At 64.0% G+C, this 55,391-nt stretch carries 59 protein-coding genes and 1 riboswitch (2 of these 60 only partly in view); of the genes, 12 read left to right on the top strand and 47 right to left on the bottom strand.

The genetic code is table 11. The features are described from left to right. The 3 genes from treY to treZ all read right to left on the bottom strand — a co-directional run. Positions 1–815: the beginning of a malto-oligosyltrehalose synthase gene (gene treY / locus K6301_RS12670; protein WP_247217395.1), read on the bottom strand. Its footprint begins 1,789 nt before the window's first position; only the first 815 of its 2,604 coding nucleotides appear in the window; the start codon lies at positions 813–815; its stop codon lies off the left edge, out of view. Positions 816–892: 77 nt separating this feature from the next. Then, on the bottom strand, positions 893–1,264 hold the full coding sequence (locus tag K6301_RS12665; protein ID WP_247217393.1) for a CBS domain-containing protein: 372 nt from the start codon (positions 1,262–1,264) through the stop codon (positions 893–895). Positions 1,265–1,326: 62 nt separating this feature from the next. After that, entirely contained in the window at positions 1,327–3,099 is a 1,773-nt protein-coding gene (gene treZ, locus K6301_RS12660) for a malto-oligosyltrehalose trehalohydrolase (RefSeq protein ID WP_425475341.1), read from the bottom strand. A 212-nt stretch (positions 3,100–3,311) separates the two neighbouring features. Here treZ and glgX point away from each other — a divergent pair, with 212 nt between their 5' ends. Then, positions 3,312–5,393, top strand: coding sequence for a glycogen debranching protein GlgX (gene glgX, locus K6301_RS12655; protein WP_247217390.1), 2,082 nt, complete (start codon positions 3,312–3,314; stop codon positions 5,391–5,393). Positions 5,394–5,473: 80 nt separating this feature from the next. Here glgX and K6301_RS12650 read toward each other — a convergent pair whose 3' ends face one another. The 4 genes from K6301_RS12650 to K6301_RS12635 form a co-directional block, all read right to left on the bottom strand. After that, positions 5,474–5,746 carry a DUF2934 domain-containing protein gene (locus K6301_RS12650; protein ID WP_247217388.1) on the bottom strand — a complete coding sequence of 91 codons (273 nt, stop codon included), beginning with the start codon at positions 5,744–5,746 and terminating at the stop codon, positions 5,474–5,476. An 82-nt stretch (positions 5,747–5,828) separates the two neighbouring features. Next, positions 5,829–6,089 carry a DUF982 domain-containing protein gene (locus K6301_RS12645; RefSeq protein WP_343298944.1) on the bottom strand — a complete coding sequence of 87 codons (261 nt, stop codon included), beginning with the start codon at positions 6,087–6,089 and terminating at the stop codon, positions 5,829–5,831. A gap of 2 nt (positions 6,090–6,091) precedes the next feature. Further along, positions 6,092–6,484, bottom strand: coding sequence for a CBS domain-containing protein (locus tag K6301_RS12640; RefSeq protein WP_247217383.1), 393 nt, complete (start codon positions 6,482–6,484; stop codon positions 6,092–6,094). 12 nt (positions 6,485–6,496) lie between these two features. Next, positions 6,497–6,703, bottom strand: a complete 207-nt coding sequence (locus K6301_RS12635) for a hypothetical protein (protein ID WP_134646171.1) — start codon at positions 6,701–6,703, stop codon at positions 6,497–6,499. Between the two features lie 131 nt (positions 6,704–6,834). On the opposite strand from K6301_RS12635, the gene K6301_RS12630 reads away from it, so the two are divergent. Then, complete coding sequence (locus tag K6301_RS12630; RefSeq protein ID WP_247217381.1) at positions 6,835–7,617, top strand: SDR family oxidoreductase; 783 nt, start codon at positions 6,835–6,837, stop codon at positions 7,615–7,617. A 12-nt stretch (positions 7,618–7,629) separates the two neighbouring features. On the opposite strand, the gene K6301_RS12625 is transcribed toward K6301_RS12630, so the two are convergent. Further along, positions 7,630–8,478, bottom strand: a complete 849-nt coding sequence (locus tag K6301_RS12625; RefSeq protein ID WP_247217379.1) for a LysR family transcriptional regulator — start codon at positions 8,476–8,478, stop codon at positions 7,630–7,632. A gap of 131 nt (positions 8,479–8,609) precedes the next feature. On the opposite strand from K6301_RS12625, the gene K6301_RS12620 reads away from it, so the two are divergent. Continuing rightward, positions 8,610–9,797 carry a cyanate transporter gene (locus K6301_RS12620; protein ID WP_247217377.1) on the top strand — a complete coding sequence of 396 codons (1,188 nt, stop codon included), beginning with the start codon at positions 8,610–8,612 and terminating at the stop codon, positions 9,795–9,797. 46 nt (positions 9,798–9,843) lie between these two features. On the opposite strand, the gene K6301_RS12615 is transcribed toward K6301_RS12620, so the two are convergent. The 22 genes from K6301_RS12615 to K6301_RS12510 form a co-directional block, all read right to left on the bottom strand. Further along, entirely contained in the window at positions 9,844–10,680 is an 837-nt protein-coding gene (locus tag K6301_RS12615; RefSeq protein WP_247217374.1) for a bifunctional allantoicase/(S)-ureidoglycine aminohydrolase, read from the bottom strand. A 72-nt stretch (positions 10,681–10,752) separates the two neighbouring features. After that, positions 10,753–11,343, bottom strand: coding sequence for an ankyrin repeat domain-containing protein (locus K6301_RS12610; protein WP_247220605.1), 591 nt, complete (start codon positions 11,341–11,343; stop codon positions 10,753–10,755). A 262-nt stretch (positions 11,344–11,605) separates the two neighbouring features. Beyond that, complete coding sequence (locus K6301_RS12605; protein WP_247217372.1) at positions 11,606–12,052, bottom strand: pseudoazurin; 447 nt, start codon at positions 12,050–12,052, stop codon at positions 11,606–11,608. 134 nt (positions 12,053–12,186) lie between these two features. Continuing rightward, positions 12,187–12,894 carry a fumarylacetoacetate hydrolase family protein gene (locus K6301_RS12600; RefSeq protein WP_425475398.1) on the bottom strand — a complete coding sequence of 236 codons (708 nt, stop codon included), beginning with the start codon at positions 12,892–12,894 and terminating at the stop codon, positions 12,187–12,189. A gap of 109 nt (positions 12,895–13,003) precedes the next feature. Next, complete coding sequence (locus tag K6301_RS12595; RefSeq protein WP_247217371.1) at positions 13,004–13,609, bottom strand: thiamine phosphate synthase; 606 nt, start codon at positions 13,607–13,609, stop codon at positions 13,004–13,006. Continuing rightward, positions 13,606–14,379: a thiazole synthase gene (locus K6301_RS12590; protein WP_247217370.1), complete on the bottom strand. Its 774-nt coding sequence runs from the start codon at positions 14,377–14,379 to the stop codon at positions 13,606–13,608. Before K6301_RS12590 ends, K6301_RS12595 begins: the two co-directional genes overlap by 4 nt. A gap of 1 nt (position 14,380) precedes the next feature. Beyond that, a complete protein-coding gene (thiS, locus tag K6301_RS12585; protein ID WP_160872604.1) occupies positions 14,381–14,578 on the bottom strand; it encodes a sulfur carrier protein ThiS in 198 nt (65 codons plus the stop codon). Next, positions 14,575–15,555, bottom strand: coding sequence for a glycine oxidase ThiO (gene thiO / locus K6301_RS12580; protein ID WP_247217369.1), 981 nt, complete (start codon positions 15,553–15,555; stop codon positions 14,575–14,577). Before thiO ends, thiS begins: the two co-directional genes overlap by 4 nt. Positions 15,556–15,557: 2 nt before the next feature. Then, on the bottom strand, positions 15,558–17,381 hold the full coding sequence (gene thiC, locus K6301_RS12575; protein ID WP_247217368.1) for a phosphomethylpyrimidine synthase ThiC: 1,824 nt from the start codon (positions 17,379–17,381) through the stop codon (positions 15,558–15,560). Between the two features lie 91 nt (positions 17,382–17,472). Further along, a riboswitch (TPP riboswitch) is annotated at positions 17,473–17,589 on the bottom strand. Between the two features lie 134 nt (positions 17,590–17,723). Then, positions 17,724–18,440: a Bax inhibitor-1/YccA family protein gene (locus tag K6301_RS12570; RefSeq protein ID WP_247217367.1), complete on the bottom strand. Its 717-nt coding sequence runs from the start codon at positions 18,438–18,440 to the stop codon at positions 17,724–17,726. A gap of 27 nt (positions 18,441–18,467) precedes the next feature. Beyond that, positions 18,468–19,241, bottom strand: a complete 774-nt coding sequence (locus tag K6301_RS12565) for an anti-sigma factor family protein (RefSeq protein ID WP_247217366.1) — start codon at positions 19,239–19,241, stop codon at positions 18,468–18,470. Further along, positions 19,228–19,773 carry a sigma-70 family RNA polymerase sigma factor gene (locus K6301_RS12560; protein ID WP_241601668.1) on the bottom strand — a complete coding sequence of 182 codons (546 nt, stop codon included), beginning with the start codon at positions 19,771–19,773 and terminating at the stop codon, positions 19,228–19,230. Before K6301_RS12560 ends, K6301_RS12565 begins: the two co-directional genes overlap by 14 nt. A 53-nt stretch (positions 19,774–19,826) precedes the next feature. Further along, entirely contained in the window at positions 19,827–20,264 is a 438-nt protein-coding gene (locus K6301_RS12555; RefSeq protein ID WP_247217364.1) for a YqaA family protein, read from the bottom strand. A 140-nt stretch (positions 20,265–20,404) separates the two neighbouring features. Next, entirely contained in the window at positions 20,405–20,629 is a 225-nt protein-coding gene (locus tag K6301_RS12550) for a hypothetical protein (RefSeq protein ID WP_247217362.1), read from the bottom strand. A 121-nt stretch (positions 20,630–20,750) separates the two neighbouring features. After that, positions 20,751–21,458 (bottom strand): TfuA-like protein, encoded by a 708-nt coding sequence (locus K6301_RS12545; protein ID WP_247217360.1) that lies wholly within the window; start codon positions 21,456–21,458, stop codon positions 20,751–20,753. After that, a complete protein-coding gene (locus K6301_RS12540; protein WP_247217358.1) occupies positions 21,455–22,639 on the bottom strand; it encodes a YcaO-like family protein in 1,185 nt (394 codons plus the stop codon). The genes K6301_RS12545 and K6301_RS12540 overlap by 4 nt, the downstream gene beginning before the upstream one ends. 20 nt (positions 22,640–22,659) lie before the next feature. Next, positions 22,660–22,920 (bottom strand): hypothetical protein, encoded by a 261-nt coding sequence (locus tag K6301_RS12535; protein WP_247217356.1) that lies wholly within the window; start codon positions 22,918–22,920, stop codon positions 22,660–22,662. A gap of 31 nt (positions 22,921–22,951) precedes the next feature. Then, the gene (locus K6301_RS12530) at positions 22,952–24,769 is read right to left on the bottom strand and encodes an AfsR/SARP family transcriptional regulator (RefSeq protein WP_247217353.1); all 1,818 of its coding nucleotides are present in this window, start codon (positions 24,767–24,769) and stop codon (positions 22,952–22,954) included. Between the two features lie 7 nt (positions 24,770–24,776). Continuing rightward, complete coding sequence (locus K6301_RS12525; protein ID WP_247217351.1) at positions 24,777–25,214, bottom strand: helix-turn-helix domain-containing protein; 438 nt, start codon at positions 25,212–25,214, stop codon at positions 24,777–24,779. A 138-nt stretch (positions 25,215–25,352) separates the two neighbouring features. Further along, complete coding sequence (locus K6301_RS12520; RefSeq protein WP_160872615.1) at positions 25,353–26,114, bottom strand: amino acid ABC transporter ATP-binding protein; 762 nt, start codon at positions 26,112–26,114, stop codon at positions 25,353–25,355. Next, on the bottom strand, positions 26,111–26,791 hold the full coding sequence (locus K6301_RS12515; protein WP_134646127.1) for an ABC transporter permease subunit: 681 nt from the start codon (positions 26,789–26,791) through the stop codon (positions 26,111–26,113). The genes K6301_RS12520 and K6301_RS12515 overlap by 4 nt, the downstream gene beginning before the upstream one ends. Positions 26,792–26,893: 102 nt before the next feature. Then, complete coding sequence (locus K6301_RS12510; protein WP_247217349.1) at positions 26,894–27,667, bottom strand: amino acid ABC transporter substrate-binding protein; 774 nt, start codon at positions 27,665–27,667, stop codon at positions 26,894–26,896. A gap of 31 nt (positions 27,668–27,698) precedes the next feature. On the opposite strand from K6301_RS12510, the gene K6301_RS12505 reads away from it, so the two are divergent. From K6301_RS12505 to K6301_RS12480, 6 genes are all read left to right on the top strand, one after another. Continuing rightward, positions 27,699–28,013: a hypothetical protein gene (locus tag K6301_RS12505; protein WP_247217347.1), complete on the top strand. Its 315-nt coding sequence runs from the start codon at positions 27,699–27,701 to the stop codon at positions 28,011–28,013. A gap of 9 nt (positions 28,014–28,022) precedes the next feature. Continuing rightward, positions 28,023–29,189, top strand: a complete 1,167-nt coding sequence (locus tag K6301_RS12500; protein WP_247217345.1) for a gluconeogenesis factor YvcK family protein — start codon at positions 28,023–28,025, stop codon at positions 29,187–29,189. Positions 29,190–29,351: 162 nt separating this feature from the next. Beyond that, positions 29,352–30,263 (top strand): glycine betaine ABC transporter substrate-binding protein OsmF, encoded by a 912-nt coding sequence (osmF, locus tag K6301_RS12495; RefSeq protein ID WP_247217343.1) that lies wholly within the window; start codon positions 29,352–29,354, stop codon positions 30,261–30,263. 51 nt (positions 30,264–30,314) lie between these two features. Further along, entirely contained in the window at positions 30,315–31,475 is a 1,161-nt protein-coding gene (locus K6301_RS12490) for an ABC transporter permease (protein ID WP_247217341.1), read from the top strand. Next, positions 31,472–32,410 carry an ABC transporter ATP-binding protein gene (locus tag K6301_RS12485; protein WP_247217339.1) on the top strand — a complete coding sequence of 313 codons (939 nt, stop codon included), beginning with the start codon at positions 31,472–31,474 and terminating at the stop codon, positions 32,408–32,410. The genes K6301_RS12490 and K6301_RS12485 overlap by 4 nt, the downstream gene beginning before the upstream one ends. After that, positions 32,407–33,150, top strand: a complete 744-nt coding sequence (locus K6301_RS12480) for an ABC transporter permease (RefSeq protein WP_247217337.1) — start codon at positions 32,407–32,409, stop codon at positions 33,148–33,150. Before K6301_RS12485 ends, K6301_RS12480 begins: the two co-directional genes overlap by 4 nt. Before the next feature lie 48 nt (positions 33,151–33,198). Here K6301_RS12480 and K6301_RS12475 read toward each other — a convergent pair whose 3' ends face one another. The 8 genes from K6301_RS12475 to K6301_RS12440 form a co-directional block, all read right to left on the bottom strand. Continuing rightward, positions 33,199–33,516, bottom strand: a complete 318-nt coding sequence (locus K6301_RS12475) for a Dabb family protein (RefSeq protein WP_134646115.1) — start codon at positions 33,514–33,516, stop codon at positions 33,199–33,201. An 8-nt stretch (positions 33,517–33,524) separates the two neighbouring features. Continuing rightward, positions 33,525–35,180, bottom strand: coding sequence for a GMC family oxidoreductase (locus K6301_RS12470; RefSeq protein ID WP_247217335.1), 1,656 nt, complete (start codon positions 35,178–35,180; stop codon positions 33,525–33,527). 38 nt (positions 35,181–35,218) lie between these two features. Further along, entirely contained in the window at positions 35,219–35,998 is a 780-nt protein-coding gene (locus tag K6301_RS12465; RefSeq protein ID WP_425475340.1) for a 3-ketoacyl-ACP reductase, read from the bottom strand. After that, on the bottom strand, positions 35,995–37,503 hold the full coding sequence (locus K6301_RS12460; RefSeq protein WP_247217333.1) for a GMC oxidoreductase: 1,509 nt from the start codon (positions 37,501–37,503) through the stop codon (positions 35,995–35,997). Before K6301_RS12460 ends, K6301_RS12465 begins: the two co-directional genes overlap by 4 nt. 8 nt (positions 37,504–37,511) lie before the next feature. Further along, positions 37,512–38,627 (bottom strand): ABC transporter ATP-binding protein, encoded by a 1,116-nt coding sequence (locus K6301_RS12455; RefSeq protein ID WP_247217331.1) that lies wholly within the window; start codon positions 38,625–38,627, stop codon positions 37,512–37,514. A 3-nt stretch (positions 38,628–38,630) separates the two neighbouring features. Continuing rightward, on the bottom strand, positions 38,631–39,512 hold the full coding sequence (locus K6301_RS12450) for a carbohydrate ABC transporter permease (RefSeq protein ID WP_247217329.1): 882 nt from the start codon (positions 39,510–39,512) through the stop codon (positions 38,631–38,633). Further along, the gene (locus K6301_RS12445; RefSeq protein WP_247217327.1) at positions 39,509–40,390 is read right to left on the bottom strand and encodes a carbohydrate ABC transporter permease; all 882 of its coding nucleotides are present in this window, start codon (positions 40,388–40,390) and stop codon (positions 39,509–39,511) included. The genes K6301_RS12450 and K6301_RS12445 overlap by 4 nt, the downstream gene beginning before the upstream one ends. A 156-nt stretch (positions 40,391–40,546) precedes the next feature. Continuing rightward, positions 40,547–41,758, bottom strand: coding sequence for an ABC transporter substrate-binding protein (locus tag K6301_RS12440; protein WP_247220600.1), 1,212 nt, complete (start codon positions 41,756–41,758; stop codon positions 40,547–40,549). A 366-nt stretch (positions 41,759–42,124) separates the two neighbouring features. On the opposite strand from K6301_RS12440, the gene K6301_RS12435 reads away from it, so the two are divergent. Then, a complete protein-coding gene (locus K6301_RS12435) occupies positions 42,125–43,177 on the top strand; it encodes a LacI family transcriptional regulator (RefSeq protein ID WP_281505870.1) in 1,053 nt (350 codons plus the stop codon). 47 nt (positions 43,178–43,224) lie between these two features. Here K6301_RS12435 and K6301_RS12430 read toward each other — a convergent pair whose 3' ends face one another. From K6301_RS12430 to K6301_RS12410, 5 genes are read right to left on the bottom strand one after another with little or no spacing between them, the layout of a single operon-like run. Beyond that, positions 43,225–44,730: an aldehyde dehydrogenase family protein gene (locus tag K6301_RS12430; RefSeq protein WP_247217325.1), complete on the bottom strand. Its 1,506-nt coding sequence runs from the start codon at positions 44,728–44,730 to the stop codon at positions 43,225–43,227. Then, the gene (locus K6301_RS12425; RefSeq protein WP_247217323.1) at positions 44,730–45,509 is read right to left on the bottom strand and encodes an enoyl-CoA hydratase/isomerase family protein; all 780 of its coding nucleotides are present in this window, start codon (positions 45,507–45,509) and stop codon (positions 44,730–44,732) included. Before K6301_RS12425 ends, K6301_RS12430 begins: the two co-directional genes overlap by 1 nt. Beyond that, positions 45,502–47,115 carry an acyl CoA:acetate/3-ketoacid CoA transferase gene (locus K6301_RS12420; protein WP_247217321.1) on the bottom strand — a complete coding sequence of 538 codons (1,614 nt, stop codon included), beginning with the start codon at positions 47,113–47,115 and terminating at the stop codon, positions 45,502–45,504. The genes K6301_RS12425 and K6301_RS12420 overlap by 8 nt, the downstream gene beginning before the upstream one ends. A gap of 20 nt (positions 47,116–47,135) precedes the next feature. Continuing rightward, the gene (locus K6301_RS12415; RefSeq protein WP_247217319.1) at positions 47,136–48,137 is read right to left on the bottom strand and encodes a Gfo/Idh/MocA family protein; all 1,002 of its coding nucleotides are present in this window, start codon (positions 48,135–48,137) and stop codon (positions 47,136–47,138) included. Next, complete coding sequence (locus tag K6301_RS12410; RefSeq protein WP_247217316.1) at positions 48,134–49,174, bottom strand: LacI family DNA-binding transcriptional regulator; 1,041 nt, start codon at positions 49,172–49,174, stop codon at positions 48,134–48,136. Before K6301_RS12410 ends, K6301_RS12415 begins: the two co-directional genes overlap by 4 nt. A gap of 287 nt (positions 49,175–49,461) precedes the next feature. Here K6301_RS12410 and K6301_RS12405 point away from each other — a divergent pair, with 287 nt between their 5' ends. Next, positions 49,462–50,628 (top strand): dihydrodipicolinate synthase family protein, encoded by a 1,167-nt coding sequence (locus K6301_RS12405; RefSeq protein WP_247217314.1) that lies wholly within the window; start codon positions 49,462–49,464, stop codon positions 50,626–50,628. 89 nt (positions 50,629–50,717) lie between these two features. Beyond that, on the top strand, positions 50,718–51,413 hold the full coding sequence (gene ung / locus K6301_RS12400) for a uracil-DNA glycosylase (protein WP_247217312.1): 696 nt from the start codon (positions 50,718–50,720) through the stop codon (positions 51,411–51,413). 14 nt (positions 51,414–51,427) lie between these two features. Here ung and K6301_RS12395 read toward each other — a convergent pair whose 3' ends face one another. The 4 genes from K6301_RS12395 to K6301_RS12380 all read right to left on the bottom strand — a co-directional run. Continuing rightward, the gene (locus K6301_RS12395) at positions 51,428–52,378 is read right to left on the bottom strand and encodes a nucleoside hydrolase (RefSeq protein ID WP_247217310.1); all 951 of its coding nucleotides are present in this window, start codon (positions 52,376–52,378) and stop codon (positions 51,428–51,430) included. 38 nt (positions 52,379–52,416) lie between these two features. Continuing rightward, positions 52,417–53,652, bottom strand: coding sequence for an NAD(P)/FAD-dependent oxidoreductase (locus K6301_RS12390; protein WP_247217308.1), 1,236 nt, complete (start codon positions 53,650–53,652; stop codon positions 52,417–52,419). Between the two features lie 110 nt (positions 53,653–53,762). Further along, on the bottom strand, positions 53,763–54,605 hold the full coding sequence (locus K6301_RS12385) for a metal ABC transporter permease (protein WP_247217306.1): 843 nt from the start codon (positions 54,603–54,605) through the stop codon (positions 53,763–53,765). Continuing rightward, positions 54,602–55,391: the 3' portion of a metal ABC transporter permease gene (locus K6301_RS12380; RefSeq protein ID WP_281505869.1), read on the bottom strand. The gene runs 83 nt beyond the window's last position; only the last 790 of its 873 coding nucleotides appear in the window; its start codon lies beyond the right edge, outside the window — the gene reads right to left on this strand; the stop codon is at positions 54,602–54,604. Before K6301_RS12380 ends, K6301_RS12385 begins: the two co-directional genes overlap by 4 nt.

The raw sequence follows: 55,391 nt of genomic DNA, 5'->3' as shown, positions 1-55,391 counted from the left end.
CGGTGGCTGTCCTCGAAGACCCTGTTGTCCTCGACGCGCAGGCCGGCAAGGCCGGCGATCTCGAAGAATCGCCGGTAGCTGAGGTTCTCGCTCGCCGTCTTCCAGTTCACCAGCCGCCACGGCTGTGCATCGTGGACGGCGGCGATGCGGGCGGGGTCGGATGCGATGTCCGCCAGCTGCGCCTCAAGCTTGGCGCGTGCGGAGCCGGATGCGAGGGCGTCGGAAAGGATCGCTCGCCCCTGCGGGTCGGTAGAAGGTGTAGCGCTGGTGAAAAATGCCTCGGCTGCGTCCAGCACATGCGGGTAGGTATTGGGATGAAGAGGGTAGTAGCTGTCGTGATAGCGAAGTGCCAGAGCGTTGCAACCGGGCTCCAGCGCGAGCGTTATCGTTCCATCCGCCAATTCCTCGGCGAAGTCCTTGCCGAGGAAGGGGAGGGTGAGTTTCTCCGTCCAGTCGATATCGAAGTGGTGCGCGAAGGGGCTTTCCGAGCCCCAGAGGACAAGGCTGCGCCACCAGGGATTCTCCAGGCTTGCGGCCATGTGGTTCGGCACGATGTCGAGGATCAGGCCCATGTCATGTGCATGAAGTTCGGCCGCGAGCTGCCGCAGGGCTTCGATACCGCCAAGTGTGGGATCGATTTCATCCACCCGCGTGGCGTCATAGCCATGGGTGGAGCCGCTGACCGCCGTCATCAAGGGAGATGCATAAAGGTGGCTGATGCCGAGCGAACGGAGATAGGGCACGAGCCGGACGGCTTTGCCAAGGGTCATGCCGTTGCGGAACTGGAGGCGATAGGTCGAGAGAAGGCGGGTCATGCTGTCCTTGATCGCCGGATTGGAACGCCGGATGGGCGGCCTGAAACGCGTGCAGGTCCGCTTGGTTCCGTCCGCTTCTAGAGGCCGTGCCGGGCGAAATCCGTCTGCGAAACGACGCCGACCAACCGGTTCTGCCGGTCGAGAACGGCAATCCGGCGCAGATGCAGCGCCTGCATGTTGGCCAATACGGTACGGGCCGACTCGTCATCGAAACAGTAGGTGATATCCGTCGTCATAATGTCGGAGACGAGCGTGGCTTCGGCATTCAAGCCGGGGGCGACGGCCCTCAGGATCACATCCCGATCGGTCAACGTGCCCACGAGGCCGCTTGCATCGACCACCGGCAGAAAGGCGACATCGCGTTCCGCCATGATACTCGCGGCAGACTGCAACGTTTCCTCCGGCCGGACGAGGTGGATGTGACGACTCATGATCTCATGGATCTGCATGGCGGCCTCGTGCTCGAATTCCCGATGTAAACAGATCAACCGGGGGTTTGGTTCCCGATCTGTCACGTCGGGCGGATCGAAACGGCAATGGAAGGACCGGCGTCACCAACAGCCGGAATTTCGAAAACCGTCTCGCCTGACGAGGATGGCCAGTTCCGTTTTTCGTTCGTGAAGTTCGCGCGAATGGAGAGGGTTTTTTCGGCAAAGTGCCAGTCTATCGCCAGAGTTCCAGGGTCTGGAGCGAGGATGGACGGTTCAGGCGCTTCGCCCTCGGCGAGCAGCGGCCTGATCTTTGCCTGCCGAAGCCGGATGAGAGAACGTACGAACGCTCCGTGCCGCTGCCCCTCCGGCGATGCGGCATGGCTCCAGTCGAGCTTGGACGCGAGGAAGGTCTGCTCGTCGTTCGGATCCGGCAGGTCGTCTGCCGTCTTTCCATCGGGAAGGCCGCCGAAATTCTCGGCTTCGTCGATACGGCCCGCCCGTGTCGCTTCGGCAAGTTCGCCATCGAAATCCGCAAAGAAGTGGAATGGGCGGCGCTCGCCGAACTCCTCGCCCATAAAGAGCAGCGGCACGGGCGGAGCCAGAAACAGGAGCGCGCTCATGACCCGGTAGAGCGCGGGATCGGTCAGCGTCAGCAGGCGCTCGCCAAAGGCGCGGTTGCCGACCTGGTCGTGGTTTTGCAGGAAATTGACGTTGACCTGCTGCGGCAGCGGCTTTTGCGGCAGCGGGCCGACGCGGTCGCTTTCCTGATCCTCCGAGACAAAGCCCCGGGCCGTTGCCCGGCGCAGCACATCATCGGTGTCGTCACGATATTTGGCATAGTGGCCGCCGTCTTCCCCGGTGGCGATGATGTGCAGCGCGTGGTGGAACACGTCGTTCCAGGCGGCCGTGTAATGATGGACATCGCCGCCGTCACGGTTCAGCAGGCTCTTGCGTTTCGCCTGGTCCTCGACGACGAGATGGACCTGCCGGTCGGTCACGGTCTGCCGGATGGTGGCGGCCATTTCGAGCAGCACATGATGGTGGCTTTCATCGACGATCTCCTCGGTGGCGTCGAAGCGCAGGCCGTCGAAGCGATAATCGAGCAGCCAATGTAGCGCGTTGTCGATGAAATAGCGCCGTACCGGTTCCCGTTCGAAGGCGAGTGCCGCGCCCCAGGGCGTGTGGCGTTCGGGGTGGAAGAAGGGGGGCGCGATGCGGTGCAGCATGTTTCCGACCGGACCGAAGTGATTATAGACCACGTCGAGCAGCACCATGATGCCATGGTCGTGCGCCGCATCGACCAACGCTTTCAGGTCATCGGGCGTGCCATAGGCCGGATGCGGGGCGTAATGCAGCACGCCGTCATAGCCCCAGCCGCGCTGGCCCGAGAAATGGGCGACCGGCATGATTTCGATGGCCGTAATGCCGATATCGTGCAGGTGCGGCAGGTGTTCGATGGCCGCGCGAAAGGTGCCCTGCGGCGTGAACGTGCCGATATGAAGTTCGTAGATGACGGCATCTTCCCAAGGCCGTCCTTTCCAGCCGGTGTTGCGCCAGGCGTAGCTTTCGTGATCCGTGACGATCGAGGGGCCTTCAACATCGGCCAGCTGCGCGTGGGACGCCGGATCGGCGATTTCGCTGTCGTCCGCCAGGCGGTAAAGATAGGGGGAGCCGGGCCTGACAAGGTCGGTCTCGACTTCGTGCCATCCATCCGCCTGTGCGTGCATGGCGATTTCATGTCCGCCTGCAATGAGCGTGACCCTATCCTCGGCCGGTGCCCATAGCCGAAACCTTACATGACCATCCTCCATCATGCTCGGCCCCCAGGTTCGTCGCGTCGGTGATGGTGACATCGCAGCCTTCCTTTCGTTTCAGGGCAGGGCTGCAACCGGGGCCGGCCTTAAAGGTTCCGGAACAATCTCGCTCTTTTCGCGTTGCACCATCGCTCTTTCGACTGCCTCCAGCAGAACCGCACACGAGCATATTTAAACTTCCTCGGGACTTCGCGCTGGGCGGCACCTGACTCCCCCGCGATGCCGCCGGCCGAATGAAGGGGACACACGACATGAGTTATTCGTTTTCCGAGCTCGATTTCATGAAACCGGAGCTCGGGGCCGCCTTTACGGGCGAGGGCACACATTTCGCGGTGTTCTCCGCCCATGCGGAACAGGTCGAGCTTTGCCTTTTCAGCGATGATGGGAAGGAGGAGACCGCGCGTCTGGCACTGCCGAAGCGTGAGGGTGATGTGTGGTCCGGTTATATTGCGGGGCTTCGGCCCGGCACGGTCTACGGTTACCGGGCCCACGGGCCCTATGATCCGAAGGCCGGGCATCGTTTTAACCCCAACAAGCTGCTGCTCGATCCCTATGCCCAGCAGGTGATGGGAGAACTCCAGTGGGACGATGCCCTCTACGGCTACAAGGTCGGCGATCCCCAGGAGGATCTGTCCTTCGATGACCGCGACAGCGCGCCCTTCATGGTCAAGGGCGTGGTGCAGGATCTGGAATTCGACTGGGCCGGGGATTCCGCCATTCGCCGGCCATGGACCGAGACCATCATCTACGAAACGCATGTGCGCGGGCTGACGATGACCCATCCGGGTGTTCCGGACGAGCTGCGCGGCACCTTCCTCGGCATGGCGAGCGATCCCGTCATCGAGCATCTCGTCGACCTCGGCATTTCTGCAATCGAGCTGCTGCCGATACAGTATTTCCCCGATGACCGGTTCCTCCTGGAAAAAGGCCTGCGCAATTATTGGGGCTACCAGACGCTCGGGTTCTTCGCCCCGCAGCCGCGCTTCCTTTCGGCAGGTGCGGTCACCGAATTCAAGACCATGGTGAAACGCTTCCATGCAGCCGGCATCGAGGTGATCATGGACGTGGTCTACAACCACACGGCCGAGGGTTCCGAGCGGGGGCCGACCCTGAGCTTCCGCGGCCTCGACAATCTCAGCTACTATCGTCTCTCGCCCGACGATCCGCGTCACTCCTACGATACGACGGGCACGGGCAATACGGTCAACATCGCGCATCCCATGGTGCTGCGCATGGTGCTGGACAGCCTGCGCTACTGGGTCGGCGTGATGCATGTCGACGGTTTCCGGTTCGACCTCGCCAGCACGCTCGGCCGTACACGGCACATCGAATTCGACCGCGAAGGGACCTTCTTCGATGCAATCCGGCAGGATCCGATCCTGTCAGGCGTGAAACTGATCGCGGAACCCTGGGATGTCGGTGACGGCGGCTATCAGGTTGGCGGCTTTCCCCATCCGTTCCGCGAATGGAACGACAAGTACCGCGACGACGTCCGCCGCTTCTGGAAGGGCGACGGCGGACTGGTGCCAGGCGTCGCCGCACGCCTTACCGGATCTGCGCAGCAGTTCAATCATTCCGACCGCGGTGCAACGACGTCAGTCAATCTTCTCAGCGCTCATGACGGTTTCACCCTTATGGACACGGTTTCCTATGACGACAAGCACAATGATGCCAATGGCGAGGAAAACCGCGACGGCCATTCCGACAATCACTCGCACAATATGGGCGCGGAAGGCCCTACGGACGATCAGGGTATCCGGGACGCACGCGATCGCCGCCGGCGCAACATGATCGCGACGCTGATGCTCAGCCAGGGCGTGCCGATGCTGCTTGGCGGTGATGAACTCGGCAACAGCCAGGGCGGCAACAACAACGCCTATTGCCAGGACAACGAAATCGGCTGGACCGACTGGAGCGGCGTGGACGATCCCTTTCTCGCATTCTGCAAGGGCGCGATCGCCTTCCGCAAGGCTCATCCCGTCCTGCGGCAGGAGCGGTTCCTGACCGGTGAACCCGGCGAAGATGGTACCGTCGAGATCGGCTGGTACCGTCCGGACGGGGCGGCCATGGACGACGCCGCATGGCAGGATGGTGAGCTGCGCACGCTCGGGCTCTTCCTTTGCAAGTCTGTCGACGATGAGCGCGCCGACCAGCTCTTCCTGGTCTTCAATGCGGGTGGAGACTGCGAGGTCACCCTGCCTGATGTGAACGGGATTCAGGCGTGGAAGCGTGTGCTGGACACCGGAGCGGCGGAGGAAGGCTTTGCTGAGCATCCCGCCGAAAGCCCCGCCATAGTCTATGGCGCCAGCGTCGTCGCCTTCGAACCTGCCTGATCGCGCATTTTAGAAGAGGCATAAGAAAAACACCGACTGGGTTTCCCGCAGTCGGTGTTTTTGCTTGAGAGGCCGTTCAGTTAGACGACGTTGCCGCGGCCGATGGTGGACTTGGATTTCTTCGGCGGGGTGGGTGATGTGTTCCGGGTGACGTTGATGGCGTTTCGGGTCGCATCATCCACTTCGCCCGATCCGGTCTTCTTGAGATGATGCGGCAGAGCGATGCGCTCGAGTTCATCGCGCTCCCGGGTCGCCTGTTCCCAGTGCTCCTGATCGTGGCCATGCTGGCGGCCATGCTGTTCCCACAGGCTGTAGGCACGCTTGTTGATCCATTCCTGACGTTCTTCGTTCACGAACTTGTCCCTTCGGATGGCGGTGATTTTTATTATGCCATCTTCAGTCTATTGCGGATTATGCCTCCGCCTCACTGCGTCATTATGTCGTCGTCCAGGAATTGACCCGGAAGCCCGCCTCCTTTGCTGCCTCGATCAGGGCTTGCCGGGCGAGTGAGGGGTCGTCATCGGTCTCCAGACCCCGTTCGCACGCGCTCATGGCCTGGGAAACCGCATCGGTGCGGTCCACCGGCCAATGATTCTTGAGGCACAGCAGCGCGTCGCGCGTGCTCTGGACACGCAGCACCTGCCTTTCGCCTTCGAGCACCACGGCTTCGTCCCACAGGCGGTCGGTGGGGAAGATCGTCATTGCCATTTCTCCTTCCCGGCTCCACCCGCTGACAGATCGACAAGGCTCACGATGCCGACCACGCGGTGGTCCGCGTTCACCACCACGAGTCGTCGCACGCCGCGCTCACGCATACGCTCGGCAACGGTGTCGGTGTCGTCCCGTTCATCGCAAACCTCGGGTGAAACCGTCATGAATTCCGCAATCGTGGTCGAGGTGGACAAACCGCGTGCGAGGACGGACACAACGATGTCGCGATCCGTGATGATGCCGACAATGGCGCCGACACCGGGAACCTCGACGGGCAGCGCCCCCACATCGGTTTCAAGCATCAACCGGGCCGCCGACTGCGCGGTGTCGCTGGGCGAGACCGTGACGATCTGCGCGGACATGACGTCCTGTACCTGCATCTGCCGGCCCTCTCAGTGACGTCCGCTGATGAGGCTTTTTCCCGTCACCATGGCGGGGACGACGACTTCGTCCTTTTCCGGACGGGCAAGCGGCATGTCGGAGCGATGTGGCATCATGACCTGCGGCTCAAGCGCATTGCGCCTTGCATAAGCCTTGCGGGGGTCCGCCTCGCGATCAACTTCGGGTTTGCGGGCGAGCGGCTTCTTTTTCTGACGCACGGTGCACTCCTGCTGAAGGTTGATTACGGACCCTAACGCTACGGGTACGGCTTGGTTCCGCGATAATTTCGGGAACCCACACGCCCGCGAGACATTGTGATCGTTAGCGCGCATTTTGGAAAGGAACAGCCATGCTCTTTGCCGACAAGGTCGCCTTGGTCACCGGCGGTGGATCCGGAATCGGCAGGGCATCCGCCCATGCCTTTGCCCGTCACGGCGCCAGCGTCGGCATTCTCGGGCGAACCGCCGATGAGATCGAGCATGTCGCGTCGGAAATCCGTGCGCTTGGCGGGTCGGCCTTGCCGCTCGTTGCGGATGTCAAGGATGAAGGCGCCATGCGTGAAGCAGTGGAAGCTCTCGCCGATATTTTTGGTGGGGTGGATATCGTCGTCGCCAATGCGGGTGTGAATGGTGTCTGGGCGCCGGTGGACGACCTGAAGCCGGCCGAGTGGGATGAAACCATCGCCATCAATCTGCGCGGCACCTTCTTGACGCTCCATTTGACGGTACCCTATCTGAGGAAGGCTGCCGAAGGTGCGATCATCGTCGTCTCCTCGATCAACGGGACCCGTACGTTCACGACGCCCGGTGCGCTTGCCTATTCTGCGACCAAGGCTGCGCAGCTCGCCATGGTGCAGCAGCTGGCGCTCGAACTCGGCAAGGACGGTGTCCGCGTCAATGCCGTCTGTCCCGGCGCAATCGAAACCAGCATCGATGAAAACACGGAGCAGCGGGGGGCTGGAACGTCGGGCATTCCCGTCATCTGGCCGGAAGGCGATATCCCCGTTTCGCACGGCAAGCCGGGAACGGCGGATGATGTCGCTGATGCCATCCTGTTTCTCGCCTCGTCCAAGGCGCGCCATATCACCGGCACGCCCTTGTGGATCGATGGCGGGCAGGGCCTGCTGCGCTAGGCCTTTATCGTCTCACGGGCGTTGAAAGTGCCGCTTGAGAATATCGAGCACCTCGTGGGCAAGCTCGCCGACGATACCGGTGCGCTCCCATGCATAAAGTGACGCGACGACCGGTGGCTCGGGGCCGATATCGCCGACCTGCGCGACGCGCCATCCCTTCGTGGCATCGATTGGCAGGAGCGACAGGCCGAGCCCGGCTTCCACCGCCATCAGCACATTGCGCAGGCTGGCGGAGGTAAAGGCGACGTACCAGCGCCGGCTCTTCCGCTCCAGCCGTTCGAACATCGCGTCGCGATAGAGCCCGCCCGGCGGGAAGGTGACAAGCGGCACGGGGTCGGATTGCTCCAATGGCGCATCGCTTGCCGTGAACCAGGCGATGGGTTCCATGAAGCTCGCCCAGCTGTCCGGACTGGGCGTGTCTTCCTTCAGAACGACAATATCCAGTTCGCCGGAACGGTAACGTCGCGTCAGATCCGAGCGCAGGCCGGTCGTGACATCCAGGCGCGCTTCCTTGTGTCGCCGCGTGAAGGCGGCGAAAGCGCGGGCCATTTCAGGCGTCGCGATATCATCAGGCATGCCGATGCGCACGGACGTCGTTCCGGACATCTCCGCCGCCAGCGTCAGCGCCTCCGTCTGCAGCGTCAGGATGCGCCGGGCATGGCCGAGCAGGCGCTCGCCCGTGACGGTGAGGCGCACCGGGCGTGCGGTACGATCGACCAGAGGGCGCCCGACGGCGTCCTCGAGACGCGCGATCTGTTGGCTCATGGTCGACTGGGTCATGTGCAGCCGATCGGCCGCGGCGGTGAAGCTGCCGGAATCGGCGATGGCCACGAAGGCCCGGAGAAGGCGCGGATCGAGCATGGCATCTCCATCGCAATCGGGAATGATATCTATCTGAACATCTAATTTGCGCATGATTCAAGCGAATGATAGCGCTGTCCGATCGGCCGGAGATATTCCCCGGACATATCCATTCGCACGAGACACCGGACATGACGCAGCCACGCCCCGGACCCGATATCGCTATGCTGGTGCTGGTCATCCTGATCGGGCTCAATCTGCGGCCTTTTCTCGCTGCGCCGGCGCCGCTCCTTGCCGACATCGTCGCCGATACGGGGCTGGGCTACGGCGGTATCGCCATGCTCACCCTGCTTCCGATGGTGTTGATGGGGCTCGGCGCCTTCGCCGCGCCGGGGCTACAGGCGCGGATCGGAACGCGCCGTGGTCTGCTGGCTGCGCTCCTCGTTCTTCTTGCCGGCTCCGCGTTGCGTCTCGCCGCCCATGACGGTGTGTCCCTCATCCTGACCGCGGCGCTGTGCGGCATCGGGGTTGCCTTCATACAGGCGGCCTTTCCGGGTATCATCAAGGCGTCCTTCCCCGCCAGCGTGCCCGTGGTGACGGGCCTCTACTCAGCGATGATCATGACGGGCGGCGCCTTCGGGGCGCGCCTGATGCCGGCCTTCATGCAGGCGGGTTACAGCTGGCGGGCGGCGCTCGCCTGGCTTGCGGTACCGGTGGCGATCGCACTTGTTGCAGCCTGGCGCATCCTCCCGGACGTTCGCTCGCGCATGCCGGACGGCGCGCTCACGCAGCACCTGTTGAGACGGCCGCGCACCTGGCTGCTGATGGCGGCATTCGGCCTCATCAATGCCGGCTACACGTCGATGATCGCCTGGCTCTCGCCCTATTACCAGGCGCAGGGCTGGACGAGCGGCGACAGCAGCAGCCTCGTCGCGGTCATGGCCGTCTGTCAGGCTTTTGCCGCTTTGGGGCTTCCGGTGCTCGCACGCCGCAAGATCGATCGCCGCCCGTGGCTGTTTCTCACGATCGCATTGCAGGCCGTGGGTTTTGCCGGATTGTCGGCCTTTCCCGCGTTCGCGCCGGTGGTCTGGGCCGGCCTGTGCGGTGCAGGTCTCGGCGGCGGTTTCGCGCTCGCCATCGTTGCGGCGCTCGATCATCTGCCGCGCCCTGAACAGGCCGGTGCGCTGGCGGCGCTGATGCAGGGCGGCGGCTTTCTCGTCGCGGCGCTCGGGCCTTACGCCATGGCCGTGCTGCACGACCGGACGGGCGGGTTTGCCGCCGGCTGGGCGCTGCACCTCGGCTGCGTGCTGGTGACCGCCTTGCTCTACCTGCGGCTCGACCCGCGATCCTATCCGCAGGCCATGCCGTCGACGCCGTGAAAAACCCGCGCCGGGAATGGCGCGGGCTGGATCGGATCGGCAGATGTCAGCGGCGAAGGCCGCCGGGCCGGAGCGTCATATGGCGGTTGACGTCCTTGTAGAGGAGATAGCGGAACGGGCCGGGGCCGCCGGCGTAGCAGGCCTGCGGGCAGAAGGCGCGCAGCCACATGAAATCGCCTGCCTCGACCTCCACCCAGTCCTGATTGAGGCGATAGACCGCCTTGCCCTCCAGCACATAGAGGCCATGCTCCATGACGTGCGTTTCGGCAAAGGGGATGACGGCGCCCGGCTGAAGCGTGACGATCGTCACATGCATGTCGTGGCGCAGGTCCGAAGGGTCGACGAAGCGCGTCGTCGCCCAGGCACCGTTCGTGCCCGGCATGGCGTTGGGCGTGACGTCCTTGTCGTTCAGGATCAGCGGCTCGGGACGCGGCAGGCCTTCGACGGCGTCATAGGCCTTGCGGATCCAGTGGAAGCGGGCATGCGCGCCCGAGCGATTGTTCAGCGACCATTTCAGGCCCGGCGGCAGGAAGGCGTAGCCGCCCGGCTGGAGAACATGCGTGCCCGATGGCAGCGTCAGCTCCACCGCGCCATCGACGACGAACAGCACGCCCTCGGCCTCGGGGTCCTGTTCCGGCCGGTCGCTGCCGCCGCCCGGTGCCACTTCCATGATGTATTGCGAGAAGGTCTCGGCGAAGCCGGAGAGCGGGCGGGCGATGACCCAGAGCCGCGTGTCGTTCCAGAAAGGCAGGTAGCTGGTGACGATGTCCTGCATCACGCCCTTCGGGATCACCGCATAGGCCTCGGTGAACACGGCGCGCCCGGTCAGAAGGTCGCTTTGCGGCGGATGGCCGCCGAGGGAGGAATAATAGCTGCGTTGCATCGTCGTCTCAGGCCCTTGGTGTTGCGTGTTTTCAGTTTTGCCGCGGAATGGCTTCCGAGTCTCAAGCAGCAGTCACGTCGCGCCGGCGTTTTCCAGCAGCGCCACGATGGCGGCATAGCCGCGGCTGCGGGCATGGGCGAGCGGCGTCACGCTGTCATTGTCGGCAAGATCGACGTTCGCGCCAGCCTTGATCAGCAGGTCGACGATCTCGACATGGCGCTGGCCGCCATCGCTGAGGATGATCGCTTCCAGAAGCGCCGTCCAGCCAAGCCGGTTGACGTGGTCCACATCGACACCGGCCTTGATGAGCGTGTCGACCGTCTCGACATGGCCGCGTTCGGCGGCGGGGATGAGGGCGGTGCCGCCATAGCGGTTGATGCTCTTGAGGTCGGCGCCATGGGTCAGCGTCAGCTTGAGGATGTCGAGGTGACCGCGTGCGCCGGCATACAGATAGGGGCTGTCGCTGATCTCGTCCTTGGCGTTGACATCGGCCCCGGCCTCGATCAGTGCCCGCGCGGCCTCCACCTTGTTGCCGTGCGTCGCCACGAGCAGCGGCGTTGCGCCGTTCTCATCGCGCGCATCGATCTCCGCTCCTTCTTTCAGAAGCGTGGCGATTGCCGCGGCGTCGTTTGCGGCGGCAGCTTTGTGAAGGTCGGAGGTCATGACGTTTCCGGCGGCGAGAAGGGGATGGCAAAGCGCTGCAAGAAATAGCCACGCGAAGAGCAGGACGGATTTCAGCATGCGTGATCCCGTTGACGTATGGGCGGGAAAGCTAGCAGGCATGAGGGGCATTAGAAAATTAAATATATAAATCCCCATCATTCGCATCGTGAAAGTCCGAATGGCCGGTCGCTATCCCCTCATACGGAGAACCCGGCACGGATCGCTCCGCACCGGGCCCAGCCCCCGCCGCAAAGAAAGTCGTTCAGAGACCCGCCGCAGCGATTTCAGCATCCAGGCGTTCACGTGCCTTCTTGGGCAGCTTGCCGGTCTTGACCGCGTCGAGATTGGCCGGTGCGTCACCGACGACCACGAGACCAACCATGCCCATGCCGACATGCGGCGTGCACTTGACGCCATAGGCGCCGGCCTTGTCGAAGGTGACTTTGTAGGTCTCGTTCATCTTGCTCTTGAAGGCCGCGGCCCCCTGCGGGATCATGTCCTTGATCGTCTCGACATTGTGCCCCTTGTCCGTCGGGATGAAGGTGACCGTGTCCCCCGGCGCAACCTTCACGAAGGCCGGCTCGAACACCATGGCGCCCGCAGCCCCCTTGTTGAGCATGTGCACCTCGAAATCCGCCGCCGCTGCCGGAAGCGCCAACGCCAGGATGACCGCTGCCGCGCCGACGATGCTCTTTGCCATGATACGCACTGGAATTCTCCTTGATGACGAACGTCTCTCGTTCATGCGCAAGAGGTACCGCCGCACGGGATGGCCTTCTTTGACGTTGATCAAACAGGCGAGCGGTCCCGGGCGTGGCGTGCTGTCGCAGGAGATGCCTTTTGTCAGATGACCGTGACGACGATGTCGTCCAGTCCATCAATATGCGCAGCCATGACATCGCCCCTGCTGATCGCTCCGACACCGGCGGGCGTGCCAGAGAAAATGAGATCGCCGGGCTGGAGGGTGAAAAGCCGGGAGAGATAGGCGATCATGTCAGGCGTCTTCCAGATCATCTGGTTGAGGTTGCCATCCTGACGTGGCGCGCCGTTGATGGTGAGCCGAATGGCGCCCTCGGCGGGGTGGCCGATAACATCGACGGGATGGATGGGGCCGCAGGGCGCGGAATGCTCGAAGGCCTTAGCAACCTCCCACGGCCGACCATGCTTCTTGGCCTCCGCCTGTAGATCGCGGCGGGTCATGTCGAGACCGACGGCATAGCCGTAGACGCAATCAAGCGCGCGCTCGGGTGCAATGTCGCTACCGCCGCTTTTCAGCGCGATGACCAGTTCGATCTCATGGTGAACGTCATTGCTGGCGGCGGGATAGGGGAAGCCCTGTTCCGGGGCGACCAGCGTATCCGGGTTCTTCTGGAAGAAGAAGGGCGGCTCCTTGTCCGGGTCGTGCCCCATCTCGATGGCGTGGTCGGCGAAGTTGCGGCCGACGCAATAGATGCGGTGCACGGGAAAGCGCGCGGTACTCCCCTTTATCGGCAGGCTGGGCACCATCGCCGGGGTGAAGACATAGGTCGGCTGGTTTGCGCTGTCCTGCATGATCGTGGTCTCCTGCGTGCCCTTGGATCGTAACGTGCGGATGTTCGCCGCAACGGTCATGCCTGTAGCACGCCGACGCGCTGTCCCGCCAGTTCGCCAAAGGGTCCGGTCAGCGCCAGGTTGCGGTGCGCTCGATCCATTCATGCGTTCGCGCTTCGGGATCGGCGTTCAGCGTGATGTCGGTGACGACCGCCGCGATATCCGCGCCGTTCTCGAAGACCGCCGCAAGCCTGTCCGGGTTCAAGCCGCCGATGGCGACGAGCGGCATGGGCCCGATGCGCGCCTTCCACGTCTTCAGCCGTTCCACGCCCTGTGGCGCCCATTTCATCTTCTTGAGGATCGTCGGCCAGACAGGGCCCAGTGCGATATAATCCGGCTGTGCGGCAAGCGCGGTTTCCAGCTCCGCTTCGTCATGGCTCGACAGGCCGAGCTTCAAGCCGGCGGCGCGGATGGCCGTAATATCGGCATCGGCGAGGTCTTCCTGTCCGAGATGCACGAAGTCGCAGCCTTCCTCGATGGCGATCTGCCAGTAGTCGTTGATAACAAGCACGCAGCCGTGCCCGGCGCAGACGGTCTTGGCGCGGCGGATGTGCTGGCGGAGGTCGTCTTCCGACACGTCCTTCATGCGCAGCTGAACGAGCTTGACGCCGATGGGCACGAGGCGCTCGATCCAGTCGGCGCTGTCGACGATCAGGTAGAACGGATCGAGTTTCATGCGAAGACGGCCTTTCCGATGACGGGGGTGGAGGGAACCGCCATGTCGCGCGGCTCGAGCGGACGCGCCGCATGCGCCAGCCGCCCGGCCTCGAGGGCAAGCGCGAAGGCCTCGGCCATGGCGACCGGGTCACCGGCGTTCGCAACGGCGGTGTTGAGCAGGACGGCATCGTAACCGAGCTCCATCACGCTCGTTGCATGCGAGGGGCGGCCGATGCCGGCATCGACGATCAGCGGCACATCGGGGAATTGCGCGCGGAAGCTGCGCAGCGCCTGCGGATTGACCGGCCCCATGGCCGAGCCGATCGGCGCGCACCAGGGCATCAGCACACGGCAGCCGGCGTCCAGCAGTTTTTCCGCCACCACGAGATCGTCCGTCGTGTAGGGGAAAACCTGGAACCCTTCGGCCGTCAGGATGCGTGCCGCCTCGACGAGGCCGAAGACATCCGGCTGGAGCGTGTCGTGGTGGCCGATGACCTCCAGCTTGATCCAGTCGGTGCGGAACACGTCGCGCGCCATCTTCGCTGTCAGCACGGCCTCCTGCACGCTGTGGCATCCCGCCGTGTTGGGCAGAACGCGAACACCAAGCGCGCGGATCATCTTGAAGAACGCGCCGCCCGCCTTGCCGCCCGCCGTCTCGCGGCGCAGCGATACGGTGACGATCTCCGTCTTCGAGCGCCGCACGGCTTCGGCAAGAATAGCGGGCGAGGGATAGCGGGCCGTGCCCAGCAGAAGACGGGACTGGACGGTAACGTCGTAGAGCTTCAGCATGTCAGCCTCCCTGCATGGGGGAGAGGATCTCGATCCGGTCCCGCTCGCCGAGCGTGAAGGCGGCGCGATCCTCGCGGTGCACGAGCTCTCCGTTCACCGCTGTCGCAAGCCACTCTCCCTCGTATTCGAGGACATCGAGCAGGGCGGCGAGCGTCGTTGCCGCCACGTCCTGTTCCTCGCCGTTGATGATGAAGGTCATGATGCCAGCCTCTCCGGTTGCGGGGCTTCCGCCAGCAGGCGCCGGGCCACCTCGCCCGCCATGGCGGGCGCCAGCAGGAAGCCGTGGCGGTAAAAGCCGTTGACATGGATGGTATCGCCGAGCGCCGTGACGCGCGGCAGGTTATCAGGGTAGGCGGGGCGGATACCCGCGCCGGTCTCGGCCACGCGCGCCTCGCCGAAGGCGGGATGCAGTGCATAGGCGGCGTTCAGCAGTTCCATCATCGAGCGGGCCGTCACCGGGCCGGCATCATCCGTCTCGATCATGGTCGCGCCGACCATGAACCGGTTCTTATCGCGCGGCACGATGTAGATCGGGTGGCGCGGATGGAGGAGACGGACGGGACGGGAGAGGTTTATCTCTTCGGTCTCGAGATAAAGCATCTCACCGCGCACGCCGCGCAGCTCCGGCAACTGGCCGATGCGGGCTGCACCGGTGCAATCGACGATCCGGTCGAAAGCGCCCTTGTCCTTGCTGTCGCCAAAGAGGAAGCGCATGCGTGCCTCCTCAAGCGCGGCGGTCAGGCCGGAGAGCGCCCGACGCGGATCGAGATGCGCCTCCTCGCGGAAGAACAACGCCTTGCGGAACCGGCCGGCGAGATCCGGTTCGAGCGCGCCGATCGCCGCCTCGTCCAGCCATTCCCAGCCGGTGGTGCGCGAGGCGAAGCGGTCGAGTTCGCCCGTATCGCGCCCGCCTGCGACAACCAGCGTTCCGCAGCGCTGGACCTGTCCGGGCAGGGCGGCCTCCCACCAGTCGGCCGCCATTCGCCCGAGCGAGAGCACCGGTTCTTCGGCATTCTCGCGCTCGCACCACGGCGCCAGCATGCCGCCGGCAAAACCGGATGCGCCGGTGCCGACAGCGCCGGCCTTTTCCTGCACGGTGACGTCGAAGCCATGGCGGTAAAGCTGCCATGCGACGGTGAGGCCGGCGACGCCGGCCCCCTTGACCAGGATGCGCATGGTCATTCTCCCGCAGGTGTCGTGCCAAGCGGCATGTAGAGGTCGCCGCCCTCACGGAACTTCGCCGCCATGGCCTCCAGCCCCTCCTTCTGCGCTTCCGCGCGGATGTCGTGGGAGATGCGCATGGAGCAGAATTTCGGACCGCACATGGAGCAGAAATGCGCCACCTTGTGCGCCTCCTTGGGCAGCGTCTCGTCGTGGTAGGAGCGGGCCGTTTCCGGATCGAGCGACAGGTTGAACTGGTCCTCCCAGCGGAACTCGAAGCGGGCGCGCGACAGCGCGTCGTCGCGGATCTTCGCCGCCGGGTGCCCCTTGGCGAGATCGGCGGCATGGGCGGCGATCTTGTAGGTGATGACGCCCACCTTCACGTCGTTGCGGTCGGGCAGGCCGAGATGTTCCTTCGGCGTGACGTAGCAGAGCATGGCCGTGCCGAACCAGCCGATCATCGCCGCGCCGATACCCGACGTGATGTGGTCGTAGCCGGGCGCGATATCGGTGGTGAGCGGCCCGAGCGTGTAGAACGGCGCCTCGCCACAGGTCTTCAGCTGCTTGTCCATGTTCTCCTTGATCTTGTGCATCGGCACATGGCCGGGGCCTTCGATCATGACCTGGCAATCCCTTGCCCAGGCGATCTGCGTGAGTTCGCCAAGCGTTTCGAGTTCGGCGAACTGCGCCGCATCGTTGGCGTCGGCAATCGAGCCGGGGCGCAGGCCATCGCCGAGCGAGAAGGAGACGTCATAGGCGCGGCAGATGTCGCAGATTTCCTCGAAATGCTCATAGAGGAAGCTTTCGCGGTGGTGATGAAGACACCACTTGGCCATGATCGAGCCGCCGCGCGAGACGATGCCGGTGACGCGATTGACGGTGAGCGGGATGTAATGCAGCCGCACGCCGGCGTGGATGGTGAAATAGTCCACGCCCTGTTCCGCCTGCTCGATCAGCGTGTCGCGGAAGACTTCCCAGGTCAGGTCCTCGGCGATGCCGTTGACCTTTTCGAGCGCCTGATAGAGCGGCACGGTGCCGATCGGAACCGGCGAATTGCGGACGATCCATTCGCGGATGTTGTGGATGTTGCGGCCTGTCGACAGGTCCATGACGGTATCGGCGCCCCAGCGGATCGCCCACACCATCTTCTCGACCTCTTCGGCCATGGAGGAGGTAACGGCGGAATTGCCGATATTGGCGTTGATCTTGACCAGGAAATTACGGCCGATGATCATCGGCTCGGCCTCGGGATGGTTGATGTTGGCGGGGATGATCGCCCGGCCACTGGCGACCTCCTGACGGACGAATTCCGGCGTGACGAAATCGGGAATATGCGCGCCGAAACTGTCGCCATCGCGCACGAGTGTATCCTTCGCGGCCTTGCGGCCGAGATTTTCCCTGATGGCGATGAATTCCATCTCCGGCGTGATCATGCCGGCGCGGGCATAGGCGAGCTGGGTCACAGCCTTGCCGTCCCTCGCCTTGCGCGGGCGGTTGCGAACGGGGAATTCCGGTGTCAGACGCTCGCCGGTCGCGAAGCCGTTGTCCTCCGGGCGGATGTGACGGCCTTCATAGTCTTCGGTATCGCCACGCGCGGCGATCCAGCTTTCGCGCAGCCGCGGCAGGCCGCTTTCGATGGCGACGATGTGGTTGGGGTCGGTATAGGCGCCCGAGGCGTCGTAGACGATGACGGGCGGCTCTCCCGAGGTCGGGTGGAGGGAAATCTCGCGCATCGGCACGCGGATTTCGGGATGCTGTTCGCCGGCAATGTGGATCTTGCGCGAGGCGGGCAGGGCGCCGGTGGTGACGGTCGGGGTGAGCTTTTGGGCGGCAATATTCATCGTGAGGCTCCAAGTTCGGTTTGGAGACCCAGTCCTAGAGCCGGAATGATGGAAGGACGCTGGACACGGAATCCGGGTTATCGGATGTCCTGCCACAGCGCTTGCACCGTCCCTACGCCAGTATGAACTGGATCAGGTTCAACGGGTCACTGCGCTGCGAAAGCCAGCAGTATCTCAGCCCCTTGTCGGGACCCCCCTGGTGAATGCCTTAAGCAAAAACGCTATGGGTCGATTTGTCAACGGGGTTCATAAAGTAAGTTCATACTTACTTTTTTCTGTGCCGCACACAAAAAGAAACGGCGGAGCAAGCCCCGCCGTTCCCTTTGAAACCATTCGCGAAAACTATTCGCGTTCGCCCGTGAAATTCAGCAGCAGCTGGAAGATGTTGACGAAATTCAGGTAGAGCGAGAGCGCGCCGAACACGGCCATCTTCTGCTGGGATTCCTGGTCAATGTTCTCGGCATATTGCGACTTGATGTTCTGCGTATCCCAGGCCGTCAGGCCGACGAAGACGAGGATACCGATCACGGAGATTGCGAACTGCAGGGCGCTGGAGCCCAGGAAAATGTTGACGATCGAAGCGATGATGACGCCGATCAGGCCCATGATCAGGAACGAGCCGAATTTCGAAAGGTCACGCTTCGTCACATAGCCGTAAAGGCTCGTGGCGCCGAACATGGTTGCGGCGATGAAGAAGGTTCGGGCGATGCTCATGCCGGTGAAGACAAGGAACACCGATGCGAGCGAGAGGCCCATGACGGCGCAAAACGCCCAGAAGGTCATCTGTGCCGTGCTGGCCGACATCGTCTGGATCTTGAACGAGAAGAAGAAAACGAAGGCGAGCGGCGCCAGCATCACCACCCACTTGAGCGGCGACGAGAAGATCGGCACGTAGAGCGCCGGCGTGGAGCCGACAATGAACGCAACGAGGCCGGTGATAACAAGGCCGGCGCCCATGTAGTTGTAGACGCGCAGCATGTGCTGGCGCAGGCCCTCGTCGAAGAGGGCAGCGGACTGCGCCTGTGCGCCGTAGCCGAATCGCTGTTGTACGGGTTCCATCTCATATCTCCTTATGGAAACGGTTGATCAGTAGAGCGTGCGGGAAAGTTCCCGCGCGGTTTGCGTCAGGTCGTCGGCCTTGCGGCTTTCGGACACCAGGGCATAGGCGACGTCGCCGATCTGCCAGTAGGCGGCCCGGGCGTTGTCAGCGTGGAACAGCAGGACATGCTGCACGGCAAACGAGCCCGGGCGCACCGCAAAGAGCGAGAGGCGTTCGTTCGCCTCCGGTTGCAGCACCAGCTCGACGCTCGGGCCATAGGCCGAGGGGAAGACCTGCGTATCGAGCAGGGTCCAGCCTTTCGGCAGGTCCGGCAGGACGATGGCGGTGGCCGAGCGGATCTCTGCACGGTCGAACGTTTCCGTCTCCGGCTGAGATGCCATCGTGTCGCGCAGAAGCGTCGTCCGGTGTGCGCGCACCGCTTCCTCCACGAAGGCCGGCGGCTGCACCGAGGCGATGACCTCGGTCGCGCCGAAGGGGCCGAAGACGGCATGCGCGACCCAGCCTGCCGCGACGAAGAGCGCGATCGCTGCAGCACGGCGGAAGACCGCAAGGATGCGGCGGCGCGACAGCGAACGCTCCAGCTGGCGCGCGGCCTCGCGCGTCTCCTGCCGGATCACGGTGCGGTGGTCCGCAAGCGCCAGGCGCAGCTCGTCGCGCACGCGCAGGTCCTTCATGATCTGCGCGGCGACGGCCGGGCGTTCCGACAGATAGGCCTCCACCTCGATGCGCCGCCCGACGGCCAGCTGGTCGTCGACATAGGCGTTGAGATCGGCTTCGAGGATGGGGTCATTGCTGGTCATCGCCAGTGCCTCCGACAATCCTGAGATGCGTGACGGTCGCGGACGGGCCGCTTTGTTCGAATGTGCGCAGGCGCTCGCGCGCCCGGGCGACGCGTGACATCAGCGTTCCCACGGGAATGCCGAGGGCGGTCGCCGCTTCCTGGTAGGAAAGCTCCTCGATGGCGACGAGGTGCAGGGCCGCGCGCTGCTCTTCGGGAAGCGTGAAGAAGGCGTTGCGCAGCTGCGTGAGGCGCACCGAATGATCCTGGTTGGCCGGTATCGCGGTTTCGGCGACTTCGGCCGCGCCATCGTGGCGGCGCTGCATCGAACGGCGCTGGCGCAAGCGGTCCACATGCGCATTGTGCAGGATCGACATCAGCCAGTTGCGCACATTCGCGCCAGTGCGGAACGTGCCCTGCCGTTCATAGGCCTTCACCAGCGCATCGTGCACGAGGTCCTCGGCATCATCCGGATTGCGGACGAGCGAAAGTGCGTAGCGCCTGAGCGCCGCAAGCTGTCCGATCACGTTGAAGCCGGGTGTCTTTGCGTTCATGCCCCAATATACGAGAGCCGCGCGGCTTCCATTCCATCGGCTGCCAAAAAAGTTCACAACCAGTGGAGAACGATGGCCGCAAGCAGGAGGTAGCGGCCGAACTTGGCGATGGAAACGACGAGCAGGAAACGGAAAAACGGCTCGCGCATGATGCCGGCTGCCACCGTCAGCGGATCGCCGATGATCGGTGCCCAGCTGAGAAGCAGGCTCCACCAGCCGTATTTGCGATACCAGTTGCCGGCACGCTCGAGGCTTGCGGCGTTGACCGGAAACCATCGCGCATGGCGGAAGCGCTCGATGCCCCGGCCGAGCAACCAGTTGACGACGGAGCCGAGCACGTTGCCCGTTCCCGCGACGATGATCAAAAGGCTGGGTGAATGGCTGCCGGCGGCAAGCAGGCCGACGAGCACCGCTTCGGATTGTGCCGGAAGGATGGTGGCGGCGATGAAGGCGGCTATGAAAAGGCCGCCATAGGCCGCAAGCGCGCTCATCCGGGCATCTCCGTCATACCGCTCTCCGTCCACGCGCGGAGTGCGCGCCCGCTTCCGATAAACGGTACGGCCGGCCTAGGAAAGGGTGTGACAGGTCTTTATCGCGGTATGGGCGGTCAGTCTGGCCTTTGCATTCGCGCTCAGCAGAGGGCGGACCGGTTCATCAGCAGGATGTCGTTCGACGTCAGCATGATGCGGGACGGTTCGTCGATCTCGTTCAGCACAGCCCGCAGTGCCGTATCGAGGCAATATTCGACGGCCTCGACGTCGAGGCCTTTGGCGGTTTCCACGGCGAAGGCGAGCATTCGCGCCAGCGCCATCAGTTCCGCGCCGCGGTCTTCCATTTCGATCGTATCGATTTTCATATGTGCTGGCCCCCGCCGCGTCGAATTTTACCCTGAATGTGAGTATAGGCGTGGGGACCGGCTTTGGCGCGTGACTCCAGCGTGACACACGCGGAATGCGAAATTGTATGACGAAAGCGGTTTAAGATTGATCTGCCGCCATACGCCACAGCGACGTGGCGCGGAACGTCCAGTCACCACGTTTTTCGGCCTTTTTGCCCGCCCAGAGTGTCATTTCCCGCACCAGCGCCAGGGCGTCCACGCGTTTCTGGTTCACGGTCCGCTCGGTCAGGAGTTGTGTCGTGGCCGTCCACGACACCCCGTTTTCACGCGCCTTGAGGATCGCTGACCATGTGCGCTCCTTGTAGAAAATCCGGCGCGCGGCGTCGCGAAGGCCCGCCACCTCAAGCGCAGCGACCGTTCGATCCGCCTCCAGCCGGTCGAGCGTCGCATCGACATTGACGAGCGGGAGGGAAAGCGCGGGATATCCGAGTTCCGCCGGGCCATGCAGAAGCGCGACATCGGCATCGTCCAACCGGCGCCCGCTCGCATAATCCTCGTAGATCCGTCCTATGCCCACCATGCCGAAGGCAGCGCATTCGGCGGCGCGCAGGGCGCCCATGCTGGCCGCGCCGAAGACGGAAACGCCCTCGTGCAAGGCATACAGGATTTCCTTGTGCCAGACGGGTGCGACATGTTCGAAGCCGCCGTCGATGATGCCGATTGCCGTTGCGCCGGCGCGCACGGCCGCCAGAACGTCGCCGTGAACGGCAGGCGGACGGACCTCCAAGACGTCGCCGCAGAGCGTGGCCGCATCCGGCAGGCTGGGGCCGGCGAAGAGGATTTTCATGAGGTTCCAAACAGCATGCGGGAGAGTGCGCGGGAGCCGACGGCGTGGCGACGCGCGCCCTCGGGGTTTTCCAGAGTGGGCACGACCATCTTGACCACCGAGACGGGCAGCGAGGCATCGGTCAGCGGCACCGCGACGACGGGTGTTATGCCGGATGCGGCGAGCACCTCCAGGCAATGCGCGAGCAAGGCTGCGGCGTCGCCCGACGGTGCGCCATAGGCTTTTGGCGTTGTCGGCAATGCCCCGAAGAGGGCGCGCGTTTCCGGCGCCAGCGGCCGGGTGAAGGTTTCGGCAAAAAGGTCGTCCCGCGCGCCGCTGATATAGGTGAGGCGCGATTGTGCGACTTCGGTCAGCGCCCGGATGACGGCGCGCACGGCGACGGGATGGGTGCCGTAGCCGACCGTTGCATCGTGGAAGAGCGGCGCCTTCTTGTTGCGCATTCCCACATCACCGAGCACCGCTGCATAGGTCGGGATGGCGAGGTCGCTTGTAATATCGAAGAGGCGCAGGTCCAGCCCGGCGTCGCGAAAACGCCCCACGAGCACATCGACGACCGGATCGCCGAAGCCTGTCGGGTCGATGGCGGTCGCGAGGCGTTTTTCACGCGGCAGCAGGCGCCAGAGCCGGTCGGCATCCCGCTCGATGCGTTCCAGCAGGCCATGCAGGATCGCCTCTGTCTCGGAGTTGCCGGAGGCCAGGCCATCCGAAGACTGCCAGAAGCGCGGTGCAACATCGGTCCTGTCGAGGCAGATTGCGTCGCGCGGCACCCAGACACGGTCGCCGGTGACGACGTCGTGGCCGGTGAGCCAGTCGAGCTTCTCCTCCTCAGCGAGAAACGCCTGGCCGGCCGCAACGAAAATATCGAGCGGCAGGCAGGTTTCGCCGGCCTCCATGAAATCGCGCCGCGATGCGTGACGCGTCGCCACCAGGGGGGCGCCTGCCACGGCCCGCTCAAGCGCCTCCATGGCGGCGGAGACCTTTGCGTCGATATCGGTGATGCCCTTGCCCTGGTTGATGACGATCGAGCGGGCATTGGGGCTGACGGCGTTCCAGACGGGGATGCCGACGCGGTCCAACCCTGTCAGGCGCGAAAGCCGCGTGATGCCGAACCGGGGCATAAGCGCCTCGATCCGGCTCCAGGTCTGTTCTGGGCCGCAGATGCGGTCAGAATAGGCTGTCACAGGTTGAGCCGGATGAAGGCTCACTTGTCCATGAAGCCGCCCGAGGGGTCCATGAAGCCGCCGGACACATCCATGAAGCCGCCGGAGACGGCATCTGCCGATGTCGCAAGTGCGGCGAGGTTGACGCCCTTGATCACCGATGCGCCAGCTTTGCGAAGATCGTCAGCATTCTTCAACGCGCCGGTTGCCGGCACGCCTATCTGCGTGATCGTGCCAGCATCGAGATCCGCGAGCCAGAGGCCGTCATCTCCTTGAACGCCGAGTACAACGAGTCTTGTCATGTGAATCCCTCTCCTTGTTGTGCCGGATGGATCAGAACCCGGCTTTTTTCAATCCGTCGTAATAATGTTTGCGTTGCCACTCTTCCTTGAAGGGCACGATCGCCATCCAGGCATCGAAATCGAAATTCGGATTGATGTCATAGGTACGCCGAACGAAGAGCCGCGCCTTCTTCATGTCGCCGAGCATGGCCCAGCAGGCAGCCGAAAGCCGGTGTACCGGATCCTTATCCTTCATCTGTGAAATATAGGCGAGCGCCTCCTCATACCGTCCGAGCGAATAGGCGGCGCCCGCGGCCGTCCAGAAATATTCGTCGGGCGGCAGAGGATTGAGTTCGATCGCGTGCTCGATCTTCTTCAACCCGTCATCTGGCCGCGAAGCCTGGACAAGCGTGTCGGCATAACTCGCGATGACATTGGCATAATGCGGGCTGAGCGTCTCGGCGCGGTCTAGATAATGCGCGCTTTCATCGAACTGCCGGGAATAGAGTTTGACGACACCGAGTTCACGGTAGCCTGAGGGCAGACGGTCGTCGGCTCGTATGGCATCCTGCGCGTGGATCTCTGCCTGATGGAGAAGCGCCTCGTCGCCCCGGGCCGTTACCAGCCATTCGAGGAAGAAGCTGCGGGCAAGGCCGCTCAGTGCGGGCGCAAAGCCGGATTGCAATTGCAGGGCGTCGCGAAAGCTCTTGCGGGCGCGGCGGATGTCGCGCAGGTCGAGGTTTTTCAGCTGGCCCTGGCCGAGCAGGAAGTTGCGATAGGCATTCGCATCGCCCTCGTAGCCGTTGCGCACCAGTTCGTTGTCCTCGATCTCCGTGGCGATTGCGCCGGCGATCCGGTGGGCGATCATCTGGCGCGAGCGGGCAAGCCCTTCGGCCGACAGCGGAAAACGCTCGGCCCAGATCACCTCGTCGCTGCCGAAGAAGATCAGCTGGGCGAAAAGCGTATGGCTGTCCCCTTCGTCGCGCAGCCTCGTTTCGAGGATATAGCTGATCTTGTGGCGCTCGTAAGTGGCGGCCCGGTCGGCCTGGAGCGAAATCTGCGCGGCGGTGTGCGGGGCGATGATCGAGATGGAGCGCAGCGCGCAGAGCCCGATCGTCACGTCCTCGATCAACGCTTCAGAAAAACGCGCGGCGTTGCGCTGGGTGAGAGTGGTGACGGGTGGCAACAGCACGACACGCGGCGGGGTCTGGCGGGCCGGCGCAATCTCGACATGGTCCTGAACGGGCAGACAAGCGGACGGCTGCTGCACTGTCATGATGGCAGGGCGCGGCGTGACGACGCGGCCTGTCAGGACACTGCGGACTTCGTCATCGTCCGGATTTACCTCGAGCAGCCGCAACGCCGCGGCGGACCGAACCTGACGCGGGGCATCGGCCGGCTGCCGGCTTATGTCAAGCAGCGCATTTCGCAGCAGGGCCATGTGGGACGCCCTTTGCAGGGCAATCCACTTGGTCAGGGTCTGCGTGACCGGCCGAATGTTTTTCAGAAAGTCTTCGGTGAGCCGTTCGGCAAGCAGCGTGAGCGGGGCATTGCCGTCTATCGCATCGAGATCGCTCTCGATGGCATCAGGGCCGAGCGCGATCGTGCTGTCGGTAATCGTGAGGAAGCTGCGCGCAAGTTCGCGCTGGCGCTTCTGCACGCGCGATAGGGTCTGCCGCAGGCTGGCATAGGCGGCAGCCGGATTGGTGTCGTCCCAGAACAGGGCGGCAGCGTCGGCCCGCGGTATGTCCGGCAGGCCGCGCGCCGTAAGATAGCTCAGGATCAGCAGCGCCTTTTCCGGGAAGACGATATCCTCGCCGCTCTCATCGAGCAGGCGCAGATGGCCAAGCGTCTTCAGCCGGGCCGGCATGCGGCAATCAGATCCGCTGTTCCGGCGCGGTTTCCACGCGTTCGCCCGACAGCTCGCTGGCCTTGGAAAGCGCGGTGGCGAGCGAGATGATCGACTTGCGCACACCCGCGTCCTCGATCTTCAGGAAGGCGCGGTTGAGGTCGAGGCCTTCCTTCGACGAGACGAAGGTGGAGACGTCACCGGTATCGTGGCCGGCGCCCGTGGTCGCACCCGCAGTGTCGTCATCCTGGAAGAAGAAGCTCGGCGGCACACGGAAGACATCCGAAATGGCCTGGAGACGGCTGGCGCTGATGCGGTTCGTGCCCTTCTCGTACTTCTGCACCTGCTGGAACGTCACGCCGAGGCGGTCTGCAAGGGCTTCCTGGCTCATGCCGACCATCAGGCGGCGCAGGCGTACGCGGGACCCGACGAACACGTCGATCGGATTGGGGGTCTTCTTGTTCATGAGAGCTTTCTCCACCGTGATCATGCCCCGGGGCATGTCGTGGTCATAATAATCCAGGCCACTCTGCTTGAATCGCCCGGCCGATGCAACTGCTACAAGGTAATTTCATCGCTACCGTAACGTGAGGCGGCGTGTCCTCTAGATGTCGTAACTGTGTGGCGCGCTCAAGGATGCAATGAACTTCTTCGTGCGTTCCTGTTGCGGCGTCGAGAAGATGCCGCGCGGCCCGCCCTGTTCCACCACGACGCCGCCATCGAGGAAAACCACCGTATCGGCCACCCGCGAGGCAAGGCGCAGGTCATGCGTGGCCATCACCATCGTCGTGCCTTCGCGCGCGAGGCGGCTTAGGACCTCGACCACCTCTTCGGCGAGCTCAGGATCGAGCGCCGAGGTGGGTTCGTCGCAGAGCAGGACGCGGGGCGATGGCGCAAGCGCACGCGCGATCGCGACGCGCTGCTGCTGGCCACCGGAAAGCGTTGCCGGCCATGCATCCGCCTTGTGTGCCATGCCGACCTTTTCCAGGAGTTCCATCGCCCGGGCGCGGGCCTTGTCGGCCGGCCATTTCAACACCGTGACGAGACCTTCCATCACATTGCCGATGGCGGTCTGGTGCGGGAAGAGCTGGAAGTTCTGGAACACCATGCCAGTCTGGCGGCGCAGCTTCTGGATGGCATCCCAGCCCACCGGTTTTCCGGGGACGAAATCGATCTTCTCGGTGCCGAGGCGGATCGAACCCGAGGTCGGGATTTCCAAGAGGTTGATGCAGCGCAGCAGCGTGCTCTTGCCGCCGCCCGACGGACCCACCAGGGCCGTCACGCTGCCTTCGGCCAGCTGAAGGCTGATGTCGCGCAGGACAAGGTTGTCGCCGAAGCGCTTTTCGATGTGTTCGAGTTCGATCATGTCCTGGCCTCCAGGAAGCCGCCATAGCGGGCAAAACGCTTCTCCAGCCGCACTTGCAGCGCCGAAAGAACCGAGCTCAGCGCCAGATAGATCAGAGCTGCCTCGATATAGAGGATCAGCGGCTCATAGGTGGTGGCGACGATGCGCTGCGCCGTCTGGAAGAGTTCTGGCACGGTGACGGCGGCGGCGAGGGACGTGTCCTTCACCAGCGAGATGAAGGTGTTGGAGAGCGGCGGCACGGCGACGCGGGCGGCCTGCGGCAGGATCGTGCGGCGCATGGCCTGCGACCACGTCATGCCGATCGAATAGGCCGCCTCCCATTGGCCGCGCGGAACGGAGGAAATGACGGCGCGGATGATTTCGGAGGTATAGGCGCCGACATTCAGCGTGAAGCCGATGAGTGCTGCGGGGAAGGCATCGAGCAGGATGCCGACGCTCGGCAGGCCGTAGAAGATGACGAAGAGCTGCACCAGAAGCGGCGTGCCGCGAAACACCCAGACATAGAAGCGGGCGATATCGGAGAAGGGGCGTGGCGCAAAGAGCCGGACGACGGCCGTCAGCAGGCCGAGCGCCAGGCCGAGCACGAAGGAAAGAAGGGTGAGCGGAATGGTGAAGACGAGCGCGGCCCAGAGCAGGGGCGCAAGCGAGTCCAGCATCAGTTGAAGCCACGGCGGCACGGCGAAACCTCCGGAAATGCGACTGGCCGGGGGAATCCCCGGCCAGTCCGAACGCCTACCTATATGCGAGGAAAGGACCGCCGCGAAGCGGTCGCGGCAGAATTACTTGGAGACGTCCTGACCGAAATACTTGTCGGAGATCGTCTTGTAGGTGCCGTCGGCCTTGATATCGGCCAGCGCCTTGTTGATCGCCTCGAGCAGTTCCGGCTCGCCCTTGCGGATGATAACGCCGGAATAATCGGCATCGGCCTGCTCGGCGACGACCTTCACGTTCGCGTCGGGCTTGTGCTTCTTGAAATCGAGGAAGGACAGGCTGTCGTTGATCGTCGCGTCGGCGCGGCCGGTCAGCACGAGCTGGATGGATTGGTCGAAACCGTCGGTGCCGACGAGTTCCGCGCCCGCTTCCTGGGCGATCTTGCCGAAGTTGCTGGTCAGCGACTGGGCGGACTTTTTGCCCTTGAGGTCGGCGAAGCCCTTGATGCTGTCGTCGTCGCCGCGAACGATTAGAACGGCCTTGGAGGCGATGTAGGGCTCGGAGAAGTCGTATTTCTGCTTGCGCGCCTCGGTGATGCCGACCTGGTTGATCACGGCGTCGTAGCGGTTGGCGTCGAGGCCGGCGATCAGGCCATCCCATTTGCCTTCGAGGAACTCGGCCTTCACGCCGAGCTTCTTGGCGATGGCTTCGCCGATCTCGACGTCGAAGCCGACCAGCTTGCCGTCGGTATCATGGTAGGTAAAGGGCGCGTAGGTGCCTTCGGTGCCGATCTTCAGCGCGCCGGCCGACTGGATGGCGGCCAGGTTTTCGCCGGCATGGGCCGGGGCCAGGACGGCTACCTGAAGGGCTGCGGCGGCGGCAAGTGTCTTCAACCAGTTCATCTCGGGACTCCGTTTCTGGCTTGGATGTTTGATGGGCGATCAATCGCAGAAAACACTGCAAAACGATGGGCAGAAAACTGCGAATAGTTTCGGCAAATGCAAATATTTTTCTCATTTTCTGCGGCGCACATCTCTTTCGGACGGCGCGAAGAAGCGAGATATGGGCTCTGCGTCTGCCGTTTCCAGGGTGGTTGCAGACGATGGACCCGGTCCGCTTTCATTCTCAAAGGGCTACAGGATTGTCGAGGAGAGGCTGACGGATGCCATTTCCAGCGCGCCAAAGGCGGACTATACCAAGGTTCTGATCGGTGCGGCGTTCAACACAGCGCGACGAGCCGAAACGTAGGGAGACCGCATGGCCGAGGGCCGCCTGCCGCATATCGTTCTCTTTTCCGGCGGCACGGCCTGCCGCTCGACCAATCTTGCGCTCTGTTCCAAGCCGGTGCGGCTGACGCGCATCGTGCCCGCCTGGGATAGCGGCGGCAGTTCCAAGGTCATCCGCGAAAGCCTCGGTCTCCTGGCTGTCGGTGATATCCGGCAGGCGCTCATCACCATGGCCTATGGCGAGGGGCGATCCGGCGACGTGGTGAAGCTTTGCAACGCGCGGCTTACCACGGGTGCGCTGGAGGACGCCCGTACGGAATTCGCCCTTTATGCGGAGGGGCGGCACCCGCTGCTGGAGCGCATGGAGCCCGGCCTGCGGGGTGCGATCCTGAACTATCTGCGCACGTTCCAATCCGCAGTCGGTGACGACTTCGACCTGCGCAATGGCAGCATCGGCAACTTCATTCTCACAGGGGCGCATCTTGCCCATAACCGCGATATCAACACGGCCATCTTCGTGTTTCGCAAGCTGTGCGATATTACGGGCCATGTCTGGCCGTCGACGGTTTCGCCTGACGTCACGCTTTCGGCCCGGCTGAAGGATGGCAGGGTGGTCGATGGGCAGCATCGCGTGACGGCGCTGACCGATGAAGAGGGCGCGGCGGGCATCCGCGAGATCGTGCTGTCTGCGGGAGAGGATGGCGCATCCGCCAATGACGCGGTGATCGAGAGCATCGAAAGCGCTGACGCCATCGTCTTCGGGCCGGGCAGCTTCTTCACAAGCGTGCTTCCGCATTTCCTGGTGGACGGCATCGTTGCGGCCATCGTCCGCAACGTGCATGCAAGGCGCATCTTCATCGGCAACATCCTGCAATGTCGCGAGACACGCGGAATGGACCTGGCGCGCATGCTGGACGTGACGGCGCAGGTGTGGCACGCGCAGGGCGGCTCGGAGATGCGCCTCTTCACGCATGTGCTGGCGAACCGCCAGTTGCTGCCCTTTGAAAAGAGCGCCGGCGCCTTCGCCTATCTCGGCAACGGCGCGCTGGAGGAGACCTGCGCGCGGCTGGGCGCGGAGGCCGTCGTCGGGGAATTCGAGGATGCCTGGCAGCGGGGCCAGCACGACGGAAGCGTGGTCGCGGATACGCTCATTTCACTTCTGCCGAGCCAAGCAGCTGCATCACCGGCGAGCGCCTGATTTTCCATACCTTTCGAAGGTCGCACAAACATTCGCCCGAACGTTCCGGCGCGGTCTGTTTTTTGTCATTTGCCGCCATATATGGAATGCTTTGCCGAGACGGGCATTCCCGAACGTGATGAAAATGCCGTCACGGGTTTTTGCAATACGGAGAGGTTTCACATGCGCCCAGTCGTCAAGTTCATCGGAGCAGCTTTCGCCCTCAGCCTTACGGCCGGTGCAGCAAACGCCCAGGTCGTCGTCTCGTCGAAGATCGACACGGAAGGCGGCGTTCTCGGAAACATCATCCTTGCGGTTCTGAATGCCAACGGCATCCAGACGACGGATCGCGTCCAGCTGGGCGCGACGCCCGTCGTGCGGCAGGCGATCACAGCCGGCGAGATCGACATCTATCCGGAATATACCGGCAATGCCGCCTTCTTCTTCGAGAAGGCGGACGACCCGGCGTGGAAGGATGCGACCAAGGCCTACGAGCTTGCCAAGACGCTCGATTTCGACGCCAACAAGATCGTCTGGCTGACGCCTTCGCCGGCCAATAACACCTGGGCGATCGCGCTGCGCAAGGATGTCGCCGAGCCCAACAAGCTCGCCACCATGACGGACTTCGGCAAATATGTTGCCGACGGTGGCAAGATCGTGCTGGCGGCGTCCTCCGAATTCGTGAACTCCGCCGCGGCGCTGCCGGCCTTCCAGACGACGTACAGCTTCACGCTGAAGCCGGATCAGCTCATCACGCTTTCGGGCGGTGACACGGCTGCGACCATCGCCGCGGCGGCCAACCAGACGAACGGCGCCAACGCCGCCATGGTCTATGGCACCGACGGCGGCATCGCGCCCTCGGGCCTCGTCGTTCTCGAGGACGACAAGGGAGTGCAGCCGGTCTACCAGCCGGCGCCGATCATCCGCGAGGAAGTGCTGAAGGCCAACCCGCAGATCGAGGAGCTGCTGAAGCCCGTCTTCGAAAAGCTCGATCTCGTGACATTGCAGGACCTCAACGGCCGCGTGCAGGTCGGCGGCGAGCCGGCCAAGGCGGTTGCCGAGGACTTCCTGAAGAAGAACGGCTTCATCAAGTAATCCGACTTGCCCTCCGCCCGCCCGGGCGGAGGGCCTATCCGAAAGGGGCGCATGGGGTTCAGGATCGACAAGCTCGGCGTGGTGATCGCCGCATTGCTGGCCTATGGCGGCTTTCTGGCGCCCTTCGCCAATTTCCGCGCAAACCGTATCGTGCCGGGCGAGGCGCGATGGATCCTCGATGCGCTGCCGCCTGGCCACGGCGCGGCGCTGCTTGGCTTCATTGCCGTCGCCATCGTTCTCATCGTCCTGAAAACCCCGACACTTTTCCGGCTCGTGCTCGGCCTTGTCGCGCTGCTTGCCCTGGCCGTCCTCATCGGCGTCTCCGCCGGGCATCTGACGCCGCCCGAGAACAACTATGCCCGTGTCTCGCCGGCCTCCGGCTTCTGGTTGTCGAGCTTCGCTTTCGCGCTGCTGACGGCCGATGCGCTGGCGCGGCTGCGGCTTTCGCCGCTCGCCCGGATCGGTCTGCTGCTGGCCGTTGCCGCCACGGTCGCGGGCCTTCTCGTGTCCGGCATCTGGGACGGACTTTCGATCCTCAAGGAATATGGCAGCCGGGCCGAGACCTTCTGGCTGGAGGCGGGGCGTCACGTCGTTCTGGCGCTTGGCTCGCTTGCGGCCGCGTGCCTCGTCGGCCTTCCGCTCGGTATTCTCTGCCACCGCGTTCCCTCGCTGCGCGCCGGCGTGTTGAACGGGCTGAATATCATCCAGACGATCCCGTCCATCGCGCTTTTCGGCCTGTTGATCGCGCCGCTCGGCTGGATCGCGCTCAACGTGCCGGGGGCCTCGGCACTCGGCATCCGCGGCATCGGCGCCGCTCCGGCCTTCGTGGCGCTTTTCCTCTATTCGCTGCTTCCCGTCGTCGCCAACACGGTGGTTGGTCTTGCCGGCGTGCCGCGTGATGCCAACGATGCTGCCCGCGGCATCGGCATGACAGACCGCCAGCGGCTTTTCGGGGTGGAGTTGCCGCTGGCTTTCCCGGTCATTCTTACCGGCATCCGCATCGTGCTTGTCCAGAATATAGGCCTCGCCACCATCGCGGCGCTTATCGGCGGCGGCGGCTTCGGTGTCTTCGTGTTCCAGGGCATCGGCCAGACGGCCATGGATCTCGTGCTGCTCGGCGCGGTGCCGACCGTGGCGCTCGCCTTCGCCGCCGCCGTGGTGCTCGATGCGGCGACCGAACTTTCCAATTCCAAACGTGGCAGGGCGGCATGATCGAGATCGAGAACATCACCAAGCGCTACGGCGACAACACGGTCGTCGACACTGTCTCGATGACGGTCGAGCCGCGCACGATTACCGTCATCGTCGGCACGTCCGGCTCCGGCAAGACGACGCTGATGCGCATGATCAACCGCCTCGTCGAACCGAGCGATGGCATGATCCGCATCGACGGCGCGGACAATCGCTCGATCCCCGGTTATGAACTGCGCCGCCACATCGGCTATGCGATCCAGGGCCACGGCCTGTTCCCGCATCGCACGGTCGCCGAAAACATCGCGACGGTCCCGACCTTGCTCGGCTGGGACAAGAAACGCATCGCCGCCAAGGTCGAGGAGCTGCTGACGCTGTTCCAGCTCGATCCCGCCGCCTTCGGCCCGCGGTATCCGCATGAGCTCTCGGGCGGTCAGCAGCAGCGTGTCGGCGTGGCGCGGGCGCTCGCCGCCGAGCCGAACATCCTCCTGATGGACGAGCCCTTCGGTGCGCTCGACCCTGTCATTCGCGCCAAGGCGCAGGACGATCTTCTGGCGATCCAGAAGCATTTCGGCACCACCATCGTTCTCGTCACCCACGACATGGAGGAGGCGTTCCATCTCGCCGACAAGATCGCCGTGATGGACAAGGGCCGGATCGTGCAATGCGCGGCGCCGGACGAGATGCTGGTCAATCCCGCGACGGATTTCGTCGAAACCCTGATCGGCGCCGAGGAGCGGCCGTTCCGGCTGCTGTCCATCGGTACCGCGGCGGATGCCGCCGAGGCGGGCGAGGCGCAAGGCGAGCCGATCGCCGCCTCGGTCAGCCAGCGTGAGGCCTTGTCTTCGCTGCTCTGGTCGGGCCGCGAGGCCCTGCCGGTGGTCGGCGCGGATGGCGCGCCTCTCGGTCGTGTCACGCTTGCCGGTCTCGCCCGGCGTGCCGCGAGGCCGCAATGAAGCGGTTCCTGCCCAATCTGCTCCGGCTCGCAGCGCTGATCCTGCTGATTACCTTTCTGGTGCGCCCGGAACTTTTCGAGCCGTTGCTGAAGCCGCTGGTGCAGGCGAACGCGCCGGCGATCTACAATCAGGGCAGCCTGCTTTCGCTGACCCTGTCGCATCTCGCCACGGTCTTCACCGCAACTTTCGCCGCAACCCTCGTTGCCGTCGGGCTTGCCATTCTGGTGACACGACCGGTCGGCGCGGAGTTCCTGCCGCTCTCGCGCAGCCTCGTGAATATCGGCCAGACCTTTCCGCCGGTCGCCGTGCTGGCGTTGGCCGTGCCGATCGTCGGTTTCGGAGAGAAACCGACATTGATCGCCCTGTTTTTCTACGGCCTGCTGCCGGTCTTCGAGAATGCAATGACGGGTCTTTCCACACTGCCGAAGGCGATCGTCGAGGCGGCGCGCGGCACGGGCATGACGGCCTGGCAGCAGCTGACGCGAGTGGAATTGCCGCTGGCGCTGCCGGTCATCCTGGCCGGCATTCGCCTTTCCGTCACGATCAGCCTTGCCACTGCCACCATCGGCTCCACGGTCGCGGCCAAGACATTGGGCGAGGTCATCATCGCCGGGCTGCAATCCAACAACCTGGCCTTCGTGCTGCAGGGCGGCGTCGTCGTCGCGGTGCTGGCGGTGCTGATCTACGATGCCTTCTCGGCCGTCGAACGTGCACTCGCACGTCGGGCCGGGCGGGTCTAGAGTATTCGCAGCCGACGCGGGATCGCTTCGGCGTCGGACAATGCGGCTCTAATCGTCCGTTTCGAGATCGTAGACGAGGATGCCGGCAATACCGCCCTCAGCGGCGGCAACGAGCCGGCCGCCGGTCGCCTTGTGCTCCGGGTCTTCAAGATAGGTGTCGCGCGAGAAACTGTCGGCGAAATCGACGATGAAGCCATCCGAGAAGCCTTTGTCCATGCCGTCTTCTGGGCTGACATTGGTGCCGATGTGGACAGCAAGCATGCCCGGCAGGCGGTCCTTCAGGGCATCGATTTCGTTGAACAGCTCCGTCTTGTAGGCGGTGGAGATGGTCGGCTTGAAGCGGATGAAAACGCAGTGGCGGATCATGGTCTTCCCTATCGGATACTGGCGCGCGCTCTGGGGCGCGCATCGTTGCGCTCATGCTGAAAAACCTGGGCCGGCAGCGCCGGCAGGCCGCGGATGATATCGGCGCCCTTTTCGCCCACCATGATTGTCGGGGCATTGGTGTTGCAGGAGGGAACGCGCGGCATGACGGAGCTATCGCAGACGCGCAGGCCGTCAAGCCCATGGACCTTCAAGTCGAGCCCGACGACGGCATCTGCACCCGTGCCCATCTTGCAGGTGCCGACCGGGTGGTGGTCCGTCTTGGCATTTGCGCAGCCGTAATCGAAGAGGTCTTCGTCGGTGACGAATTTCGGCCCGGGCAACCGTTCCGCCATGACGAAGGGTTTCAGCGCCGCCTGCTGCATGATCTCGCGGGCGATCTTCAGGCCCTCGATCGACATTTTGCGATCGTGCGGGTCTTCCCAGTAGTTCGGGTCGATCAGCGGTGCGGCGGCGGGATCGGCGGACGAGAGCCGCACGGTGCCGCGGGAGCGGGGATGCAGGTAGGCCGAGTTCAAGGTCACGCCGGCATTCTTCAGCTTTTCGACGCCGGCCTCGATGCCGGAGCCGAGGCCAAGATGGAACTGGATATCGGGCGAGCGCGCTTCGGGATCGGCATACCAGAAACCGCCGGTCTCAAAGAGCGACGAGGCAACGGGACCGGAGCGGAACAGCACATATTGCAGGCCGGCCCAGAGCGTGCGGTGCAGCCTGGCCACCCCATCATAGGTGTGGTCGCCCGTGCATTCGGAAATGACGAAGAGGTCGAGATGGTCCTGCATGTTGGAGCCGACGCCCGGCAGGTCGTGCTTCACTGTAACGCCGACCGAACGCAGGTGATCGGCCGGGCCGATGCCGGATTGTTGCAGCAGTTTCGGTGAGCCTATGGCGCCGGAGGAGACGAGCACTTCGCGTTCGGCGCGAATGGTCTCGACGCTCGTGCCGGTCACCACCTCGACGCCGACGGCGCGCGTGCCCTCGAGCACGATACGGGCGACGCGGGCGCCGGTGCGGATCGTCAGGTTCTTGCGATCCTTGATCGGCGACAGATAGGCGAGCGAGGCGGAGGAGCGGCGGCGATTGCGCTGGGTGAGCTGGTAGAAGCCGACGCCCGCCTGCTGTCGCCCGTTGAAATCATGATTGTAGGGAATGCCGAGTTCCTGGCCGGCGCGGATATAGGCGTCGCAGATCGGGAGCGCCGAGACCGGCATGGAGACGCCGAGCGGCCCGCCATAGGCATGGTAGTCGTCGGCGAAGCGCTGGTTGTCCTCGGCGCGTTTGAAGTAGGGCAGGATCTCGCGGTAGCTCCAGCCCTCGCAGCCGTCTTCGCGGGCCCAGAGGTCGTAGTCGGCGGCGTTGCCGCGGGTATAGAGCTGCGCGTTGATCGAGGAGCCGCCACCGATGACCTTCGCCTGCGTATAGCGCAGCACGCGGCCCTTCATGTGCTTCTGCGGCACGGTCTCCCAGCCCCAGCTCGCGACGCCCTTGGTCATCTTGGCGAAACCGGCTGGCATGTGGAATAGCGGGTTCCAGTCGCCGCCGCCGGCTTCGAGCAAGAGCACGCGAACGCTCGGATCCTCGGAAAGCCGGTTCGCCAGAACGCAGCCCGCCGGGCCGGCGCCGGTGATGATGTAATCGTAGGTCATGCTCTGGTCCTCAGAGTTCTTGTGGGGCGCGCGGCGGCTTAGAGTCGGCCGATCGACAGCCCGCCGTCGAGATTGATCACCGAGCCGGTGGCAAAGGCGAATTTGCCGGATGCCAGCGCCGCTGCCGCGGAGCCGATATCGTCCGGTTCGCCCCAGCGCTTCATCGGCACCAGGCCGCCTTCGATGAGCGCGTCGTATTTGGCGGAGACACCTGATGTCATCTCGGAGCGGATGATGCCGGGGCGGATTTCGAAGACCGAAATGCCTGTATCCGCAAGCCGCAGCGCCAGGCCCTGGCTGAAGGCGGCGAGCCCTGCCTTGGTCATGCAGTAGTCGAGCCGTTCGGGAGAGGTCAGGCCGGCCGAGACGGAGGTGATGTTGATAATCGAACGCGGCCCGGCGGCCTGTTTCGAGCGCAGCATCGCCTTCAGCACGGCCTGCGTGAAGAAGACGGTGCCGCGCAGGTTGGTCGAGACGATCGTGTCGAAATTCTCCGGCGCCAGATCGAGGAAATCGCCGCGCACGACGGAGGCGATGCCGGCATTGTTGACGAGGCAGGCAATCGCGCCAAGCCGGTCTTCAATGGCAGCGACAGTCGCCGCATGGCCGGAGAGATCGGCAAGATCGCCCTTGAGATAGATCGCGCGGGCGCCGAGCGTGGCGAGGCCGGCGATCATGTTGTCCGTCGTCGCATCGCCATCGCCGATGCCCGTTATGGCTATGTAGAAGCCTTCGGATGCCAGGGCCTGCGCGATGCCGAGGCCGATGCCCCGGCGGCCGCCGGTGACGATGGCGACGGGACGGTCCGGGGTCATCATGCGGCGAGATCCCTCGATTGGATGTGATCGGCGACGCGCAGGGCCTGGGCGGCCACCGTCAGCGCCGGGTTCACCGCCGCCGAGGTCGGCAGGTAGGAGGCATCCACCACGAAGAGGTTCGGATGGTCATGGGCGCGGCACCAGATGTCGAGAGGGGCCGTCTCCGGGTCATTGCCGATGCGCACCGTGCCGCATTGATGCGAGGGGGTGCGCTTGTCGAAGGCACGGGCGAGCACGATGGGGAAGCCGGCCTGCTTCAGCGCGGTCTTCAGTTTGGTCACAAGGTCGAGATGGGCCTGCCAGTTGGTCCGAGTCCATTTCATGACGATCTTCTCGCCATCGACCGTGATGCGGCTTTCGGGATGCGGCAGATCCTCGCTCATTGCGTAGAAATCGATGGCGCGGGCGGCGACCTGCTCCAGCAGCCATTCCGGCGCGGAGGGCAGGTTGGCTTTCAGGATTTTGCCCGACACGCGGCCGAGGAGCTGGACATTGCCGAGCGGCGGGCCGCCGTTGCCGTCCGAAAGGTAATAGTCGTTGAAGCCGAAGCTCTTCTGATAGACGGAGGTGTTTCTGTAAAAGGGAGAAACACCGATCACGGCGCTCGAATTGTGGTTCATGAAGTTGCGGCCGACCTGGTCGGAGCTGTTGGCGAGGCCGTTCGGGAAAGCCTCCGAGGCCGAGCGCAGCAGCAGCACGGCGGACTGCACCGCGCCGGCCGACAGGATCACCAGCTTCGGCGAAACGCTCTCCGCCTGATCGCCGCGCATGTAATGCACCGTCGAGATGGTGCGGCCATGCGGGGCGGTGGCAAGCCGCGTCACCCGGCAGTTGGTGCGCAGCTCGACATTGGGATATTTCAGCGCCTCGGCCAGCGCCGTACTCTCGGCATCCATCTTGCCGTCGTTGCAGTTGGGGTGTGCATCCCATGGCGTCTTCGCCTTGGCGAGCCAGCGGTCGATATCGACGCCGAGCGGCAGCGAATAGGGATGAAGGCCGTTCGCCTTCATTCTCGCGCGGACTTTCGCGATGGCTGGCTCGTCCGGCACCGGCGGGAAAGGATAGGGCTTGGAATGAGGCGGCTCCGTCGGGTCTTCGCCCAACGCGCCGCGCACATTGTAGAGTTTTTCCGCGGCGGAATACCACGGTTCCAGCTCGTCATACGGGAATGGCCATGCCGGAGAAACGCCGTCGCGGTGACGCATCTCCTCGAAATCCTCGCGGCGGTAGCGCACGAGGACTGCGCCGTAGAATTTCGAATTGCCGCCGACATTGTAATAGTTGCCGGGGTTGAAGGCGGTGCCGTCGGCCTCGTACCACATCTCCTTCGGCCGGAAATGGCCGCGCTGGAAGATGGCGCGCTGGTCGCGGTTTTCCGGGCGGTCGGGCAGATGGTCGCCCGCCTCTAAGATGACGATCCTGGCGCCCGTCGGGGCAAGCGCGGCGGCCATGGTGGAGCCGCCGATGCCCGATCCGATGATGACGATGTCCGGCTGCGTTGTCATGGTTTTTCTCAGGCGATGCGAAGCTGGCTGGCCGGATCGAAGAACACGGCCTTGTCGAGGTTGAAGGCAAGGCGCGCCGTCTGGCCGGCGGCGATGCGCACGTCGGCGCGAAGCCGCGCGACGATCTCCTTGCCGCCGAGATGGGTGACGGCGAAGGTGTCGGCGCCCGCAGGTTCCACCACCTCGATCAGGCAATCGCCTTCGCCGACGGTCCGGGCATTGCGGTCCGCGCCGTCAGGGTCGGTCAGCGCTTCGGGACGGATGCCGAAGATCACGTCCTTGCCCTTGTAGGCGGCAAGTCCGTCCGGGGCGTTGGGCACGGACAATACCAGCGGCTCGGCCTGGTGGCGGGCGAGCGATACGGCCATGCCGGAGCCGTTCTGTTCGATGCGCGCCGAGAGGAGGTTCATCGCGGGCGAGCCCATGAAATCGGCGACGAAGGTGTTGGCCGGATTGTTGTAGATCTCGGCCGGCGAACCGAACTGCTGCAACACGCCGTCCTTCAGGACGGCGATCTTGGTGGCGAGCGTCATCGCCTCGATCTGGTCGTGCGTCACGTAGACGATGGTGGTCTTCATGCGATGGTGCAGGCGCTTGATTTCCGTGCGCATGTCGACGCGCAGCTTGGCGTCGAGGTTGGACAGCGGCTCGTCGAACAGGAAGAGTTTGGGGTCGCGCACCAGCGCCCGGCCCATGGCGACGCGCTGGCGCTGGCCGCCGGAAAGCTGGCCGGGCTTGCGGTCGAGCAGATGGCCGATCTGCAGCATGTCGGCGACCTGTTTGATGGCCTTGTCGCGCTCCTCCTTCGGCACGCCGCGGATTTCCATGCCGAAGGCGATGTTTCCGCCCACCGTCATGTTGGGATAAAGCGCATAGGACTGGAACACCATGGCGATGTCGCGCTTGGAGGGATGCAGGCCCGCAACCGAGCGGCCATCGATGGCGATGTCGCCGGAGGTGATGGGTTCGAGGCCGGCGATCGTGTTGAGCAGCGTGGACTTGCCGCAACCGGAGGGACCCACGAGCACGAGGAAGCCGCCCCGCTCGATCTCCAGATTGATGTCCTTGAGGATTTCCAGCGCACCATAGGACTTGCGCAGATTGCTGATTTTCAGGAACGACATGGGCTATCCTTTCACGGCGCCGGACATCAGGCCGCGCACGAAATAGCGTCCGGAGACGACATAGACGATCAGAGTGGGCAATGCGGCGAGGATCGCGCCCGCGAAATGCACGTTGTATTCCTTCACGCCCGTCGAGGACTGCACGAGGTTGTTGAGCGCCACCGTCATCGGCGTGGTGTTTGCGCCCGAGAAGGAGGCGCCGAACAGGAAGTCGTTCCAGATATTGGTGAACTGCCAGATGACGGAGACGACGATGATCGGGCCGGAGGACGGCAGCAGGATGCGGTAGAAGATCTGGAAGAAGCTCGCCCCGTCGATCTGCGCCGCGCGCACCAGTTCGGTCGGGAAATTCTCATAATAGTTGCGGAAATAGAGCGTCGTGAAGCCGATGCCGTAGATGATGTGCACGAAGGTCAGGCCCCAGATCGAACCGGCGAGGCCGACCATGCCGAGAATGCGCGCCATCGGAATGAGCACGATCTGGAACGGAATGAAGCAGGACAAAAGCAGCAGGCCGAAGAAGACATTCGAGCCTTTGAACTGCCACTTGGTCAGCACGTAGCCGTTCAGCGCGCCGATGATCGTGGAGATCGCCACGGCCGGCACGACCATCAATATGGAGTTGATGAAGAACGGACGCAGGCCCGTCGGCTGCACGCCGATCTGCGCCGTCGACCAGGCGGAAATCCACGGCTCGATCGTCCATTGCTGCGGCAGGTTCAGCATGCCGCCCTGGCGGATTTCCTCCAGCGGCTTCAGCGAGTTCACCAGCATCACGTAGAGCGGTAGCAGGTAATAGACCGCAAACAGGATGAGGGCGGAGTAGATCAGAGCGCGCGTCAGCCTGTTGTGCGAGATGACGTTATCAGGGCTGGAGACGCTCATCGGCCTTTGCCTCCGCGGATTTCGGAATAGAGGTAGGGGATGATGATCGAGAAGATCATGACCAGCATGATGATGGCCGACGAGGCGCCGATGCCCATCTGGTTGCGGGTGAAGGTGTAGGAATACATGAATGTCGCCGGCAGTTCGGTCGCCTGGCCGGGCCCGCCGCCGGTCAGCGCCACCACAAGATCGTAAGCCTTGATGGCGAGGTGGGCGAGCACGACGAAGGCGGACAGGAAGACCGGGCGCGTCAATGGAATGATGATGCGTCGGTAGATGGTGGCGGTGGAGGCGCCGTCGATCTGCGCGGCCTTGATGATCTCGTTGTCGACGCCACGCAGGCCGGCGAGGAACATGGCCATCACGAAGCCGGAGGATTGCCAGACGGCGGCGATGACGACGCAATAGATCGCGTAGTTGCGGTCCTTGATCCAGTTGAAGGCGAAGCTTTCCCAGCCCCAGAGATGCATGGTGTTCTCAAGCCCGATGCCGGGATCGAGGAACCATTTCCAGGCGGTGCCGGTCACGATGAAGGAGAGCGCCATCGGGTAGAGATAGATCGGCCGCAGGATGCCCTCTGCCCGAATCTTCTGGTCGAGCAGGATGGCGAGCGCCAGCCCCAGCACCGAGCAGATGACGATGTAAAGCGAGGCGAAGATCGCGAGGTTGGAAACCGCCCGCCACCAGTGCGGCAGGGCCCAGAGTTTGTAATAGTTGCTCAGCCCCACGAAATTGTAGGACGGCAACATCCTGCTGTCCGTCAGCGACAGGAAGCCCGTATAGGCGATGAAGCCGTAGACGAAGACGAGCACGATGAGGAAACTGGGTGCCAGCACGAGCTTCGGCAGAAGCTCCTGCAGCCGGCTTCGGCTATCCATGGTCGATACCACCGTTGAAGATCGTGTTGCAGGGCGGCGCGTGGCCCCCTCATCCGGCTGCCGCCATCTTCTCTCCACCAGGGAGAAGGGCTTTGCCGCGACGTTCAAGTCCCCTCTCCCCAGCGGGGAGAGGGTAGGGTGAGGGGGGCTAGCCCCTTACTTCGCGGCCTCGACGGCGGACTTCAGTTCCTCGACGGCTTCCTCGGAGGAAAGCTCGCCGTTGAACTGGCGGGTCACGACGTCATAGATCGCGTTCTTGACGGAAGCCGGATTGGCGTGGCCGTGGGCCATGGAGCCGTAAAGCGTGCCGTTGGCGTTCGCTTCCGCCAGATCCTTGATGGCCTTCTTGCCGCAAGCGTCGAAGGCCTCGTCCGAGACGTCGGTGCGGGCCGGTGCGGAACCCTTGACGACGTTGAAAGCCGACTGGAAGGTCGGGCTTTCGATGGCCGAGGCCATGACGAGCTGGGCCGGAACCTTGTCAGCCGCGACCTTGAACATCGCGAACTGGTCGGAGTTGAAGGTTACAGAGCCCTGCGTGCCCGGATAGCGCATGCAGACGAAATCCTCGCCGGGCTTCTTGCCGGCCTTGATGAATTCGCCCTTCGCCCAGTCGCCCATGAACTGCACGCCGGCCTTGCCTTCGATGACCATGGCGGATGCCAGGTTCCAGTCGCGGCCCGAGAAGTTGTCGTCCACGTAGGAGCGCAGCTTCGTCATGCGGTCGAAGGCTTCCTTCATCTGGGCGCTGCCCAGCGTTTCCGGATCGAGATCGATGAAGGCCTTCTTGTAGAAGTCGTTGCCGAAGGAGAGCACGACCGCGTCGAAGATCGTCGCGTCCTGCCACGGCTGGCCGCCATGGGCGACCGGCGTGATGCCCTGTTCCTTGAACTTGTCGAGCAGGGCGACGAGTTCGTCCCAGTTCGTCGGCTCCTTGCCGCCGGCCTTGTCGAGGGCCGCCTTATTGATCCACATCCAGTTGGTGGAGTGAACGTTGACGGGTGCTGCGATCCAGTGGCCGTCATACTTGGAGAACTGCTGCAGGGCCGTCGGGATGACCTTGTCCCAGCCTTCCTTGTTGGCCACTTCATCCAGGTTGCCGAGCGCGCCTTCCTTGGCCCAGTCGAGAATGTCGAAGCCGAGCATCTGCACGGCTGTCGGCGCATTGCCGGCCGTGACGCGGGCGCGCAGCACGGTCATGGCTTCCGTCCCGCCACCGCCGGCAACCGGCATGTCGGTCCAGGAGATGCCCTTGGATTCGAGGTCCTTCTTCAGGACTTCGAGCGCTGCGGCTTCGCCGCCCGAGGTCCACCAGTGCAGCACTTCCACATTCTCGGCGGCGCGAGCGGCGGTGCCGCCCAGGCCCATCATGACCGCGGCGATCGCGGTGGTCGTCACAAACTTGCGCATCGTTTTCCTCCCGGTTGCAAGTTCAAGGGCGAGAACCTCCTCCCGCCGATGTCCCCGACGCATGAGGCGTCGGAATTGTCTCTCTGGCTCAATGCCGGTGTAATTTAAAACGTTGTAAATTTCCGAAGTCAAGACGCCGTGGCTTAGCGTCGGGTCACGATTTCAGAAGCCCTGTCATTGGGGGTGGCAGCCCATTTTTAGGGCAGGGCCAAACATTGTGCACTGCATTGCAAACGTTATAAATCCTGTGCGCTGCAAGATTGCAGAGCTTCGGGCGCCTCGATATGGTGCGGGCGATTGATCGTCCCCAGCCGAAGAATTGCAGCCGTGTCTCCAACCGAAAAGTCCGCCCTCCGCGAAGCCATTTCGAATGTCTCCCGGGCGGGCAAGCCGACGCTGAAAACCATTGCCGAGATGACGGGCCTCGCCATCACGACGGTCTCCCGGGCGCTTGGCAATGCGCCGCAGATTTCGGAGAGCACGCGCCGCCGCGTTCATGCGGTCGCTGCCGAAATCGGCTACCTGCCGGATCGCGCCGCCCAGCGCCTCAAGACCGGCCGCACCAACGTCATCTCCGTGCTGCTCGACCCGCACGAGGAAATCCTCGGCTTCGGCACCTCGATCATGCATGGGCTTGCGCGCGCTTTGCAGGCGACGTCCTACCACCTTATCGTCACGCCGAACTTTCTCGACGGCAGCAATGTCGATGCCGTCAACTACATCATTCGCAACGGCATGGCCGATGGCCTGATCTTTTCGCGCACCGAGCCCTTCGATCCGCGCGTGCGGCTGCTTCTGGAAAACGGCTTTCCCTTCGTGACCCACGGGCGCACGGAATTCTCCACGCCGCATGCCTTCGTCGACTACGATAACTTCGCCTTCGCCTATGAAGCGACCAAGCGGCTGATCGCCAAGGGACGGCGCAAGGTCACGATCATCCTGCCGCCCCGGCGGCTGACGTTCCATCAATATATGCTGCATGGCTTCATGACCGCCGTGCGCGAGGCAGGCGTCGCTTACGAGATCCCCGAGACGCTCGATCTCGACAGCCCCGCCGACATGATCCGCGACCATGTGCGCCGCCGCAGCGCCGAGCCCGATCCGCCAGACGGTTATACCTGTCCCGGCGAGGTCTCCGCGCTCGCGACCATTACCGGGATGAGCGACAATGGCCTGACGCTCTGCGCGGAATACGACATCGTCGCCAAGCAGACCTCGCGCCTGCTCAGCCAGATCCAGCCGAAGGTCGAGACCATCTACGAAGACCTGCCGGCTGCCGGCGAAGCGATGGGGCGGTTGCTCTTGCGCCGCATTGCCGGCGAGAATGCCGAAGACCTGACCATGCTGCTGGGACCGCAATTCGGCTTCCCGACGCCCTGAGCGGGCGGCGAGGCCGGTCCCATTCCTGGTTGTCGGGGCCGTCAGGTTCATCGCGGCATCCACCAGCCGGTGCGTGCACCGATATGCATGTTGAGCGTCTTGGTCTCCGTGTAGTCCTCCACCGCATGGCGGCCGAGTTCGCGGCCGAGGCCCGATTGGCGGTAGCCGCCAAAGGGCAGTTCGGACGCACCGTCCATGAAGGTGTTCATCCAGACCGTGCCCGCGCGCACCTTGCGGCCGATGGTCAGGCAGGTGTCGAAATCGCGGCTCCACACGCCGGCAGACAGGCCGTAGTCGATCGCGTTGGCAATGCGGATCGCCTCTTCCGTCGTGTCGAATGTCAGCACGGACAGGACCGGTCCGAAAACCTCTTCGCGCGCGACGGCCATATCGGGCTTTACGCCGGAGAGGATCGTCGGCGCCATGAACTGGCCGAGACCGAGATCGAGCGCGCCGCCGCCGAGCGTGACCGAGGCGCCGGCCTTCGACGCGCCCTCGACATAGGCGCCTATCTTGTCGAGATGCTGCGGCGTGATGATCGCGCCGACCTGGGTCGTGGGATCGAGCGGATCGCCGACCTTGACCTTCTTCGCAAGCTCGGCCATGCGGGCCGTCACGTCGGCGGCGATGGATTTGTGCAGGATCAGCCGCGAGCCGGCGTTGCAGCATTCGCCGGCGTTGAAATAGGCGCCGAAGACGGCGGCGTCGATGAAGGCGTCGAGATCGGCATCCGGGAAGACGATCTGCGGGTTCTTGCCGCCGAGTTCCAGCGAGACCTTCTTCAGCGTCTGCGCCGCATTGGCCATTGTAAGGCGGCCGACACCGGTGGAGCCGGTGAAGGAGACCATGTCGACATCGGGATGCGTCGTCATCACGCTGCCGACCTCCGGGCCGGTGCCGGTGACGATGTTGACGACGCCCGCGGGCACGCCGGCCTCGATGAGGATTTCGCCGAGAACCAGCGTGGAGCCGGACGTCATCTCCGAGGGCTTCACGACCGTCGTGCAGCCTGCCGCCAGCGCAAAAGGTAGCTTCTGGCTTACGATCAGGAAGGGGAAGTTCCACGGCGTGATGATGGACACGACGCCGATGGCCTCGCGCAGCACGACACCGAGCGTGCCGTCGCCGAGCGTGTTATAGCTTTCGCCGTGCAGGTCGCGGGCAAGCGCCGCGGCATAGCGCCAGATATCGACGGCGCCGCCCAGTTCCGCCTTGGCCTGGCTGATCGGCTTGCCGCTTTCGATCGTGTCGAGAAACGCCAGTTCGTCCGCGCGTGCGGCGATGAGGTCTGCCGCCTTGAGCAGGATGTTGGAGCGCTCCGCCCCGGTCATGTTCGGCCATGGGCCGTTGTCGAAGGCGCTCCGCGCAGCGGCTATTGCGCGCTCGGCATCGGCCTTCGTGCCGGCCGGATAGCGGCTGACGACGACACCATGACCGGGCGCGACGCGCTCGATTGCGTTGCCAGCACCTTCCGTCCACGCCCCGTCGATCAGCATGCGGAAATCGCGTGCCTTGAAGTTCTCCAGCGCCTTCGGCTTCACATGCGCGGTCATCACCATTCTCCCTTGAAATCTGCGGGGCGCTTGCCCGTGAAGGCGGCGACACCTTCCTTGAGGTCCCCGGTCTTGGCGACGAGGATGGAGCCGAGCGCTTCCACCGCAGCCCCATTGTCCTCGCCATTCGCCACGGAAATCATCAGCTTGGAAATTTCCGTCGCGGCGGGCCCGCGTGCGGCGATGCGGGCCGCATAGGCCCGGGCCGCTTCAACGGCAGTGCCCGTTTCGACGACCTGATCGACGATGCCGAGCGCCAGAGCCTCGGCTGCCGTCAGCACCTCGCCGCCCAGCAACATGCGCCGCACGGCCTGTGCGCCGAAGCGCTTGACCAGCCGCTGTGTGCCGGACCAGCCGGGCACCATGCCGAGACCGGCTTCCGGCAGCCCGATCTTCACCTGGCTTTCGGCGATGCGGATGTCAGCAGCGGCCGCCAGTTCCAGCCCGCCGCCCAGCGCGTGTCCGTTGACGGCGGCGATCAGCGGCATGCGCAGCGTCGCCAGCCGTTCGAAGACCCGGTGGCCGAAGCGCACCCAGGCATGGCCGAATTCATTGGCTTCCATGCCCGCCCAGGCGCGAATGTCGCCACCGGCGGAGAACGCCTTGCCCTCGCCGGTGAGGATGGCGACGCGCACGCCAGCATTGGCCTCGACCGTGTCGCAGGCGGCGGAAAGTTCCTTCAGCATGTCGATGTCGAATGCATTCGCCTTTTCCGGCCGCGCGACGGTCATGATCGCAACGGCGCCCTCGATGCTGACCCTGATGCGCGGCTCAGCCATGGTTGTCCCTCGCCAGCGTGCGCGGGGTCTTTTGTGGCAGTGTCAGGCCGATCGGCGCGTCCGTGAAGAGCGCGGCGTCCATCACCTTCAGATCCGGTGAGACTATGAGATCGAATTCCGACTGGTCGAGGATATGGGCCTGGAGATCGACGCCGGGCGCGATTTCGGTCAGCACGATGCCCGCGGGCGTCAGCTTGAGCACGCAGCGCTCGGTGACATAGGTGATGTCCTGCCCCTGCGCCACGCCGCGCGGACCCGAGAAGGTGACATGCTCGACGGCATTGACCAGCTTCTTGAGCTTGCCTTCCTTCTCGATGACGAGCTTACCGTTCTCGACGGCGAGCTTCGCGCCGGCATTGAACATGCCGGAAAAGACGATCTTCTTCGCCCGCGCCGTGATGTCCACGAAGCCGCCGGCCCCGGCCGTCACATGCGGCCGGAAGGAAAGCTTCGAGACATTGACCGAGCCATCCTTGCCGATCTCCAGGAAGGACAGCAGCGACGCATCGAAGCCCGCGCCCTGGAAATAGGTGAACTGATAGGGCGAGGGCATGAAGGCATCGGCGTTCGAGGCGCAGCCGAAGGCGAAATCGAGCAGCGGCACGCCGCCGACGGCACCCTGTTCGATCACCCAGGTTACCGCGCCGTGCAGGCCCTCTTCCAGCAGGATGCGCGGCACGTTGGCGGAAATGCCGAAGCCGAGATTGACGGCACTGCCGGCCTCGAGCTCCTGCGCGACACGCCGGGCAATGACCTTCTGGATGTTGAATTCGGGTACGCGGAACGTGTCCAGCGGCCGGAAGATCTCGCCTGAAATGGCGGGATCGTAGAGCGTCTGCGTCGTCTGTTTCTGGTCCGGATCGACGACGATATAGTCGACCAGCACGCCGGGCACGCGCACGTCGTGCGGCTTGAGCGCACCATCCTTGGTGATGCGCTTGACCTGCGCGATGACGATGCCGCCATTGTTGCGGGCGGCCAGCGCCTGGTCGAGCCCGCCGAGATAGGCGCCCTCGTGTTCATAGGTCAGGTTGCCGCGCTCGTCGGCCGTCGTGGCGCGGATGATCGAGACCTGCGGTGCGATCGCCTTGAAGTAAAGCCATTCTTCGCCGGCAAAGGTGATCTTTTCCACCACCGGTTCCTGCGATGCGGCGGCATTCATGGCGCAGCCTTCGCGGGTGGGGTCGACGAAGGTTTCGAGGCCGACCTTGGTGATGACGCCGGGCCGCTTGGCGGCGGCCTCGCGGTGCATGTCGAAGAGAATCCCCGAGGGGATATTGTAGGCCGGAATCTCGTTGCCGGTGATCATCTGCCAGATCAGGGGCGGTTCGGACGAGGAGGGGCCGGAGGGATAGGAGCCGCTGATGATCTTCTTCAGGAGGCCCTTCCGGGCGATATGGTCGACACCCTTGATGCCGCTCATGTCGCCGGCCGCGATCGGGTGCAGCGTGGTGATGTTCCTGGGGTGGCCGGTCTCTTCGAAACGCGCGCCGATCGCCTGCAACATGAGGTCCGGGCAGCCGAGACCCGACGACGAGGAGACCGAAACGATCGCTTCGTCGGGAATGAGGTCTGCGGCCTCGCGCGGTGTGATGTGCTTGCTCATCGTTTCTTCCGAATTCCGTCTTAAAGGCCCGGCGCGATCTTGACCGCGCCGCCGCTGCGCGCGGCTTCCACCACGGCAAGCCCCGTCGCCAGCGACCAGATGCCGTCTTCGCCCGTCGCGGAGGGCTTTCCCTTGCCAGCGATGGCGGCATGGAAAGCCGAAAGCGCGGTTTCGTAGAGGTTTGCCTGGTCGAGCGGCAGGTCGTGCTCGCCGTTGGCATCCCGCAGCGTCACCGAGCCGGTCGCGCGCTGCGTCATGACGTTGCGGCCGATCAGCGAGCCTTCGGTGCCATGCACTTCAAGCCCCGTTTCAGCGAATTTCGTCGTGAAGCCATCGTGGAACTGGGCGATCACGCCATTCTGGAAGCGCAGCACGCCCATCACGGCGTCTTCCACCCCGGCCTTGCCCATGCCGCCGGCCTGCGAGAAGGCGATCGCTTCGACGGGGTCGCTGTCGAGAACGAAGCGCAGCGTATCCGCGTCGTGTACGGTGATATCGAGAATGACGCCGCCGCCGGCTTCGGGCTTTTCGAGGCGCCAGCCCTGCAGATGAGGCGGCAGGTAGACGGCATGGAAGACGCGGGCCGCCAGCGGCGTGCCGATGCGGCCTGCCTGGATGGCCTCGCGCATGGCGCGGTGCGTGGCCGCGTTGCGCAGATGGTGGTTGGTCGCCAGGACGATACCGGCATCCTTCGCGGCCTGCACCATGGCGCGGGCGTCGTCCAGCGACATGGCGAGCGGCTTTTCGCACAGGATATGCTTGCCGGCTTTCGCGGCGGCGAGCGCCTGGTCGCGATGCAGTTCATTGGTCGTGGAGATATAGACGGCATCGATCGCGGGATCGTTCACGAGGTCGTCGAGCGATGTGACGGCCTTGGCGATGCCGTGGTCGTCGGCGTATTTGCGGCCGCGCTCGGCACTCGTGCTCATCACGGAGACGACGTCGCCGCCGGTGGCGCGGATTGCGCCGATCATCCATTCACGGGCAATCGTGCTTGCCCCGATCAAACCCCACCGCGTCATGCAGACATCCTCCCTGCTTTTTCTCCCGCCCCGCAGCTCTGGCGCACGACGAGGCGCACGGAACCGACAATGGCTTCGGGCTCCACCTTGCCCGTATTGATCTGCTTCAGCAGCAGTTGCGCAGCACGCCGGCCCATGCCCTGCGGATCGACGGACACCGTCGTCAGCGCCGGCACGGCGGTCTCGGCCTCGATCACGTCGTCGAAGCCGACCACTGCAAAGTCGCGGCCGGGCTCCCTGCCGGCGGCGCGCAGTCCGTCACAGACACCGAAGGCGGCCGCGTCGTTGAAGCAGAGCGCGGCCGTCGGCGGAGCGGGCAGCGACAGGGCGCGCTCGATGGCGGCGACGCCACCGGCGCGCGAGGCCGTCGAGCCGATCACCAGCATATCCGGCGCCTCGAAGCCTGCTTCCACCAGCGCATCGCGCCAGCCCTGCACGCGTTCTGCAAAGACGGTGGTGTTGGCGATGCCGCCGAGAAAGGCGATGCGGCTGTGGCCGAGCGAGACGAGATGGGTGACGGCGGCCTTCGCGCCGGCATAGTTGTCGGAAACGAGGGAGGAGACCTTGGCGCCCACGACATTGCGCACCACGGACACGACCGGGATGCCGCTGGCGGCCAGCGGTTTCAGGTCGGCGGCTTCCGTTCCCCGGGCTGGCGAGATGATCAGGCCGGAAATGCCGTGTTCGCGCATCGAGGCGACGACTTCGCGCTGGCGATCCACGCTTTCGGCGGAATTCGACAGGAACTGCACATAGCCGGCGGATTGCATGACCATGTCCATGCCGACGGCGAGCTCGGCGAAGAACGAGTTCGTCAGGTCGTTCACGATGATGCCGATGATGCGCGACGAGGCGGACTGGCGCAGGTTGGCCGCACCGCGATTGTAGACATAGCCGAGTTCGCGGATGACCGCGTTCACCTTGGCGCGCGTCGCCTCGTTGACGAGCGGGCTTGCCTGCAGGACGAGTGAGACGGTCGACTTCGACACGCCGGCGGCGCGCGCAATGTCGACAACGGTCACCCGGCTTCTGCTCACTGTCATCCTCCCGAAATCGAGCTTTGCGCTCGCTTGTTGGCGGGTAATTAATTGGAACGTTCCAAGTATGTCAAGGGAATTTTCAGTGTCCTGGAATCGTCGATCTTCTTTAAGCATCGTAGAAGCAGCTTTCACGCGACGTCAGGCTAAACGAAGCGGTTTCGGTGGTTTTGATGGAGAGGGTCGCATGGTGACGCGGGTAGGCGCCATGGAAGCGAAGATCGCAATGCCACTTGAAATTTGGAACGATCTAAATTATTGCGCTTGAAAACCCTTGGGAGGATGTCGTGTCAATCAGCCTTTCCCTGCCGCTTGCCGATGGCGGAACAGAAGCCTATGCCTTGGTGGGCACGCCCACACTGCGTCCGGCAGCGACGCCGTCGTTCAACCGTATCGCCTATGCCGCCGCGCATGTGGTTTCCGATCCGCGCCGCGACGCCCGGCCCTGGGAGGCGCCGGCCATCGACTGGGATCGCACGATGGCCTTTCGCCATCACCTTTGGTCGCTCGGCTTTCGCATTGCCGAGGCGATGGACACCTCGCAGCGCGGCATGGGGCTCGACTGGGCCGGTGCGCAGGAACTGATCCGCCGCTCGCTTGCCGAAGCAAGGACGGTGCCCGGCGCGGACCTCGCCTGCGGTGCCGGCACGGATCACCTCAACCCGGCGGATGCCCGTTCCCTTGACGATGTCATCAGGGCCTATGAGGAGCAGGTCGGTTTTGTCGAAAAACAGGGCGGCCGCGCCATCATGATGGCAAGCCGGGCGCTGGCGCGCATCGCTCGCTCGCCGGACGATTACCGGATGGTCTATGGCCGCATTCTCGGCCAGGCGAAGGACAAGGTCGTGCTGCACTGGCTGGGCGACATGTTCGATCCGCAGCTGCGGGGTTACTGGGGCTCGCAGAATTTCGAGCCGGCACTCGATACGGTCATCTCGATCATCGAGGAGAACCGCGCCAAGGTCGAAGGCATCAAGATCTCCCTGCTCGACAATGCCTACGAAGTGGCGCTGCGCGATCGTCTGCCGGACGGCGTGCTCTGCTTCACGGGTGACGACTTTAACTATGCCGAACTGATCGAGGGCGACGGGGTGAAGTACAGCCACGCACTGCTCGGCATCTTCGATGCCGTCGCGCCGCAGGCCTCGCAGGCACTGGCTTCACTTGCGGCAGGTGACGTGGCAACGTTCCGCGCCGCCATCGAACCGACGGTGCCGCTCTCGCGCAAGATCTTCGAGGCGCCGACCCAGTATTACAAGGCGGGCGTCGTCTTCCTCGCATGGCTGAACGGCCATCAGGCGCATTTCACCATGCCGGCCGGCATGCAGTCCGCCCGCGGTGTGGTGCATTACGCAGATGTTTTCCGTCTAGCCGACAAGGCCAATGTGCTAGACAAGCCGGAGCTGGCGGCCGCACGCATGAAAAGCCTGATGACGGTGCTCGGCGTTTCCTGAGATAGCTGTGGATGACCGGCCGTTTGGCCGGTCGATCGCGCCGTCAGGCGTTAAACTCCCGGTCTCGAAATGTGTGACGGGAGCAGGATATGGCGGCTGGCGACGTGAAGATCGGCGAGAGCTGGAAGGCGCCGCTGGCGGCGGAATTCTCCAGCCCGTACATGGCGGAGCTGAAAGCCTTCCTGCTGGAACAGAAGCAGGAGGGCAAGCGGATCTTTCCGAAGGGCGCGGAATATTTCCGGGCGCTCGATCTGACGCCGCTCGACGAGGTGCGCGTCGTCATCCTCGGCCAGGATCCCTATCATGGCGAAGGACAGGCCATGGGACTGTCCTTTTCGGTGCAGCCGGGCGTGCGCATTCCGCCCTCGCTCGTCAATATCTACAAGGAATTGCAGGATGATCTCGGCATCCCTCCGGCGCGTCACGGCTCTCTGGAGCATTGGGCGCGACAGGGCGTGCTGCTCTTGAACAGCGTGCTGACCGTGGAGATGGGCCGCGCGGCCTCACATCAGGGCAAAGGCTGGGAACGGTTTACGGATGCGGTGATCCGGGTTGTGAACGAGCAGGAAAAGCCCGTCGTCTTCATTCTCTGGGGCTCCTACGCCCAGAAGAAGGCGGCCTTCGTCGATAGCCGCCGTCATCTGGTGCTGCGCTCGCCGCATCCTTCGCCGCTCTCGGCGCATAACGGCTTCTTCGGCACCAAGCCGTTCTCCAAGGCGAATGCCTTTCTCGAAAAACATGGCCGCAAGCCGATCGACTGGCAACTGCCGGCGATGCCTCAGTAGCGCGCCGGCTGTTTCTAACGCACCAGTGTCTCGTCCAGCAGGGCCATAACCTTTTCCGCGTCGATGCCGATGCAGGCGTGCTGGCTTGGCGGGCCGTCCCAATCGCCTGGCGGGAAAGCGCGGCCGTCCGGCTTCTGGATGGTCTGGCCGTCCGCAATGCCGCCGGTCACCACGCGGATCGCGCCGCTGCGGGTGGTGAAGAGTTCCGGGGCGACGAGGTAGACGCAAGCGCAGCTGTCATGCACCACCATGCCCTCGTCCTTCACATGCCGGCCGTAGAAATCGATATAGAACTGCGAGATATCCGAGAGCAGCTTGAGGTGCCTGCCGTTGGCTGCGGTGAGTTCAGCCAGGCGCTTGCGCGTCATCACGGTCTTCATCGTGACGTCGAGACCGACGACGACCACGTTCCAGGATGCGCCCATCACCACGTCGGCCGCTTCCGGGTCACCATGGATGTTGGCCTCGGCGGCGGGCGTGATGTTGCCCGGCACGTCGAAGGCGCCGCCCATGATGATGACCTGCTTCACGAGCTTTGCGATGTCAGGGTCTTGCCTCAGCGCATCGGCAAGGTTCGACATGCGGCCGACGGCGATCAGCGTGACTTCGCCCGGATTGGCGCGAACGGTGTCGATGATGAAGCGATGGGCGGGACGCGGATCGACGGGAAGATCGATCGTCTTGGGCACGCCGATATTGCCCAATCCGTCATGGCCGTGGATCATCACCGGCCAGTCGGCCGTGTTGCGTGCGGGATCGTAGGTCTGGCCGTTGCCCTTGGCGACGGGGGCGCGGATGCCCCATTCGCGCTTGAGAAACAGCGCGTTGCGCGTGGTCGTCTCGATAGAGGCATTGCCGAAGACGGTGGTGATGCCGATCAGGTCGATTTCGGGGTGGTTGTGCAGGAACAGCAGCGCCATGGCGTCATCGACGCCAGGGTCCGTGTCGAAAATTACCTTATGCATATGGTTCTCTGTCTTGTTGTTCTTATGAGAGCTGCCGCTTACTGGAAGCGGGTGATGGAGAAGGGGGCAAGCGCATCGTCGCGTTCGCCGGCCAGCAGCCGGGCGACGTGGCGTCCGGTCGTGGCGGAAAGCGTAAGGCCGAGATGGCCGTGGCCGAAGGCGAAGGCAATGCGCGGGTCGCGCGGGTGCAGGCCGATCACCGGCAACGAATCCGGTGTGGAGGGCCGCCGCCCCATCCATTCCGTGCCGCCTTCTTCCTGAAGATCGGGCACGTAGCGGCGCATCTTCCTGCGCATGGCAGCGGCGCGCTTGTAGTTTGCAGGCGCTTCCGGCGATGCGAGCTCGACGGCGCCGCCGATGCGCAGCGCGTTCTCGAAGGGTGTGGCGACAAAGCCGTGTTCGGAGAAGAACACGGGCATTTCGAGCGTCGTCGACGGGTTCATGAAGGTCGTGTTGTAGCCGCGCTCCGTTTCCAGAAGCACCTTCAGGCCGAGATCGGCCACGAAGCGGCGCGACCAGACGCCGGCGGTGATCACCAGCTTGTCGAAGGTGAACTCCCGCCCGCCCTCGGTCCTGACGGTCACGCCGTCTGCGGCCTGCGCCACGGACGCGATCGTCGCGTCCAGCAACGTGGCGCGCTCGCGCAGCACCGCCTGCAAGCGGCGAAGGAAGGTCAGCGGATAATCGAAGGTGCGGTAGCCATCGTTGAAGATGGCACCGGCGAAGTTGCCTTGCAGGGCCGGCACACGGCGGCGTGCCTCGCCCGGATCGAGTTTCTCGACATTGCAGCCGATCAGCCGGGCATTGTCGGCCTCGTGGGCGAACGCCTTGTCGCGCGCGGCAACGCTGTCGAAGACGGTGAGCGCGCCGGTGTCGCGCATATGGCCGGAAATACCGGCGAGATGGCCGAGTTGCACATGGTCGGCCTCGGCCGTCTTCATGAGATGCAGCAGGGCGGTGCGGCTGGCGGCGACCTTGCCGGCGCGGGCGCAGAGCAGCAACCGGATGAGCCACGGGGCAAGTGCCGGCAGGTCCTGCCATCGCAGGGTGAGCGGGCCGAGCGGATCGAGCAGCCATTTAGGAACGGAGAGCAACATGTCCGGACGGGCGATCGGGTCGATTTCCGGCACCGCCAGGATGCCGGCATTGCCGACGGAGGCGGGAAGGCCGCCGGCGTCGCGCTCCAGAACGGTGACGCTGTGGCCTTGCTCAAGCAGATGAAGGGCTGTGGCGCAGCCGATGATGCCGCCGCCGACGATTCCGATATGCGCCATGCCGTCCCGTCTGTGTCGATTTCCACGCTGGCGGCCGAAGCATGCCGGCCGTTTGCGCGGGACGATAAACGCAAACGGCATGGCTGTCGACAGCGCGCAAAGCGCCTCGATCAGACCTGTTCGGCCGGCCTGCGGTTACGGGCGATCTGCCGCAGGAAGGCGAGAACGAAGAGGATGGACATCAGAAGCACGATGGTCGGTGCCGGTGCGCTGTCGATCATGAAGCTCAGCCATATTCCGCAGAACGAGGACCCGACGGCGACGAGCACGGCGACGGCCAGCATGGCCGGGAAGCGGCGCGTCAGGAGCGCGGCGATGGCTCCCGGCGCAACCAGCATGGCGATGGCGATGATGATGCCGACAGCTTTCAGCGCGCCGACGACGACGAGCGACAGCACGGCCAGCAGCCCGTAATGCAGCAGCCTGACCGGCAGCCCGATGGCCGATGCGTGCTGCCGGTCGAAGGCGTGGACCAGCAGATCCTTGCGGAAGGCGAGAATGAAGCCCGTGGAGGCCGCTGCGATGACGGCGGTTTCCAGAAGATCGGAAGCGCCGATGCCCAGCATGTCGCCGAACAGGATGTGGTCGAGGTGGATGTCGGGCTGGATCTTCACATAGAGCACCAGGCCGAGCGCGAACATGCCGGAAAAGACGATACCGAGAACCGTATCCTCCTTCACGCGGCTGTTGTCCTTGAGGTAGCCGGCCGCCAGCGCACAGAACAGGCCCGCGACGAAGGCGCCGGCCGCGAAGGGCAGGCCAAGCACATAGGCACCAACGACGCCGGGCAGCACGGCATGGGAGACGGCATCGCCCATCAGCGACCAGCCCTTCAGGACGAGGTAGCAGGATAGCAGCGCCATCGGCACGGCGATCATCAGCGTCACCAGAAAGGCATTCTGCATGAAGCCGAGCTGGAAGGGCAGGAGCGCGAGTTCAAGCGTTTCGCTCATGACGGAAGGCTTTCGGTGGTTTCAAGCGCCAGCCGGCTTTTGTGGCGGGCGGCGAGCAATCCGTGTTTCGGCGCGAACAGGAAGGCGAGAAGGAAGATCGCTGTCTGAAGCACGACGATGATGCCCCCGGTTGCGCCATCCAGGAAATAGGAAAGATAGGCGCCAACGAAGCTCGTTCCCGCCCCGAGCGCGGCGGCGATCACGATGAGACGCTGGAAGCGGTCCGTCAGGAGATAGGCGGTTGCGCCCGGTGTCACCACCATGGCGACGACGAGGAAGGCGCCGACGGTCTGCATGGCGGCGACCGTGGAGGCGCTGAGCAGCGTGAAGAACAGGATCTTCAGGCCCGTCGGGTTGATGCCGATGGAGCGGGCATGGCTCTCGTCGAAGAAGGCGACCATCAGGTCCTTCCACTTGAGGAGGAGGATGACCAGGGTGACGAAGCCGATGATGGCGAGCTGGATCGTGTCCTCGCGGGTGATGGCGAGGATGTTACCGAGCACGATGGTCTGGATGTTCACCGGCGTGGGCGAGAGCGATACCATGAACAGGCCGAGGCCGAAGAAGGAGGAGAAGATCATGCCGATGATGGCATCTTCCTTCAGCCGCGTCTGGCGGTTCAGGAACAGCATGGCCGCGGCGGCGAGCCCACCGGAAAGGAACGCGCCCACCGCGAAGGGCAGGCCGAGCATATAGGCGCCTGCCACGCCCGGCACGATGGAGTGCGAAAGCGCGTCGCCGATCAGCGACCAGCCCTTCAGCATCAGATAGGCCGAAAGAAAGCCG

This window comes from Shinella oryzae (genome assembly GCF_023038235.1).
GTDB lineage: Bacteria > Pseudomonadota > Alphaproteobacteria > Rhizobiales > Rhizobiaceae > Shinella > Shinella sumterensis.
This window is presented reverse-complemented; position numbering and strand designations above follow the sequence as displayed.

What these genes read in the sequence shown, in the direction of transcription:
- K6301_RS12665 (WP_247217393.1), bottom strand. Translation starts at nt 1,264, where the DNA reads ATGCAGATCCATGAGATCATGAGTCGTCACATCCACCTCGTCCGGCCG.
- treZ (WP_425475341.1), bottom strand. Translation starts at nt 3,099, where the DNA reads ATGTCACCATCACCGACGCGACGAACCTGGGGGCCGAGCATGATGGAG.
- glgX (WP_247217390.1), top strand. Translation starts at nt 3,312, where the DNA reads ATGAGTTATTCGTTTTCCGAGCTCGATTTCATGAAACCGGAGCTCGGG.
- K6301_RS12640 (WP_247217383.1), bottom strand. Translation starts at nt 6,484, where the DNA reads ATGCAGGTACAGGACGTCATGTCCGCGCAGATCGTCACGGTCTCGCCC.
- K6301_RS12630 (WP_247217381.1), top strand. Translation starts at nt 6,835, where the DNA reads ATGCTCTTTGCCGACAAGGTCGCCTTGGTCACCGGCGGTGGATCCGGA.
- K6301_RS12625 (WP_247217379.1), bottom strand. Translation starts at nt 8,478, where the DNA reads ATGCTCGATCCGCGCCTTCTCCGGGCCTTCGTGGCCATCGCCGATTCC.
- K6301_RS12620 (WP_247217377.1), top strand. Translation starts at nt 8,610, where the DNA reads ATGACGCAGCCACGCCCCGGACCCGATATCGCTATGCTGGTGCTGGTC.
- K6301_RS12615 (WP_247217374.1), bottom strand. Translation starts at nt 10,680, where the DNA reads ATGCAACGCAGCTATTATTCCTCCCTCGGCGGCCATCCGCCGCAAAGC.
- K6301_RS12610 (WP_247220605.1), bottom strand. Translation starts at nt 11,343, where the DNA reads ATGACCTCCGACCTTCACAAAGCTGCCGCCGCAAACGACGCCGCGGCA.
- K6301_RS12600 (WP_425475398.1), bottom strand. Translation starts at nt 12,894, where the DNA reads ATGCAGGACAGCGCAAACCAGCCGACCTATGTCTTCACCCCGGCGATG.
- K6301_RS12595 (WP_247217371.1), bottom strand. Translation starts at nt 13,609, where the DNA reads ATGAAACTCGATCCGTTCTACCTGATCGTCGACAGCGCCGACTGGATC.
- K6301_RS12590 (WP_247217370.1), bottom strand. Translation starts at nt 14,379, where the DNA reads ATGCTGAAGCTCTACGACGTTACCGTCCAGTCCCGTCTTCTGCTGGGC.
- thiS (WP_160872604.1), bottom strand. Translation starts at nt 14,578, where the DNA reads ATGACCTTCATCATCAACGGCGAGGAACAGGACGTGGCGGCAACGACG.
- thiO (WP_247217369.1), bottom strand. Translation starts at nt 15,555, where the DNA reads ATGCGCATCCTGGTCAAGGGGGCCGGCGTCGCCGGCCTCACCGTCGCA.
- thiC (WP_247217368.1), bottom strand. Translation starts at nt 17,381, where the DNA reads ATGAATATTGCCGCCCAAAAGCTCACCCCGACCGTCACCACCGGCGCC.
- K6301_RS12570 (WP_247217367.1), bottom strand. Translation starts at nt 18,440, where the DNA reads ATGGAACCCGTACAACAGCGATTCGGCTACGGCGCACAGGCGCAGTCC.
- K6301_RS12565 (WP_247217366.1), bottom strand. Translation starts at nt 19,241, where the DNA reads ATGACCAGCAATGACCCCATCCTCGAAGCCGATCTCAACGCCTATGTC.
- K6301_RS12560 (WP_241601668.1), bottom strand. Translation starts at nt 19,773, where the DNA reads ATGAACGCAAAGACACCCGGCTTCAACGTGATCGGACAGCTTGCGGCG.
- K6301_RS12555 (WP_247217364.1), bottom strand. Translation starts at nt 20,264, where the DNA reads ATGAGCGCGCTTGCGGCCTATGGCGGCCTTTTCATAGCCGCCTTCATC.
- K6301_RS12550 (WP_247217362.1), bottom strand. Translation starts at nt 20,629, where the DNA reads ATGAAAATCGATACGATCGAAATGGAAGACCGCGGCGCGGAACTGATG.
- K6301_RS12545 (WP_247217360.1), bottom strand. Translation starts at nt 21,458, where the DNA reads ATGAAAATCCTCTTCGCCGGCCCCAGCCTGCCGGATGCGGCCACGCTC.
- K6301_RS12535 (WP_247217356.1), bottom strand. Translation starts at nt 22,920, where the DNA reads ATGACAAGACTCGTTGTACTCGGCGTTCAAGGAGATGACGGCCTCTGG.
- K6301_RS12530 (WP_247217353.1), bottom strand. Translation starts at nt 24,769, where the DNA reads ATGCCGGCCCGGCTGAAGACGCTTGGCCATCTGCGCCTGCTCGATGAG.
- K6301_RS12525 (WP_247217351.1), bottom strand. Translation starts at nt 25,214, where the DNA reads ATGAACAAGAAGACCCCCAATCCGATCGACGTGTTCGTCGGGTCCCGC.
- K6301_RS12520 (WP_160872615.1), bottom strand. Translation starts at nt 26,114, where the DNA reads ATGATCGAACTCGAACACATCGAAAAGCGCTTCGGCGACAACCTTGTC.
- K6301_RS12510 (WP_247217349.1), bottom strand. Translation starts at nt 27,667, where the DNA reads ATGAACTGGTTGAAGACACTTGCCGCCGCCGCAGCCCTTCAGGTAGCC.
- K6301_RS12505 (WP_247217347.1), top strand. Translation starts at nt 27,699, where the DNA reads ATGGGCGATCAATCGCAGAAAACACTGCAAAACGATGGGCAGAAAACT.
- K6301_RS12500 (WP_247217345.1), top strand. Translation starts at nt 28,023, where the DNA reads ATGGCCGAGGGCCGCCTGCCGCATATCGTTCTCTTTTCCGGCGGCACG.
- osmF (WP_247217343.1), top strand. Translation starts at nt 29,352, where the DNA reads ATGCGCCCAGTCGTCAAGTTCATCGGAGCAGCTTTCGCCCTCAGCCTT.
- K6301_RS12490 (WP_247217341.1), top strand. Translation starts at nt 30,315, where the DNA reads ATGGGGTTCAGGATCGACAAGCTCGGCGTGGTGATCGCCGCATTGCTG.
- K6301_RS12485 (WP_247217339.1), top strand. Translation starts at nt 31,472, where the DNA reads ATGATCGAGATCGAGAACATCACCAAGCGCTACGGCGACAACACGGTC.
- K6301_RS12480 (WP_247217337.1), top strand. Translation starts at nt 32,407, where the DNA reads ATGAAGCGGTTCCTGCCCAATCTGCTCCGGCTCGCAGCGCTGATCCTG.
- K6301_RS12475 (WP_134646115.1), bottom strand. Translation starts at nt 33,516, where the DNA reads ATGATCCGCCACTGCGTTTTCATCCGCTTCAAGCCGACCATCTCCACC.
- K6301_RS12470 (WP_247217335.1), bottom strand. Translation starts at nt 35,180, where the DNA reads ATGACCTACGATTACATCATCACCGGCGCCGGCCCGGCGGGCTGCGTT.
- K6301_RS12465 (WP_425475340.1), bottom strand. Translation starts at nt 35,998, where the DNA reads ATGATGACCCCGGACCGTCCCGTCGCCATCGTCACCGGCGGCCGCCGG.
- K6301_RS12460 (WP_247217333.1), bottom strand. Translation starts at nt 37,503, where the DNA reads ATGACAACGCAGCCGGACATCGTCATCATCGGATCGGGCATCGGCGGC.
- K6301_RS12455 (WP_247217331.1), bottom strand. Translation starts at nt 38,627, where the DNA reads ATGTCGTTCCTGAAAATCAGCAATCTGCGCAAGTCCTATGGTGCGCTG.
- K6301_RS12450 (WP_247217329.1), bottom strand. Translation starts at nt 39,512, where the DNA reads ATGAGCGTCTCCAGCCCTGATAACGTCATCTCGCACAACAGGCTGACG.
- K6301_RS12445 (WP_247217327.1), bottom strand. Translation starts at nt 40,390, where the DNA reads ATGGATAGCCGAAGCCGGCTGCAGGAGCTTCTGCCGAAGCTCGTGCTG.
- K6301_RS12440 (WP_247220600.1), bottom strand. Translation starts at nt 41,758, where the DNA reads ATGATGGGCCTGGGCGGCACCGCCGCTCGCGCCGCCGAGAATGTGGAA.
- K6301_RS12430 (WP_247217325.1), bottom strand. Translation starts at nt 44,730, where the DNA reads ATGACCGCGCATGTGAAGCCGAAGGCGCTGGAGAACTTCAAGGCACGC.
- K6301_RS12425 (WP_247217323.1), bottom strand. Translation starts at nt 45,509, where the DNA reads ATGGCTGAGCCGCGCATCAGGGTCAGCATCGAGGGCGCCGTTGCGATC.
- K6301_RS12420 (WP_247217321.1), bottom strand. Translation starts at nt 47,115, where the DNA reads ATGAGCAAGCACATCACACCGCGCGAGGCCGCAGACCTCATTCCCGAC.
- K6301_RS12415 (WP_247217319.1), bottom strand. Translation starts at nt 48,137, where the DNA reads ATGACGCGGTGGGGTTTGATCGGGGCAAGCACGATTGCCCGTGAATGG.
- ung (WP_247217312.1), top strand. Translation starts at nt 50,718, where the DNA reads ATGGCGGCTGGCGACGTGAAGATCGGCGAGAGCTGGAAGGCGCCGCTG.
- K6301_RS12395 (WP_247217310.1), bottom strand. Translation starts at nt 52,378, where the DNA reads ATGCATAAGGTAATTTTCGACACGGACCCTGGCGTCGATGACGCCATG.
- K6301_RS12390 (WP_247217308.1), bottom strand. Translation starts at nt 53,652, where the DNA reads ATGGCGCATATCGGAATCGTCGGCGGCGGCATCATCGGCTGCGCCACA.
- K6301_RS12385 (WP_247217306.1), bottom strand. Translation starts at nt 54,605, where the DNA reads ATGAGCGAAACGCTTGAACTCGCGCTCCTGCCCTTCCAGCTCGGCTTC.